The sequence below is a fragment of the Citrobacter sp. Cb004 genome, assembly GCF_030337065.1.
Taxonomy (GTDB): domain Bacteria; phylum Pseudomonadota; class Gammaproteobacteria; order Enterobacterales; family Enterobacteriaceae; genus Citrobacter; species Citrobacter braakii.
Map to the genome: position 1 here is coordinate 345,040 of NZ_JAOWCH010000046.1, position 57,671 is coordinate 402,710.

Below are 57,671 nucleotides of genomic sequence, written 5' to 3' on the forward strand. Positions count from 1 at the left end.
GTGGTAGCGATAAGACACGTTGTGATGCCCTTCTTGATCTTTTTCGACCAATTTTTAACGATCATGAGCATATGACATCCGATCTAGAGTTTCATTTCGGTAGAAAAGTTTGGTTTAACAACACAGGTCGCTTTTTTGACTCTCCTGAAGATACGGAGCATTCAAACCTGTTCAGACTCGCAGAATCCTATGAATTTCCAAATGATGTTATAGAATCCTTGCTTGGATTCATGTATTTGCAGCTAATCCTCGAATTCTTATCCGGTCGCTCAAATCCTGAACACATAGCACCAGTAGTAAATAGAATGAGTGCAAACAGAAAAGATATTAGAAAAGTCTTTGATACCAATGGGAATAGAGATTTTTGGGGCAACAGTAATTTTGTAGTCATCAACCTGAATATGGTCAATCTGACCATGAAAAAAACACTTCCATTATTACTCGCTAAATGGGCCTATGCTGATAAAAAAGCAGGTGACCCCTACTCAACTCTCAGTCTCATCATTGATGAAGCACATAACATCCTGTCTAATACATCTTTTCGTGAAACCGAGAGCTGGAAAGATTATCGACTTGAAACTTTTGAAGAAATCATCAAGGAAGGGAGAAAATTCGGTGTATTTGTAACCCTATCGAGTCAAAGACCGAATGATATTTCCTCCACTATTATTTCTCAGGCGCATAATTATTTCATCCATAGGTTGATAAACCAGAATGATTTATACGCTATTGAGAAGTCAGTTTCTTATATTGACCGTCTCACCGAGGAATCAATTCCCACCCTTTCTACTGGCACCTGCATATTCAGCGGTGTGGTATGTCCAATGCCGCTGAAACTTCGCATCAATGAATTGGAGATACATCATAGCCCCCACAGCAGTACCATTACTTTTGAAGAAATTTCACTACTATGATCATGATTCAATATCAGAACAGTGCAAGATTAGAGATCTGCGTCTCTACTAGGGATAGCCCTATGATGTGCTCATTAATATTTTATTTGAATAAGATGAATAGCAACGACTATTAGGAAAAATAATGATTCTAACTGACAACGAAACAAAAATCGATCTGCTAAACAATGAGGCCATTGCCTCCACCATTATTGGATTGCTTCGAGAGCAGCTCAATCACCCAGTAACAATTGGTGTTCATGGTGATTGGGGTGCAGGTAAGTCGAGCGTACTCGAAATGATTGAGTCGGGCTTCTCCGACAAAGATGATGTTTTATGCTTAAAGTTCAATGGTTGGCGTTTCCAAGGATTTGAAGATGCAAAGATAGCCTTAATTGAAGGCATCGTCTCAGGTCTGGTAGAGAAACGTCCTGCATTGAAAAAAGTTGAAGGAGCTATTAAAGACGTATTCCGTAGTATCGACTGGCTAAAGGTTGCCAAGCGAGCCGGCGGTCTGGCATTAACCGCATTTACCGGTGTTCCGACACCTGAGCAAATTGGCTCCATCATCAACTCCCTGCAAGGTTTGGCTGAAGATCCCGTCAAACTTATGACGAAAGAAAATATCTCTAATACTATCAATGAAATAAAGGCGGTGACGAAAGAGGGAGAAACAAAAAATGTACCGATGGAAGTGGAAACATTTCGCAAAGCATTTGATCAACTACTGAAAGATGCTGGTATCAAGCAACTTGTGGTATTGGTTGATGATCTTGATCGTTGTCTACCTGATACGGCCATTGAAACTCTTGAAGCGATTCGTCTATTTGTATTTACCTCGCGGACAGCATTTGTTGTTGCTGCTGACGAGGCTATGATTGAGTACTCAGTGCGTAAGCACTTCCCTGACCTGCCTGACAGCACTGGGCCACGAGACTATGCCCGTAATTATCTTGAAAAACTCATTCAGGTCCCGTTCCGGATCCCTGCTTTAGGCGAAACAGAGACGAGAATTTATGTCACATTACTTCTTGCTGGTGCTGAAATAGGTGAGAATGACCCAGACTATGAAAAGTTAATCATCGTTGCGCGGGAAAAGTTGAAACGCCCGTGGACAAGTGGTGGATTGGACGCTGCCACGGTAAAAATAACTCTCGGCTCGCAAGCCGATAAAGCAAATAATGCACTAATTCTGAGTGATCAGATCGGACCAATTTTGGCTAGCGGAACAAAAGGTAATCCTCGCCAAATCAAGCGTTTTCTTAATACCCTCTTGCTACGTGACCGCACCGCAACAGCGCGAGGTTTTGGCGATGATATCAAACTGCCAGTACTAGCAAAACTCATGCTTGCTGAGCGATTTATTCCAAGATTGTTCGAACAGATCGCGTTTGTTGCGGCGATACATTCAGATGGACACTGCAAAGATCTTGAAGCATTAGAGACGTTTCTTACGATTTCCAATAAAAACGATGATAAACCAAAAGAAAAAAAAGCCGCAGAAGTATTATTGCCACCTGATAGTACGGTTTTGACTGAATGGAAATCTTCAGAAACGATAAGTGACTGGGCTCGGCTCCCACCGAAGTTATCAGGTCTCGACTTACGTCCCTACTTGTTTGTAACAAAAGATAAAAAAGATTATTTTGGTCCGGTATCAGTTTTGGGCCACTTAGCCGAGGTGGTCGAGAAATTGTTCGGCGGCAAAATGGCGGTTCAAAGTTACGAATCAGAGTTGAAGCAACTTGTGCAACCTGAAGCCGAAAAGGTCTTCGAGGCAGTTCGTAGCAAAATAATGAGCACAGCTACTTTTGATATCAAACCGGCAGGAATTGATGGTTTGAGCGTTCTTGTAAAGGCACAACCAAAATTACAGAGCCAGCTAATGGATTTTCTGGAGGCATTGCCAAATGATAAGTGTGGTCCTTGGGCTGTAAGTGGTTGGCAGAGTGCTATAAAGGATACCGAATGTTTAGCGCGTTTGACTGTACTATTGGGGAATTGGAGCAAACTAACTACTAATACCAGCCTCAAAGTCGCAGCCGAAGCAGCGCTTAAAAATCACAAAGGAATACATTAATGGGAACATCAACAGCTTATGGAGGGCCTGGCGGCGGGACTCCACTTATTCCATCATGGTTGGATAACGCCCCCCCGGCATCCCCGCAAGGCAATGGCCCAGGACAAGACGACCAGCAGCCAATAGATCGTCCTGAACCCCTGACTCCACCAAATCGCCCACCAATACCAGGTACAGCTGATCCGCAACGTTTCTCAAACGCGCGCAATAACTTCACACGATTTGCAGGGTCTGGTGGTTCAGATCGAGCAAGCCTCGGGCGGGCCATATCGAAGTATGTTTCAACGTCATCAGGTGGTGCTAGGCAGGCAGCACAACGTATGGGAGCTTCCAGAGGGGCGGGGGCACGGCTCCTCGGTTTCCTAGCGGAGGTACAAACAAGGGGTGTCAACGAAGCGCTACGCTCACTGAATTTAGAATCGCTAGCAGGCCGTCCAATCACTGAAATTTTCATTGGGCTAGCTGATTTCATCTGCCCAGGAGCAGGTACTGTTGATGAGGGCATTGCCCGTGAAGCATACATCGAGACTATCGTAGAACTTGCTAACGAAGGTCTCACTGATTTGAATACATTTACACCAGATCAAATGCAAACCGTTTTCGAACTATATGCTACTCACGCGATCGAAGCACGCATTTGTAATGACATTGGAACCAAAGCGGTGACGATGCCAATAAATGCGCATACAGCACATCTTGTTGAGCAGCAGGTGCGAGATTTCATCCGGGGTGGAGTAAGCGATGCACTCGCACGCGCTCAAATTGGGACAAATCATCTTACTCCAGAGCAAATTCAAGGATTCGTGGATACGATCTATGAGTCTGCGTTTAGAATTTTACAGGCTCTTGGCGATGCAGAGGCTAATAAACAATGATGCGACAACTCCTAGTTGGTCATTTCGGTTATGACGATTCATTTGACCCTGTAGCAGGCTTAGATGAACAGATAACTTCCCTACAGCTCGTCGCCAGCAAACAAACGTTGGATTATGGAATTGGTCATGCACTGTCCAGCCTTAACAATATCGGCATATTCCCAACAGAAATGGGCATTGACCTGTTGGTTTTAGCAGCCCATGTCCATGCTGCTGACACACGAATCTCGCGTGTTGAGCAATCGCAGGATTCGTGGACACGCGAGATAAGATTGATAGTACCTGTGAGTAATCCCTCTCGTTGGTATTCAGCAGCGCCAACCCTCAAAAATTCTCTTGATTTTTTAACCGGCGATCGCTGGACGGTCGATTTTAGGCCACGCCCCGAGCGATTTAATACTGTCGTCAAAGAAGCACCACCAACCCTGATTGCTCACCCATTTGATTCAGTCAGTTTATTCTCAGGTGGACTTGATAGTTTAATTGGAGCTATCGACTCGTTAGAGAGTGGAACTACACCGCTTCTGGTTAGTCATTTCGGAGAGGGGGCAACAAGTGATGCACAAACTAAGCTGTTTGCCGGTTTAAAAAAACATTACGTCAAATCATCTTTAGGGAGATTGCGAGTTGGTATGTCCTTTGAGGAAGGACTTGTGGAAGGCGTAAGTTCAGAGAATAGTACTCGAGGCAGATCTTTCTTGTTTTTTGCTCTCGGTGTTTTCGCAGGAACCGGACTAGGAAACCATTTCGTTTTGCGCGTCCCTGAAAATGGATTGATTGCTCTAAATGTACCGTTGGATCCACTACGATTGGGATCAAACAGTACTCGCACGACGCACCCATATTATATGGCGAGATGGAATGAACTACTTTCCATACTTGGCATCAATGGCGAAATTCAAAATCCGTATTGGAACAAAACTAAAGGGGAGATGGCTTCGTCTTGCCAAAATCCTTCTCTTTTAAAAAGCCTGATATCAGATTCACTATCGTGCTCATCACCGGCCAAGGCCCGTTGGTTGGGGCATGGCATTGAACAGTGTGGCTATTGTTTGCCATGCCTGATCCGCCGAGCAGCATTAATGGCAGCATGGGGACCTGATAGTGATCCAACGGTGTATACAGTGGCAGATCTTCATGCTCACCCCTTGGACACGCGCCAAGCAACTGGAGTACAGGTCAGATCATTTCAATATGCAATTGCTCGTCTGAAAGATAATCCGCAACTAGCAAGTATCTTGATTCACAAGCCTGGCTCGCTTGCGGATGAAGCAATGCATTTAGACCAGCTAGCTGGTGTATATCAGCGCGGACTTGCTGAAGTTGCGCGACTTATCGACGGTGTTTCGACAAGACCAGCTTGAAAAGGATATTTACATGAATGCAACTAAAGGGCTTGTCGATTTTCACTGTCACCTTGATCTCTACCCTGATCATTATTCAGCAGTCAGAGATGCAGAGAAAGCTGGAATATTTACATTGGCAGTTACGACAACACCGCGCGCATGGCCTCGCAATCACGAGATTGCAAAGCGTACGAAGTATGTCCGAGCAGCATTAGGGTTACATCCCCAATTGGTAGCCAACCATGAAAATGAACTAGAACTATGGGATCATTACCTATCGGAGACACGCTATGTTGGTGAAGTTGGACTGGATGCTGGTCCTCGCTTTTTCAAGTCACTCGATGCGCAAAAGCGAGTATTTCAACATATATTGCAACGTTGCGCTCAGGCTGGCGATAAGATCATTACAGTCCATAGCGTCAGAGCGGTCAAAATTGTACTAGACTTCATTGAAGCATATTTACCCTTAGGGCGTGGGAAAATTGTTCTCCACTGGTTCACTGGAACAAAGAACGAGGCGAAGCGAGCATTAGAGTTAGGATGCTATTTTTCTATTAATATGGAAATGATTAGCAATGCCAGACATATTCCTATGATACAGTCTATTCCAATTGAGCGAGTGCTAACAGAAACCGATGGTCCATTCACACGTATTGATAATAGGCCTTCACAACCAGCTGATATAGAAAATACTGTAGAAGAACTAGCCCATTTATATGGGCTATCCACGAGTGATATGGTCTACGTCATTCGGAATAATTTGCGGACCCTAATCAGTTATTGAAGGCAACCTTACTATGATTAAATGAAAAAGAGATTGGTGTTCATCTTGGTGGTCTTGACAGAGAAGTGACTCAAGTTTCGCTTATATATTAGCTTGTAACTGAATAAGGCAATCCCAATTACAGAGCCAAATTTGAACAGCCTGATTACTAGCAGGCTTTTTGCTTTTGTGCACCAATGGAAAAGAGTTCAGTCTCGGAACTGGGGGGCCTGTTAACGATTGTTGCAACCAGCTCTTCAGACGGAGATAAGACACACTATGTTACTTAAAAAAATAGATATCAGCAAATTAAGTCATATAAATAGATAGATGAAGGTTATTGAGAGATAATCATCAATTTAGAATTCGGATTGCTTTCTTATAATGATGGTACAGCAAGATCAACACTGTGTAGCTCATGCAACTCCACTATGGTGCCGCTATAGTTGTTTCTGCGTGCCATCCAGCTTGCGATGAATAAGCGAAACCAACGTAAGGATGTCCAGCGCATCCAGTTCAGACATGGGCCAATTCTTCTTAGGCGCATGGGCTAGTGGATTGCGCACAGCACCGAATAGACCAATCAGTAGATTCGCAAAACCTTTCTGTTCGCTCTTTTCTGAGTCGGTGGTGAGCGATCCCAAAGTCAGAACAGGTTGTTGTCCGGTAAATGCCTTGTTCACCAAGTCAGCACCATCACCGCTCAACCCGGACAACTGACGAATACGTTCCGCAACCCCCTTCGTCGCCTCGAAGACGGCATGAAAATAGTTTTCGTCCAGAAGTTCGGCACGGCAATAGTTCAAAACTTCCGCATGCACAGCACGGCTTTCGAGTGCAGCCTTAAGTCGCCCGGCGCGGGCTCGAGCAGAATCCAGAGTCGTTACTTTAGCAGCGCTCGCGACCTTACCATCCTCACGGATATAAAAACCGGAAAAAGCCAGGACAACATTGAGTTCATCACGTCGCCAGGCAAACACCGATGGATCACGGGCGTAATTAACCGGGTTCATCGCACGGTTAATGAACATAATAAGATGGTTGCCGACCTGATACTGGTTCTGCGCACCTGCGAGCGCATTAAACAGACGTTTCCACTTTGTCATTCCTGGCGATGTGTCCGCAACTTTAATTTCTTGTAGCAGTCGCTCGATCTGCGACCCACTCAAGCCACGTTCGGTATCAGCAAGGACGCGACAGGCGGCCTCAAGGTGCTGAGAGTTGAATGATGGAATACGTATCATGAATTATCTTTCTATCACCTCTCAGACCCACTCGAGCGCCGTGATGATCGATTGCCCTTCGGTGCCGACCTCCACAAACAGAGCGTGCTCGTAACCAAGCTGCTGCTTATAACCTCGAAGTTTTAGTAGATCGATCTCTCTATCGACGCGACTCGTTGATTTTTTGAACTCCAAGACCAAATGATTCTGTCGTGTACCTCGGCGATGCACGATCACATCTGGAAATACTGTCTTTGCCTCAACGTCTTCGCTGTCTGGATAAAGTTCCAAATGTCTGAGCCGTTTAGGTTCAATGCTGTCCCGGTTGTATTCGCAATCTACAGTCCAACCGGGGAAACATTGCTGGAGGTACATCGCAAAGCGAAAGGTAATCGACCGTTCGTTAGCATCGATACCGAGAAGATCATGATCAATGAATAGTAGCTCGGACAATGCATGTGACACAGCTTCGCCTGGTGCATATTGGTTGAGGTAGTGAATTTGTTCCGGGGTCAGTGCCATCATCACATTCGCATACTTAAGAAATTATATTGGGCTTTCAAGAAGAATGAGTACGCTGTAGGTTCCATTTTTCATTGCCTAACTAAGGCTCACACTGAAGGAAGTATACACTGATTGAAACGTCGTGAGGATTCTCTGTCTCGCGTCGTCTAGCTCGTCAGCCACGCGTTGCGTGAGCGTAAACGTGGGGCAATCGGGCTGACCACATCCACAAGGTCTGATTTCCCCTTCCTTAAGCCGAGTTACGAAGATGCGCCGCAGTTGGTCGACCTGACGAACCACTTTTCCCATCACTGTCTGGATGCGTTGATTTTTGAGATGGTGGATCGAAGGAATGCGCCTGATCTCGACGCCCTCACGCGTTCTCCACAAACCTGTATTTAGTGCGCCAATGGTATCTTCGATTGCCTTCTGAAAAGCAGGGAGAGAACTTTCTTGTTGAAACGGTGTGCGAAATGCTGGCCGGTCAAATACGGAAGCCATCAGTTGCAGAACATCGGCGTCGGAAAGGTCGGGAAAATCATCCGTGAATTTTTGAATATCAGCTTCAACATCAGGAAACTCGACGCCCTGGACAAAACGGTGCAGCAGATATTCAGCACGAAGACGCAAGTTTTCTTCGAACTCTACGCCCGACCATATCGTTACATGCCTGACGCCTAGGGAAGCTGCTGCTTGCTCGATGCGCGTTCTGCCAGCATCCGAGACCGCACCACGAGAGACGAACTTAAAGACGTCTGGGACACTGCCAGTTGCTTTAATCGACTTACTCATGTCGCTCTTGGCTTTTGCCAGTGTCAACGTGTCTCGGTTCGCGCATTGGATGATGGTCTTACGTGCTGGCTGGTCATCAAATGGTTCAATACCCGAGATATCTCGCCCTTGATCACCTCCTGATTGACCGTGCCAAATCAGATCATGCCAACCCGCGCGCAGGTGGTATGCAAAAACAAGGCGCTCGAACTGGATACCACTGTAGTCCTCAAAATGAACCGGAGAAACCGTTATCGTCGCCATACTCGCTCCTTTTCTGCTGCTATTAGTCTTCGGTAAACCTTACTACGTCCCTGTGAATTTCCGCCGTTACCCAATGAAAAGCACCAAATATTGGTGGCAAACCTTGCTTCACCAAATGCCCACGGAGTTTGAAATGCAGAATAACTTATTAGTAAACTGGACGCGACAGCAGCACTGTAGCTCGCGCACAAAACAAATCTCCGGATCGAGTGTCCTTAACGACCTGTCTCAATTAATCAAAAACGGAGTTCTGCTATTTCTTAACACAATCCGTCGCCAAGAGCTGAGGCAGATTGAGATTGGCCTTGTAGCCAAAACGACTATCTACGAGATGGGTGCGGGATCTGGCCGAGATGGAAGAATGACTCAAAGTGCTCAAGTAAGCCCCTCGTGTTAACATCTGAAAGCCAGAAGTCCGTCTACAAATATGTAGATGATGCTACCCACTGATTGACTGTGTTTACCAAACAAATTTAGGGAAGAGACAAAGTCTATTAATTAATTTGACTGCTCCGCGTTGAGTGACACATTACGCCGTTAGCAACGCCTACTGCGGGCACAAAGCGGCCAGTCCTGTTGGCTGTCAGATCCGCTATGAGCAAAAAGTGGAAGCTCATAATTGTTCTCACCTCCGATGGTGCAATACGTAACTTACAGCGCGATAATCTGCAACGAGCCGATCGCTTGGTTCTGCCCTTGGATTAATTCCTAATGATTGATATTCACTTTGAATTTTGAAGACATTATACCGCTTGTAATTTCATAGCATAGTTGATGACAAATGATATTCCTGGTGGTTTAATTAAGTGATTGCCAACAGTTTAAAAGAGGAATTATGGGCACGGAAATTTCACTTAAGGTTTCAGGTGCAACGCTAGATTGGAGTAAAAATAGCTTAGGTGTTGATCATGGTGCATTGTTCCAGTCAACCGACCACATAATGATACCTCAGCACGAACGCTATGATCTGGAAGAAACCGATGAAATTGATGAAGAAAGACGCCTTCAGTGGACCGTACTCAGGAAGCCTCTTGCAGCAGTAGCTGAACGGGTTGAGTTACTTGGTTTTTCTCTTACTGCTATTCGTGCGGAATATGAAAATCTTGTAAAGCATGAGGTTTATCAAAGAAACGAAATGATTGAAGCCTATCCCGATAATTGGGAACCTTTAGAAAATCTTTTTAGTTTTGATGAGTTTCTGGGCTTACTTAAGAGCTATGATCTGGGGGAGTTAAACGATAAAGATATCGACTTTGATAATTCAAAAAAAACAGAGAATGATAATTTCATTTTGAAGTTATTCCCTAACGACATTTTAAAAAGAATTCCTCTCTATGATCCTTATAACAACTTTTACTGGTCAGAAAAAACAGCGTTTTTCAGTGTCATAAACATACTTCATCCATACTCTATGATCAAACTTTTAAGTGAAAACAAACATAATCTTAGTGAGTATGTCGAGTGGGACTATGGGGAAATAGTCGCTAACGGATGGGTTCACATTAACCAAATAAAAACTGAAATTAACCGTGAAAATTCTTTTCTCATAGCAACTGAAGGTTCCTCGGACTCACATATATTACAAAAGGCATTTAAGCTAATTAAGCCTAGCGTTTGTGAATTTTTTCGTTTCATCGATGTAACATCTGGCCATCCATTCCCCGGCACTGGGGGATTATCAAAGTTTGCTGAGGGATTAGTAAAAATTGATGTACAGAACCAAATCATTTTTGTACTCGACAATGATAGTGAAGGGGTTGAAGCTTTCAAGAAAATCATAAAGATGAAGCTTCCTCATAATATGAGTTGCATATGTCTTCCGGATCTTAAGGAGTTTGAAAGTTTCCCTACTTGTGGCCCAGACGGCCTAACCTTATCCAATATTAATGGAACTGCTGCCGCTATAGAGTGTTACTTGGATTTAACATATAGTGAATATGACTCATACATTGTTAGATGGACTAACTATAAAAAAGAGACCGGGATGTATCAAGGCGCACTTGAGTTTAAAGAGTATTACGCAAAAAGATATCTTGATACATCAGAAGTTAAGCTTATCGAAAGTAAATATGACACCTCCAAACTTGAGGCTTTGCTTAATGCGATCATTGATGCTTGTTCCAAATTATCTGGAGCAATACGTATTGAAAAAATAAAGAGTCACTATCCAAATATATGGACTGAAGAAAAAGTTTAACTCCATTGAATTATTTTTAACAACCTGAAAATAATATTGTGTATCACGTCATTCAAATATTACAATACGGCATATTGGGTGTCCGTTTCTGGCACAGAACAGACAGCCCTTATAGATGTGACAATAGTAGCGATCACCAAATGCACGAGACCGCTCTAATCAGTTTTGATTGGTGGTCATTCTGGTGGTCTTGACAGGAAGAGTTTTCAGGTTTAGCTTATTTATTAGCCAGCTACTGGCAAAGGCGATCCCAGTCAGAGGAGCCATATTTAAGAAGCCTGCTTAGGAAACTAAGCAGGCTTTTTGCTTTTCTGTTTTTCATTCGTCTTATTTTTCATGTAGCCCTCTGGTGAGGGAGATAATCGTTTTCTCTTCCCGTCTGTCGCGGTAATCTCATAACGGTCGTTAATATATCGACTGCAATGTGTGTAGCCCAATTCAAATACTAATAACTAAAAGACAGTACAGACAGGATAACTATGGATTCCACTCTCACCTCCGCGGGTCCCCAAGAGGACGTCTCTTCGCTTCATCGTGCCCGACGCGCTGCGCTTGGTAGCTTCGCTGGCGCCGTGGTCGACTGGTATGATTTTCTGCTTTATGGCATCACCGCCGCACTGGTCTTTAATCGCGAGTTCTTCCCGCAGGTTAGCCCGGCAATGGGAACACTTGCCGCATTTGCCACCTTTGGCGTCGGATTTTTGTTCCGTCCGTTAGGCGGGGTTATCTTCGGCCACTTTGGCGATCGCCTTGGCCGTAAACGCATGCTGATGCTCACCGTCTGGATGATGGGGATTGCCACAGCGCTGATAGGGATTATTCCTTCTTTTGACACTATTGGCTGGTGGGCCCCTGTGCTGCTGGTGACGCTGCGCGCCATTCAGGGATTCGCCGTTGGTGGTGAATGGGGCGGCGCGGCGTTGCTCTCGGTCGAAAGCGCGCCGAAAAATAAAAAAGCCTTCTACAGCAGTGGCGTTCAGGTCGGTTACGGCGTCGGACTGCTGCTTTCTACCGGTCTGGTCTCACTGATTAGCTCGCAAACTACCGATGAGCAGTTCCTGAGCTGGGGCTGGCGTATTCCGTTCCTGTTCAGCATCGTACTGGTTTTGGGCGCGTTGTGGATGCGTAACAGAATGGATGAATCAGCCGAATTCGAACAGCAGCAACAGGCAGCGCAACCAGAGAAAAAGCGGTTACCGGTGGTCGAGGCGTTAATCCGCCATCCGGGCGCATTCTTAAAAATTATCGGCTTGCGCTTATGTGAACTGCTGACGATGTATATCGTCACCGCGTTTGCCCTTAATTACTCTACGCAGAACCTGGGCTTACCCCGCGAGCTGTTTCTGAATATCGGTTTGTTAGTGGGGGGACTGAGCTGTCTGACCATCCCCTGCTTTGCCTGGCTTGCCGACCGCTTTGGTCGACGGCGCGTGTACATTACCGGTGCACTGGTCGGTACGCTGAGCGCCTTCCCGTTCTTTATGGCGCTGGAAGCACAGTCTATTTTCTGGATCGTGTTCTTCGCGATTATGTTGGCCAATATTGCGCACGATATGGTGGTCTGCGTACAGCAGCCTATGTTTACCGGTTTGTTTGGCGCAAGTTATCGCTACAGCGGCGCAGGCGTTGGCTATCAGGTGGCAAGTGTGGTTGGCGGCGGTTTTACCCCCTTCATTGCTGCGGCACTGGTGACATTCTCTGGAGGAGACTGGCACAGCGTGGCCATTTATCTGATGGCCGGGTGTCTTATTTCCGCCGCCACTGCATTGCTGATGCGGGATAAGCAGCACAGTTAAGCCCTGATGCGAAGGTCAATCGGCCTTCGCACAATCTTCCTCAACGTCTGACTTTTGTTTCATATTCCTGTGACATACTATCGGGAGAGCAGTACATCTGTGGAACAAGGAGACAGACATGAACAATAAGGGCTCCAGCCTGACCCCAACTCAGGCACTGGATAAACTGGACGCGCTGTACGAGCAGTCGGTTAAAGCACTGCGTAGCGCCATTGGTAAGTACATTGAAACAGGGACGCTCCCTGACATAATCGCCCGCCATAATGGTCTTTTTGTTTACCCATCGCTTTGTGTCACCTGGGATGGCAGCGCCACCAATCCTCCGAAAACCCGCGCTTATGGCCGTTTTACCCATGCGGGCAGCTATACCACTACGATCACCCGTCCGTCGCTTTTTCGTCCCTATCTTGAAGAACAACTCACGCTGCTGTATCAGGATTATGATGCGCATATCTCCGTCGAACCGTCGCAGCATGAAATCCCTTATCCCTATGTGATCGACGGTTCTGAACTGACGCTCGACCGCTCAATGAGCGCCGGATTAACGCGCCATTTCCCCACTACCGAGTTGTCACAAATCGGCGACGAAACAGCCGACGGTACCTATCATCCGGCGGAATTCTCCCCGCTGTCGCACTTCGACGCCCGACGAGTAGATTTTTCGCTCGCACGACTGCGTCACTACACGGGAACGCCGGTTGAACATTTCCAGCCATTTGTGCTGTTCACCAACTACACCCGCTATGTCGATGAGTTCGTGCGCTGGGGTTGCAGCCAGATCCTCGATCCGAACAGCCCCTATATCGCGCTGTCATGCGCGGGCGGGATCTGGATCACCGCTGAAACGGAAGCTCCGGAAGAGGCCATCTCCGATCTCGCCTGGAAGAAACATCAGATGCCCGCCTGGCATTTAATCACCGCCGACGGTCAGGGGATCACGCTGGTCAATATCGGCGTTGGCCCGTCTAACGCCAAAACCATTTGCGATCATCTGGCCGTCCTGCGCCCTGACGTCTGGCTGATGATTGGACACTGTGGCGGCCTGCGCGAAAGTCAGGCGATTGGCGACTATGTTCTGGCCCACGCTTATCTGCGTGACGACCATGTGCTGGATGCCGTGCTACCACCGGATATTCCGATTCCGAGCATTGCGGAAGTACAACGCGCACTGTATGACGCCACCAAAGAAGTCAGCGGCATGCCCGGCGAGGAGGTGAAACAGCGCCTGCGTACCGGTACCGTCGTCACCACCGACGATCGCAACTGGGAGTTACGCTATTCCGCTTCTGCGCTACGTTTTAACCTCAGTCGCGCGGTGGCCATTGATATGGAAAGCGCCACCATCGCCGCCCAGGGCTACCGCTTCCGCGTCCCTTACGGCACACTGCTGTGCGTTTCCGATAAACCGCTGCACGGCGAGATCAAACTGCCTGGTCAGGCCAACCGTTTTTATGAAGGTGCCATTTCCGAGCACCTGCAAATAGGTATCCGGGCAATCGATCGTCTGCGTGCTGAAGGCGATCGACTGCACTCCCGTAAATTACGTACGTTCAACGAACCGCCGTTCCGTTAAGGCCTGAAGGTAACTATGCACAACTCAACTCCTCTTTCCGCTCTGCGCAACCTGCTGTTAGCGCAAGGTCTGGATGGCATGATTGTTCCGCGCGCCGACGCTCACCAAAGCGAAGATTGTACACCGCATGACAATAAGCTGGCCTGGCTGACCGGTTTTAGCGGCTCCGCTGGTCTCGCGTTGGTCCTGCGCGACCGCGCATTAATGTTTGTCGATGGACGCTATCAGGTCCAGGTGCGCAATGAAGTCTCGTTGGATGATTTTGAAATTCACCATTTACATGACGAACCGCTGGCCGACTATTTGCAGTCTCACGTTGCTGCGGGCGCGCGTATCGGTTTTGAACCGTTGCTGATGGTCAACAGCCAGTTTGAAGCACTGTCGGCGACCCATTGCGAGCTGGTGTCTCTTGAGCAAGATCCTTTCGACCAGGTATGGCTTGACCGCCCGGCTGCACCCTGCGGCATCATTCGTGAAATGCCCATTGAAATCAGCGGGGAAAGCAGCACACAAAAACGAACCCGCGTCGTGGATCTGCTCACGCAACAACAGGCCGACGTTCTGGCGATCACGCTGCCGGATAACATTGCCTGGCTGCTGAATGTGCGCGGTTCCGATCTGCCAATGGTGCCAGTGCCGTTTTCGTTCGCCCTGCTCCATCGCAGCGGCGAGCTGGAATGGTTTGTGGATAGCAACAAAACCCAGCAGCTCCCTGCTGCACTGCTGAATACGCTCACGCAGGCCCCACAAGAGAGTTTTCTTGCCCGCTGCCAGCAGTTAGCCAAAGGGAAACGCTTTTTGGTCGATAAAGACTACGCCCCGGTCGCGCTGCGTTTTGCCATTGTAGAACACGGTGGCGAAGTCTTATGGGCACCCGATCCCATCACCTTGATGAAAGCGCACAAGAATGACGTTGAACTGGCGGGCTATCGGGAATGCCATGAACAAGATGGCGCGGCCTGGGTTAACTTTCTGGCATGGCTTACGCATGAAGTTCCCTTGCGCGAAGCGGCAGGCAATCCGGTCACTGAGCTGGAAGCGCAGGCCAGGCAACTGGAATTTCGCCAGCAGCAGCCGGGATTTATCGAGCAAAGCTTCAACACGATTTCGGCCTCAGCCAGCAATGCCGCAATGTGCCATTACCATTCCAGCGAAAAAACCAATACGCCCATTACCTCTCAGGCCATGTATCTGAATGATTCCGGCGGCCAGTACCATAATGGTACGACGGATACAACGCGCACCCTCGCGTTTGGTCCACAGGATCCGCAGCGTCGTCTGCATTACACCGCTGTGTTGAAAGGCTTTTTGTCGCTTATCTCGCTGCAATTTCCCAGCGGCACTCAGGGTCATCAACTGGATGCCTTTAGCCGTCGGGCGCTGTGGGATCTGGGTCTGGATTTTGATCACGGTACGGGACACGGCGTAGGCCATCAGCTCCTGATCCATGAGCAACCCCATCGCATTGCCAAAAAAGTAAACCCCTGGCCTCTGGTTGCGGGCAATATCATTACCATCGAGCCGGGTTATTATCTGGTCGGAGAATATGGGATCCGTATTGAGAATCAGGTGGAGATTATCAACAGTCGTCCTGGCTTCTGTCGCTTCTCAACGCTGACGCTGGTGCCGATTGATTTAAGTCTGGTTGAACTGCATCTGCTAAGTGAGGCAGAAAAACAGTGGATTGATGATTACCACCAGCAGGTCAGAGAGACGTTATCCCCACGCGTGAACGCAGAGGCTCGTCCGTGGTTGTTTGCCGCCACTGCGCCGATTCGCGTTCAGGCCAATTAATGCATTAAAAAAGGCAGCCCGCAGGCTGCCTTAATTCTCCCCAACCTTTTACTGCTTAGCTGTGACGGATGTACTCATCCATTTCAGTTTTCAGGTTATCGGACTTAGTACCGAAGATAGCCTGAACACCGGAACCCGCCACTACAACGCCCGCTGCACCCAGTTTCTTCAGGCCAGCCTGATCCACTTTGGCAACGTCAGCGACGCTGACACGCAGACGAGTGATGCACGCATCAAGGTTAGTGATGTTTTCTTTACCGCCGAATGCCGCAACCAGGGCCGGAGCCATTTCGCCGGACGCACCCGCTTTGGTGTCTTCGGTAGCATCTTCACGACCCGGAGTTTTCAGGTCCAGCGCTTTGATCAGCACACGGAAGATGGTGTAGTAAACAATCGCATAACCGATACCGACAATCGGGAACAGCCACAGTTTGCTGCTGTTACCGGACAGAACGATAAAGTCGATCAGACCGTGGGAGAACGACGTACCGTCACGCATACCCAGCAGGATACAGATCGGGAATGCCAGACCAGCCAGAATTGCGTGGATGATGTACAGGATCGGTGCCACGAACATGAACGAGAACTCGATCGGTTCGGTAATACCGGTCAGGAACGAGGTCAGCGCCGCGGAGATCATGATACCGCCCACTTTCGCGCGGTTTTCTGGTTTAGCAGAGTGCCAGATAGCGATAGCGGCAGCCGGCAGACCGTACATTTTGAACAGGAAGCCACCAGACAGTTTGCCCGCAGTCGGGTCACCCGCCATATAGCGAGGGATATCGCCGTGGAATACCTGGCCCGCAGCATTGGTGTATTCACCGATCTGCATCTGGAATGGAACGTTCCAGATATGGTGCAGACCAAACGGCACCAGGCAGCGTTCAATGAAGCCATAGATACCGAACGCTACGACCGGGTTCTGGTATGCAGCCCACTGGGAAAACGTCTGAATAGCAGTCCCGATCGGCGGCCAAATGAAGGACAGAACCACACCGGTGAAGATAGCGGCCAGACCAGAAATGATAGGAACGAAGCGCTTACCCGCAAAGAAGCCAAGATACTCAGGCAATTTGATACGGTAGAAACGGTTGAACATATACGCTGCAATCGCACCGGAGATAATCCCCCCGAGAACACCCGTATCAGCAAGGTGTTTAGCTGCGATCTCTTCAGCAGGTAAATGCAGAACCAGCGGCGCAACAACAGCCATGGTCTTAACCATAATGCCGTAGGCAACAACGGATGCCAGTGCAGATACGCCGTCGTTATTGGTGAAGCCTAACGCGACACCGATGGCAAAAATCAGCGGCATGTTTGCAAAAACAGAACCGCCTGCTTCTGCCATTACGTGCGATACAACGGCTGGCAGCCAGCTGAAGTTAGCGGAACCGACACCCAGCAGGATACCTGCAATCGGGAGTACGGATACCGGCAGCATCAGCGATTTACCGACCTTTTGCAGGTTAGCAAATGCATTCTTAAACATAATTGAGAGTGCTCCTGAGTATTTGTGCTTTTCTACGTTCTCACGCATTAGCGAGGGGGGAGAACCTCGCCGTGTACAGGGCATCTAAGTACCCTTTATTTATTACACAGAGTAAAATAATTCAGTTTGTTTTTGTTTGACGGCTATCACAATTCAGTCGTGGATGGCCGTAAAATCCGCACATTCCGATAAAATGCGTTTCTGAATGTGTCAAACCGGTTATTCACCGCCCATTTTGAGGCGGTGAACTTTACTCGCTTTGCTTATTAATTACGAGCTTTAAAAAAAGTCAGTTAACGAACGGATTGCAGGCGAGAAGCGTCGATGTGAAACAGGCGGGCAAAGTTATCAGTGGTTGCCTGCGCCAGTTCTTCAACGGCAACACCTTTCACTACGGCCATATACTCCGCAACGTCACGGGTCATGGCAGGCTGGTTCTCTTTTCCACGATGCGGTACAGGCGCAAGGTAGGGAGAATCCGTCTCAACCAGCAACCTATCCAGAGGAACATAGCGGGCGGCATCACGGAGCTGATCTGCGTTACGGAACGTGACGATGCCGGAAAACGAGATATAAAATCCGAGGTCCAGCAATTTGCCCGCCGTTTCTCTGTCTTCTGTAAAACAGTGTAGTACGCCACCACAATCCGTCACTTTTTCTTCGCGCAGAATAGACAGCGTATCGGCTCGCGCATCGCGGGTATGTACGATAACTGGCTTTTGTAACTCACGGCCAATCTGAATATGATGGATAAAAGATTCCTGCTGGCGCACCTTTGTTTCCGGCGTATAGAAATAGTCCAGCCCGGTTTCCCCCATCGCCACAACGCCCTCTTCGGCGGCAAAACGGCGCAGGTCTTCAACATCATAGGCTTCATCCTGATTTAACGGATGCACGCCGCAGGAGAACACCACATTGTCACGTTCACCGACCAGTTCGCGCATACTGCGGTATCCTGGCAGAGTGGTCGCGACGGCAAGAAAGAATTTCACATCGCGTGCGGACGCTTTCGCCAGCACGTCATCCACGTCCTTATGCAGAGATTGATAATCCAGGCCATCAAGATGGCAGTGTGAGTCGACTAAAAACATAATGTCTCTCTCAAAGATGGGGAACAGGCAATACGGTGCCTGGTTGCAGGTAATGCTCAATACGCAGGATAAGATCGGTTAACACCAGTTCACGGTTTACGCCTGTTACGTTCAGCAACTGCTGACGGCAATGACAAACGTCACCGAGTATCGCCTGTATCCGGGCGACGGATAACCGTTCTGCGATAGAAGATATCAGGTCCAGCGCATCAGGATTGGTTAAATGGGAAATCCCATACGGACGCTTCAAGGCATCCGTCAACAACGTTGCCAGCCAGTGTAAACGGGCGGCAGCCTGATCGTGGTTTAACGCCGCGAGCAGGATATACCAGTCACCTGCGTTTAATGTGTTTGCCAGTGCCGCACAAAAATCTGTGCGATGCGCCCAGCTTTCAGCCTGTAACAACGAGAGTGCCGCACCTGGCGAACCCGCGCTCAGGCGTAATGCGCTCAACAGCGCTTCTGGAGATGCGGTCACTTCGCGGGCGAGCCAGGAGATAGCGTACGACTCAGCCGGCGGCGCAAGATGGTGTAACCGGCAGCGGCTGCGCAATGTCGCCAGCAATCGCGCAGGCTCTGTGCTGGCGAGGAAAAACCAGGTTTGTGCCGGCGGTTCTTCCAGCGTTTTTAGCAGGGCATTGGCAGCGGCATCAGTTAACTGGGCGGCAACAGGGATCCACACCACTTTCGCACCGCCAAGGCGTGAATGCTCGTACAGTTTTTCACTCACTTCACGTACCGCATCAACTCCCAGCGTGCTTTTACCTTTTTCCGGCAGCAGCGAATAGTAGTCAGGATGCGTCCCCGCCTGCATCAGCTGACAGCCCCGGCAGTGTCCGCAGCTTTTATGCCCTTCCGGCTTCTGGCACATTAAATAGCGACTGAGCGCGTAAATCAGCGCGTCGTCACCCATTCCGGGTAATGCCTGAATCAGTAACGCATGGTGACCACGACCCGCCTGGTAGCTGGCTACCAGTTTTTCAAAATCTGGTCGTAACCATGGGTACCATTTCATGCGCCCTGCTCCTGCACCCACTGGGTGATGGTATTGCGGATATCAGCCATCACAGCTTCCAGCGGCTGCGTAGCGTCGATGGTACGAATGCTGGCATCTTTGGCAGCCAGTTCAAGATAGCGCGCGCGGGTGCGATTAAAGAAATCGAAAGATTCCTGCTCAATACGATCCAGCTCGCCGCGCGCACGGGCACGCTTCAATCCGACCTCTGGAGTCACGTCCAGATAGAGCGTCAGGTCCGGGCGAAAATCACCTAGCACCGCATCGCGCAAGGTTGCCAGCATGTTTTGATCGATGCCGCGTCCGCCCCCCTGATACGCCTGGGTCGACAAATCGTGACGGTCGCCAATTACCCATGCGCCTTTTGCCAGCGCAGGTTTAATAACGGTTTCGACCAGCTGTACGCGCGCGGCGTAAAACATCAGAACTTCAGCTTTGTCAGTGATGACCTCGTCACCCACCGACTTAATGTCCAGCACCAGACTTCTTAGTTTCTCAGCGAGCTGCGTTCCCCCCGGTTCGCGGGTAAAAACCATGTCACGAATACCGAGTTGCTCAAGTGTCTCTACCACCACGTTACGCGCGGTGGTTTTTCCGGCGCCTTCCAGGCCCTCGATGACGATATAGTTACTGCCCATTTTTTTCCTTAAGCACTTTCAGGTAATCCTGCACGGACCGGTTGTGGCTGGCAAGATTGGTGTTAAACGTGTGACCGCCTTTACCGTCAGCCACGAAATAGAGGTACGGCGTTTTTGCCGGATGCGCCGCGGCCTGCAATGAGGCCTCTCCCGGCATGGCAATCGGGCCAGGCGGCAACCCCGTAATGGTATAGGTGTTATAGGCGGTCGGGGTATCTAAATCCACACGCGACAACTTGCCATTATACCGTGACCCCATCCCGTAAATCACCGTCGGATCGGTCTGTAAACGCATGCCAATCCGTAAGCGGTTAATAAAGACGGAAGCCACCTGGTCACGCTCGCTGGCAACAGCAGTCTCTTTTTCGATAATAGAGGCCATGGTTACCAGCTGATTTTTGTCCTGATAAGGCAGGCCTTCAGCGCGCCCTTCCCAGACGGAGTCTACCGCTTTAACCATTTTCTGATGCGCGCGTTTTAGCAACGCCACGTCGGTTGTATTGGCGGTATACATCCAGGTATCTGGCCAGAACCAGCCTTCTACCCATTGCGGGTTCTCCAGCTTCAGCGCCTGAGCAACGGTCTCGTAATTATCATCGCTCAGCGTATGTTTGATGTACGGGGCGTCGCGCAGCTGCTTGAGGTAGTCGCTCAGACGCATCCCTTCAACCAGACGTAACGGGAACTGCGCCTCTTTACCGCTTTCCAGCAGTTGCAACATGTCCCGCACCGTCATGTCGGGCGTAAAACGGTAGGTTCCGGCTTTAAAATGCGACAGTTCGGGTTCCACACGCAGCAGCCACTGGAACACACGCGGACGATTGATAACGTTGTCCGCATACAACTGTTCACCGAGAGCCAGACGGCCCGTACCCGCTTTCAGCGTAAAAATCGTCTCTTCTTTAATCAATAATTTACTGTCCGCCAGATGGCGAACTTTCCACATTCCCACTCCTGCAGCTATGCCCAGCACAACCAGCAATAACAGGACAACAAGTAACAGTTTTTTCATGACTAATTCGGGTGCTCACAAAGTGGGGCTAAAAAATCGAACAACATACGTGCAGACAGCAGCGTGTCGCCACAGGTGCGTACGGGAATAACAGGCATTAACGCATTACAGACGACGATTTCATCGGCCTGCATAACCTCTTCCAACCCGGCATACACTTCGACAATGCTGAACGACGATTGTGCCAGCATCCGGATACAGAATTGTCGCATAATGCCGTTCACTCCGGCCTGATCCAGCCGGGGAGTGTAAACCACATCCCCCTTACGCCAGAACAAATTAGCCGCACAGCATTCCGTAACCCATCCCTCACTGTCAAGAACCAGTGCTTCATCAGCTGCCGTCTGCTCAAGATGAGAGCGAATCAACACCTGTTCCAGTCTATTCAGGTGCTTAAGTCCGGCAAGCAACGGATTACGCCCCAGACGCACTGGACTTAACGCCAGCGTTATCCCCTCATGCCGCCAACGATCGTAATGATCGGGCCGGGCTGAAACAGAGAGAATACGTGTGGCACTGCGACAGTTTGCGCCGCTGTAACCACGGCCACCGCTACCACGGCTGATAATCACTTTTAACACGCCACGCGCATGCCCTTGCGCCAGCATTTTCATTTCACTTTGCAGCTCTGACCAATCTTCGAAAGAGATCAGCAATTTTTGGCAGGCGTCTTGTAAACGCGCAAGATGCGCTGCAAAGAGGCAAATTTCGCCGTCAATAATACGCGCAGTGGTAAAACAGCCATCACCGAATTGGGTCGCTCGATCGCTTGCGGCCAGCATATTCTGCTCGCAGCCATTAATTAAGAACATGGTGGCTCCTTATTTCTGGTCCGCTAGTTTGGCAGGATGAACAACACAGGACAAGGGTGGAAAACCGAATAAAAAAAGGCCCGACAAGCGGACCTTTTTAAATTGCTATCGATGCTAACGCACCACCTGGCAGACTTAAATCTTTTTAAAGATCAAAGAGCCGTTGGTACCACCAAAGCCGAAGGAGTTACACAGTGCGTACTCCAGACCACTAACCTGACGCGCTTCGTGAGGTACGAAGTCCAGGTCACAACCTTCATCCGGGTTATCCAGGTTGATGGTTGGCGGAATAGCCTGATCGCGCAGCGCCAGGATAGAGAAAATAGACTCTACCGCGCCCGCCGCACCCAACAGGTGTCCGGTCATGGATTTAGTGGAGCTTACCATCACACGGCTTGCCGCATCGCCAAAGACAGATTTCACTGCCTGGGTTTCGGCTTTATCGCCAGCAGGAGTAGACGTGCCATGCGCGTTGACATAGCCGATCTGACCCGCTTCGATAGCCGCATCGCGTAGTGCGTTGACCATTGCCAGCGCAGCGCCCGCACCGTTTTCAGGTGGTGACGTCATGTGGTAAGCATCGCTGCTCATGCCAAAACCAACGACTTCAGCATAGATTTTTGCACCGCGCGCTTTCGCATGCTCGTACTCTTCCAGTACCACCATGCCTGCGCCGTCGCCCAGCACAAAGCCATCACGTTCTTTATCCCACGGACGGCTTGCCGCTTGCGGGTTATCATTACGTGTAGACAGCGCACGTGCCGCGCCAAAACCACCCACGCCCAGCGGGGTACTGGCTTTTTCTGCACCACCCGCAACCATCGCGTCTGCATCGCCGTATGCAATGATACGTGCTGCATGACCAATGTTATGCACACCTGAGGTACAGGCGGTCGCAATGGAGATGCTTGGCCCTTGCAGGCCGTACATGATGGTCAGGTGACCTGCCACCATGTTAACAATCGTTGACGGAACGAAGAACGGGCTGATCTTACGTGGACCGCCATTCACCAAAGAGGTGTGGTTTTCTTCGATCAATCCGAGACCGCCAATACCAGAGCCGATAGCGGCGCCAATACGGTGAGCGTTCTCTTCCGTAATTTCGAGACCAGAATCCTGCATGGCCTGAACGCCAGCGACAATTCCATATTGAATGAAAGCATCCATCTTGCGCTGTTCTTTGCGCGAGATAATGTCTTCACAGTTAAAATCCTTTACTAAGCCAGCAAATTTCGTTGCATAGGCGCTAGTATCGAAATGGTCGATCAGGCTGATGCCACTCTGACCGGCAAGGAGAGCTTTCCAGGTAGACTCTACGGTATTGCCGACAGGAGACAACATGCCCAGTCCGGTCACAACTACACGACGCTTAGACACGGTTGTCCTCCAGGGAGGGAAAATAATTCAAGTGGGATAAAAAGATAAAACTCAGGCGGTCGAATGACCGCCTGGAGATGTTCACTTACGCCTGGTGGCCGTTGATGTAATCAATGGCAGCCTGAACGGTAGTGATTTTCTCAGCTTCTTCGTCCGGAATCTCAGTATCAAACTCTTCTTCCAGAGCCATTACCAGCTCAACGGTGTCAAGAGAATCTGCGCCCAGGTCTTCAACGAAGGAAGCATTGTTGGTTACTTCTTCCTGCTTAACGCCCAGCTGTTCGCCGATAATTTTCTTAACGCGTTCTTCGATAGTGCTCATACTCTTAAATTTCCTATCAAAACTCGCTTTCGCGATGGTTTTCGTAGTGTATAAAATGTTGAAAAATTTGCAACTAAATCCCGGCAGGTCTTACCACGATTTTACGTTATTTTGAGGGCATTCACCCTAATAACGCAAATTTTTTTATCTCGTGGTTAAACCATGTACATCCCGCCGTTGACGTGCAAAGTCTCACCTGTGATGTAACTTGCTTCGTCAGAAGCTAAAAATGCAACCGCACTGGCGATTTCCTGAGCGCCGCCAAGGCGACCCGCAGGAACCTGCGCCAGAATACCCGCACGCTGATCATCAGACAGCGCACGCGTCATGTCCGTTTCAATAAAGCCCGGAGCAACAACGTTTACAGTAATGCCACGAGACGCAACTTCGCGCGCCAGTGATTTACTGAAGCCGATCAGACCCGCTTTCGCCGCAGCGTAGTTTGCCTGACCCGCATTTCCCATGGTACCAACCACAGAACCGATAGTGATAATACGCCCATGACGCTTTTTCATCATAGCTCGCATTACCGCTTTTGACAGACGGAAAACAGATGACAGGTTGGTTTCGATGATATCGTTCCACTCGTCATCTTTCATGCGCATTAACAGGTTATCACGAGTAATCCCGGCATTATTGACCAGGATATCGACTTCACCAAATTCTGCGCGAATATTTCCCAGAACAGATTCGATAGATGCTGGATCGGTCACATTCAACATCAGACCTTTACCATTTGCACCTAAGTAATCGCTAATGGCCTGCGCACCGCTTTCGCTGGTTGCAGTACCGATAACTTTCGCGCCACGGGCAACGAGTGTTTCAGCAATTGCGCGGCCAATGCCACGGCTTGCACCGGTAACCAGCGCGACTTTTCCTTCAAAACTCATGGTCTTCCTCTTTTATTGCTCTAGCGCCGCAGAAAATGCCGCCGGCTCATTCAGTGCCGAAGCAGTCAGGGTGTCAACAATACGTTTCGTCAAACCGGTCAGAACTTTGCCCGGACCAACTTCATACAGGTGCTCTACGCCCTGGGACGCCATAAATTCAACGGTTTTAGTCCATTGAACCGGGCTGTACAGTTGGCGAACCAGCGCATCGCGAATAGCGTCTGCGTCTGTTTCGCACTTCACGTCGACGTTGTTCACAACCGGAACAGTCGGCGCGTTAAAAGTGATTTTTTGCAGTTCAACGGCCAGTTTCTCAGCAGCAGGCTTCATCAGCGCGCAGTGAGAAGGAACGCTGACCGGCAGTGGCAGAGCACGCTTAGCGCCAGCCGCTTTACAGGCTGCGCCAGCACGTTCTACGGCTTCTTTGTGCCCGGCAATAACCACCTGACCTGGTGAGTTAAAGTTTACCGGTGAAACCACCTGGCCTTCGGCAGACTCTTCACACGCTTTAGCAATAGCAGCGTCGTCCAGACCGATAATAGCAGACATGCCGCCAGTGCCTTCCGGTACCGCTTCCTGCATGAATTTGCCACGCAGTTCAACCAGACGAACGGCATCGGCAAAACCGATAACACCCGCACATACCAGCGCAGAGTATTCGCCCAGGCTGTGACCTGCCATCAGCGCAGGTGTTTTACCACCCTGCTGCTGCCATACGCGATAAAGCGCAACAGAGGCAGTCAACAGTGCTGGCTGCGTCTGCCAGGTTTTATTCAGCTCTTCGGCCGGCCCCTGCTGAGTCAACGTCCACAGATCATAGCCCAGCGCAGCTGATGCTTCAGCAAAAGTTTCTTCAACAATTGGGTAGTTTGCTGCCATTTCAGACAACATCCCAACGGTCTGGGAACCCTGCCCCGGGAACACAAATGCAAATTGCGTCATGTTTAAATCCTTATACTAGAAACGAATCAGCGCAGAGCCCCAGGTGAATCCACCCCCAAAGGCTTCAAGCAATATCAACTGCCCAGCTTTAATACGCCCGTCGCGGACGGCTTCGTCCAGCGCGCACGGTACGGAGGCCGCGGAGGTATTGCCATGTCTGTCGAGCGTCACGACAACATTATCCATCGACATACCCAGCTTTTTCGCGGTTGCGCTAATAATGCGGAGGTTTGCCTGATGCGGCACCAGCCAGTCCAGTGCAGAACGATCGAGATTATTTGCTTCCAGCGTTTCATCAACGATGTGTGCAAGCTCGGTCACCGCGACTTTAAATACTTCGTTACCCGCCATCGTCAGGTGGATCGGGTTTTCCGGGTTCACGCGATCGGCATTAGGCAGCGTCAACAGTTCGCCATAGCGACCATCAGCGTGCAGATGCGTAGAGAGAATGCCGGGCTCTTCTGATGCGCTCAGTACAACCGCACCTGCGCCATCACCGAAAATAATGATCGTCCCGCGATCGGTTGGATCACAGGTACGAGCGAGGACATCTGAGCCAACCACCAGAGCATGCTTCACTGCGCCAGACTTAACGTACTGGTCGGCAACGCTCAGGGCGTAGGTGAAACCGGCACAAGCGGCTGCAACGTCAAACGCCGGACAGCCTTTGATCCCCAGCATACTTTGGATCTGGCATGCCGCACTTGGAAATGCGTGTGTGGATGATGTGGTGGCAACCACAATCAGAGCAATTTGTTCTTTGTCGATGCCCGCCATTTCAATTGCACGGTTTGCGGCGGCAAAGCCCATCGTCGCAACTGTTTCATTTGGCGCTGCAATATGGCGTTCACGGATACCTGTGCGAGTGACGATCCACTCATCAGATGTCTCAACCATTTTTTCCAAATCGGCGTTAGTACGCACTTGTTCAGGCAGATAGCTGCCAGTACCAATAATCTTCGTATACATGTACGCTCAGTCACTTTTTGGTTATATACCGCCACGAGCAAATCGCTGATACGTTGGCAGCATTCACAAACGCACCGTTATCTGTGTGCTCGCGAGTTTGCGTTTTCGCCACCGTCCAGCAGTTCGAATCCAGCTGGGTATACAGATTCCAGGCGAGCGGCAATTCGCTGAGGAACTTGTCGCTGCACCGCCTGCACTGCCTGTTCAATCGCGACTTCAAATGCTCGCTGATTGGCCGCACCATGACTCTTAATCACCGTGCCGCGCAATCCTAACAGACAGGCGCCATTATACTGGTCGGGGTTGAGGTGACTAAATCGCCTTGTCAGGCTTTTTTGTAACCAACGTTTTAATAACAGCAGCCACCACGACCGTTTTTTGCCCTCACCCTGAGACTTCAGCAGTGAAAGGAACATTCTGACAACACCTTCCATCGTCTTTAATGTGACATTACCTGTAAAGCCGTCACAGACCAACACATCAGTTTTGCCAGTCAGTAACTCATTGGCTTCAAGATAGCCGATATAATTGATAGAAGGGATTGTTTTTAGCACTGCAGAAGCATCCCGAATACTGTCGAGACCCTTGGTTTCTTCTTCACCGATATTGAGCAACGCAACACGGGGATTGGCAATTCCAACCACCTCTTCTGCCAGCACGGAACCCATGACGGCAAATTGCACCAACATCGTGCTATCACAATCCACGTTGGCGCCCAAATCCAGCACCACCGTTTTGCCCTTTTGCTGATGGGGTAAAACCGTCACCAGCGCAGGACGCTCAATCCCCTCAAGGGGTTTGAGCAATAACTTCGCAAGACCCATTAGCGCACCTGTATTACCGGCGCTCACACAGGCTTCCGCTCGTCCTTCTTTCACGAGCTCCAGGGCAACACGCATTGAGCTTCCACGACTGGCGCGAATAGCTTGCGAGGGCCGGGCATCACTGGCAATAACTGACTGAGCAGGGATAATCTGCAGACGTGAACGTTGTTCGAAGTCAGCTTTGGCAAGTAATGGCGTGATTGTATCGGGATCCCCGACTAAAAGAAGTGTGAGTTGCGAATTAGAATTCAGTGCCTGCAATGCTGCAGGCACTGTCACGGTAGGGCCAAAATCACCCCCCATGACATCTAACGCCAGGGTTAGACGTGTCAAGGTATCGTCGCTGCCCGGTTAGGTGTTTCCCCAGTTACCCGGGGAAAGCCTCACTAAGCTTCATCACGCGTGTACTCTTTGTCTTTCTCACCGTAGCGGGAAAGCCATTGAGTCATGCGTGATTACTTAGCGATTACCTTACGGCCACGGTAAAAACCGTCGGCAGTGATGTGGTGACGCAGGTGTTGTTCACCAGAAGTTTTGTCTACAGACAGGCTGGTGACTGCGGTCAGAGCGTCATGAGAACGACGCATGCCACGTTTGGAACGGGTTGGTTTATTCTGTTGTACGGCCATGGACCTTACTCCTCAATTACTTACGCTTTAAGCTGGCTAATACGGCAAATGGGTTTGGTTTTTGCGCTTCATCAGGCAATTCGCCAAAGACCATGTCCGCCTCGGACACTTCACAGTGTTCAGAATCATGCACCGGAACTACCGGCAAGGAGAGGATAATCTCATCTTCAACCATTGCAAGCAGATCGATTTCACCGAATTCGTTAACCTCAATCGGCTCATACGCTTCCGGGAGTGCTTCAGCCTGCTCGTCAGAACGGACAGGACTAAAACAATATGTTGTGTGAACATGAAGTGGGAACGGTTTCCCGCAACGCTGACATTCGAGCGTAACCGACACCTTTGCATCACCGGTTATAACGGCAAGGCGCTGGTTATCGATAGCGAACGACATGGAGCATTCCACATCACTGTCCACACTGACTACAGAATCGGCGACACGCTCAACCAGATCAGAAGTATAGATACCTTCATAATCGAGGCGTTTCTGAGCCGTACGAACCGGATCAAGAGTCAGGGGTAATTTTACCTTTTGCATAGGGCGCGCATATTAACTTTGTAACGTCATATAGTCAAAGAAAAAGGCAGCCTGTGGTTGCCTTTTGCCAATAATTCGCACACATTGCGGGTCATCGACTTAAAATCGCTCAACACAAGCCATTACAGCCAGCTTGTAGGACGAAGTCCATAGTTTAAAATGGCTCTCATCAATACGCTATATGCGAGGGAAAAAATATGCCTCAACTTATTCTTGCTTCTACCTCTCCCTGGCGTCGCGCTTTACTAGAAAAACTGGCAATCCCGTTCGAATGCGCAGCACCAGAGGTTGATGAAACGCCGTTACCAGGCGAAGCCCCCCGGCACTTAGTCTTGCGACTGGCGCAGAAAAAAGCGCAATCTCTCGCCCACCGTTATCCATCGCACCTTATTATTGGTTCCGATCAAATTTGTGTTCTCGATGGTGAAATAACCGGCAAACCGTTAACAGAAGAAAATGCACGCCAGCAGTTACTCAAAGCCCGTGGCAATATTGTGACGTTTTATACCGGACTGGCGCTGTATAATTCTGCGACCGGACATTTACAAACTGAAGTTGAACCGTTCGACGTGCATTTTCGTCACTTAAGCGAAACGGAAATTGAAGATTACGTGCGCAAAGAGCGCCCGCTGCATTGTGCCGGTAGTTTTAAAAGCGAAGGATTGGGCATTGCACTTTTTGAGCGTCTGGAAGGCCGCGACCCAAATACCTTAATCGGTTTGCCGCTGATCGCACTGTGTCAAATGCTGCGACGAGAAGATATGAACCCGTTAAAAGCCTGACGGGTTGACGGCTGTACAGGCCAATCCTGTAGGCCTGATAGGCGCAGCGCCATCAGGCCTACAGGTAATGCGCGATAATATCAATGCGCATCAGCCTTTACTGCGTAACACCTCTAGGCAGCGCTTCAACTGCTTATCCATTGGCGCTTCAATACGCATTACTTCACCCGTCCCAGGATGAGTAAATTTCAACGCAGCGGCGTGCAAAAAGAGCCTGCTCAGCCCGGTATCCGCCAGTTGCTTATCGAACTCACGATCGCCATAGCGGTCGTCAAAGGCAATCGGATGTCCGGCATATTGTGTATGCACGCGAATCTGGTGCGTTCGTCCAGTCACGGGACTGCAGCGCACAAGCGTAGCGAACGCGTAACGCTCTTCCACTTTAAAGCGTGTTTCCGATGGTTTGCCTTCCTGATTCACCCGCACGATACGCTCGCCGCTTTGCAGAATGTTCTTTAACAGCGGGGCCTGCACGGTTTTGACATGGGACTGCCACTGGCCGCGTACCAACGCGAGGTAGTCTTTCTGCATGCCTTTTTCACGCAGTTGTTCATGCAACGAACGCAAGGCAGATCGTTTTTTGGCCACCAGCAGCACGCCGGAGGTATCCCGGTCAAGGCGATGCACCAGCTCAAGGAAACGCGCTTCCGGGCGCAGCGCACGTAAGCCTTCAATGACGCCAAAGCTTAAGCCGCTTCCACCATGCACGGCCGTACCTGAAGGCTTGTTAAGCACCAGAATGTGGTCATCTTCATATAAAATGACATCGGTCAGCGCCGCGACCTTCTGCAAATTCGGTGAAATGGCCTCTTCTTCACGTTCAGCGACACGTACAGGTGGAATACGCACAATGTCCCCGTCTTCGAGTTTGTACTCGGGTTTAATGCGTTTTTTGTTCACCCGCACTTCGCCTTTACGCAAAATGCGATAAATCATACTTTTCGGCACGCCCTTGAGCTGGGTGCGCAAAAAGTTGTCGATGCGTTGCCCTGCTTCGTCGGCAGTAATGGCAACTGTTTTTACGGCTGGAGTCTCTGTTTTCATGGGGGCCGATTTTAAATAGCCATCAAGATTCGCGCCACACATTTTTCTATGCTTATATTAACTGCTATACCTTATTACTTAAGTTTGACATAGCCGATTTGGTGGTTATTAAAGCAATCACTACGCGGAAGTGAAAAAACTGTGAGTAACCGGGTGATAAATGGCAAAAGTCATCTTGCTATAACAAGGTTAGCAGTGGAATAATGAGGTTGTTTCCGTGTTGAATCTTGTTAAAACAAGAACTTTTCCGGAATGACCCAATTTTGCCCGACCGATCATCAACGCAGCAATGGCGTAAGACGTATTGATCTTTCAGGCAGTTAGCGGGCTGCGGGTTGCAGTCCTTACCGGTAAGTGCTCTATAGATTTCGCGTTGTAGGAAGGCGGCAAGTCTGGGAACCCCAGGTGCTTACTCCTGTAAGTGGTTGGGGTAAGAAGATGAAGCCAACGCACCCACAGCGTGAAAGACGATAAGCACAATGGAAGCTTCTCTGGAGAGTAACACCCAGACTGTTCCCCTGATAATTGCGCTGTGTTTCCGTATGAAATACAGGCAACCGACACTCTGCGCCTCTTTGAGCTGACGATAACCGTGAGGTTGGCGACGCGAATAGACACGAGGCCATCGGTTCACACCCGGAAAGGCATTACTCTGCCCGCAGCTTAGTCGTCAATGTAAGAATAATGAGTAAGTTACGATGAAAAGAATGTTAATTAACGCGACTCAGCAGGAAGAGTTGCGTGTCGCCCTTGTAGATGGGCAGCGTCTGTACGATCTGGATATCGAAAGTCCTGGACACGAACAGAAAAAAGCCAACATCTATAAAGGCAAAATTACCCGTATTGAACCGAGTCTGGAAGCTGCTTTTGTTGATTACGGCGCTGAACGTCACGGTTTCCTCCCGTTAAAAGAAATTGCCCGCGAATACTTCCCCGCTAGCTACAACTCCCATGGTCGTCCCAACATTAAAGACGTGTTGCGCGAAGGTCAGGAAGTCATTGTTCAGATCGATAAAGAAGAACGCGGCAATAAAGGCGCTGCGCTGACCACCTTTATCAGCCTGGCAGGTAGTTATCTGGTTCTGATGCCGAACAACCCGCGCGCGGGCGGCATCTCCCGTCGCATTGAAGGCGACGACCGTACCGAATTAAAAGAAGCGCTGGCAAGCCTGGAACTGCCTGACGGCATGGGGCTTATCGTGCGTACCGCAGGTGTCGGCAAATCTGCCGAAGCGCTGCAGTGGGACCTGAGTTTCCGCCTGAAGCACTGGGAAGCGATTCAAAAAGCCGCTGACAGCCGCCCTGCTCCGTTCCTGATCCATCAGGAAAGCAACGTTATCGTTCGCGCATTCCGTGACTATTTACGTCAGGACATCGGCGAAATCCTCATCGACAACCCGAAAGTTATGGAGATGGCGCGTCAGCACATCGCCGCGCTGGGTCGTCCGGATTTCAGCAGCAAAATCAAACTGTACACCGGTGAAATCCCGCTGTTCAGCCACTATCAAATCGAATCTCAGATTGAGTCCGCGTTCCAGCGCGAAGTGCGTCTGCCGTCCGGCGGCTCAATCGTTATCGACAGCACAGAAGCGCTGACCGCTATCGATATCAACTCCGCACGCGCGACCCGCGGCGGCGACATCGAAGAAACTGCGTTCAACACCAACCTTGAAGCAGCCGATGAAATTGCTCGTCAGCTGCGTCTGCGCGACCTCGGCGGCCTGATTGTAATCGACTTCATTGATATGACGCCGGTTCGTCACCAGCGTGCGGTTGAAAACCGTCTGCGTGAAGCCGTGCGTCAGGACAGAGCGCGTATTCAAATCAGCCATATTTCTCGCTTCGGCCTGCTGGAGATGTCCCGCCAGCGTCTGAGCCCGTCGCTGGGTGAATCCAGCCATCACGTATGCCCACGCTGCTCCGGCACGGGTACCGTACGTGATAACGAATCACTGTCGCTGTCTATTCTGCGTCTGATCGAAGAAGAAGCGCTGAAAGAAAATACGCAGGAAGTTCACGCTATTGTTCCTGTGCCGATCGCATCCTACCTGCTCAACGAAAAACGTACCGCGGTAAATGCCATCGAGACGCGTCAGAATGGCGTGCGCTGTGTGATTGTGCCAAACGATCAGATGGAAACCCCGCATTACTCCGTGCTGCGCGTACGCAAAGGGGAAGAAACACCAACCCTGAGCTACCTGCTGCCGAAACTGCATGAAGAAGCGATGGCATTGCCGACGGAAGAAGAGTTCGTCGAGCGTAAACAGCCAGAGCAGCCGGCATTAGCCACCTTTGCAATGCCAGAGGTGCCGCCAGCCCCTGCTTTGCAGGAACCTACTGCGAAGGCCGCCGCGCCTAAAGCCGCAGCAGCGACCGCGGCCGTCGCCGCGCAGCCAGGTTTGATTAGCCGTTTCTTCGGCGCACTGAAGTCCATCTTCAGCGGTAGCGAAGAAGTGAAACCGGTTGAACAACCTGCGCCGAAAGCTGAAGAGAAAACCGACCGCCAGCAGGATCGTCGTAAACCGCGTCAGAACAATCGTCGCGACCGTAACGATCGTCGTGATAATCGCGACAACCGTGGCGAGCGTGATAACCGTAACGAGCGTTCAGAAAGCGGCGAAAACCGTGAAGATAACCGCCGTAACCGCCGTCAGTCGCAGCAGCAAAATGCGGAAGCGCGCGATAACCGCCAGCAGTCTACTGAGGTCGCCGACAAAGCGAAATCCGGTGATGACCAGCAGGCTCCGCGTCGCGAGCGCAACCGCCGTCGCAACGATGATAAGCGTCAGGCGCAGCAGGAAGTTAAAGAGCTGAACCTGGCAGAACAACCTGCGCAGGATACCGAGCAGGAAGAGCGCGTTCGTCAGCCTCAGACTCGCCGTAAACAGCGTCAGCTGACTCAGAAAGTTCGTTACACAGACAGCCCGGCTGTTGAAGCCGAAGTCGCGACTGCCGAGGTGGTCACTGAAACGGCAGTCGCTCAGCCAACTGAACAGCCCGTACCGGCACAGCGTACTGAACTGGCGAAAGTTGATCTGCCTGCCGTCGTTGTGACTGAGCAGGAAGACAACAGCGAAGCGCGTGACTCTAATGGTATGCCGCGTCGTTCCCGTCGCTCACCTCGCCATCTGCGCGTCAGTGGACAACGCCGTCGTCGCTATCGTGATGAGCGTTACCCGGTTCAGTCGCCGATGCCGTTAACGGTTGCCTGCGCATCTCCAGAATTAGCGTCCGGTAAAGTCTGGATCCGCTACCCTGTTGCTCGTCCTCAGGATCAGCAGGTTGCAGAGCAGCGCGAGCAGAAAACGGTTCAGGGGCAAACAGCACCTGTCGCCGTAGAGCCTCAGGTTGCTGCAGTTGCCGTTGAGCATATTGTGAACGCCCCTGCGTCGGTTGAAACCGTACAGCCAGAGGTGGTCATTGCTGAACCTCAGGCTATCGTCGTTGAAACCACGCATCCGGAAGTCATCGCTACTCCGGTCGAGGAACAACCGCAAATTATCGCTGAATCTGACGCGCCTGTTGCTGAGGATACCGCGGCGAAAGCCGAACCTGTCGCTGAAATCGTGGCTGCGCCGGTTGTCGAAGAATCTGCGGAGGTTGTTATTTCTCAGCCTGAAGTGGCTGAAGAGATTGCCGAGGTTGTGGAAACAGCGCCAGTGGTTGAAGAAGTTGCCGCGCCGCAAGAGGTTGTTGCCGCACCGGTCGTCGAAGACGCAGTCGTTAAGGCTGAAGTTGTCGCAACCCACGTTGACGCAGAACATCTTCACAGCCACGCGGCCGCCCCGATGACCCGTGCTCCGGCACCAGAGTATGTGCCTGAAGCGCCGCGTCATAGCGACTGGCAACGCCCGGAATTCACCTTTGAAGGTAAAGGTGCCGCAGGTGGACACAGCGCCACGCACCAGGCGACTGCGCCAGCAACGCGCCCGCAGCCCGTTGAGTAAGTCATAATCAACATCAAAGCCGACCTTCGGGTCGGCTTTTTTTTATCTCTGCTCTACACACTGACAAACTGAGAAGGCGTGGTTACGCTGGCAATCTTTAGCGGTGCGATTGCGCGGGTAATAAGATTAACGGGTAATCTGTCGCTGAGAAAATAACAGTGGCCTAAAAAAATGCCCGCTCCGGGGTGTTAAAGGAGCGGGCAGACAAACATATCCAGTTTCATGATATGTTCAAAAGTGTGTTACCGGTTCAGCTGAAATAGCGACATTCCCTGCATATCGGTAAACGTTTTGTACGATGCCTGCAGTGCGGCCTGCTGCATCACGTAGGACGAAATTGCTGCGTTCCAGTCAACATCCACCAGATTGCTCATCTGCTGAGTCTGGCCCAATGCGCGATCGGCGCCCAGTGAATCCAGTGAACTTAACTCGCTGAGCTGAGTCCCTAATTCTGCACGAACAGAAAGCACGTTATTCAATGAATTTTTCAGGCCACGACTGGTTTTATCAATGGCTGCAGAGGCGGTAGCTTTTGCCGCGTCATTGCCCTCAATCGGGGTTTTGAGCGCATCAATAGCGGTATCCAGCATTTTGAACAGGTTCTTTTCCTGAGTACCGCCGCCTGGTTCCGGTACGGCATTACTGGTCAGATTAACAAATACTTTATCGCCAGTATGACCAATCACCATGGTACGGGAGGCATCGACCTGCTGGGTCACATTTGTTGTACCGCCACTGTAAGCGCCATCTGCCTGAGCAAACGGTGCAGATTCTGTTTTATATCCGCCAAAAATATAGCGTCCATTACCGTCGGTGCTGTTCGCCAGGTTCATCAGTTGATCGCGGATCCCCTGCAGGTCGGTGGCCAGCGATGCACGGTCGTCATCGCTTAACGTGCCGTTGGCGGCATAGACAATTTTTTCCTGCGCGGTCTGAATTGCCGTCGTTACCTGACTCAGTACGTTCTCTTCCAGCGACACTTTTTGCGTCGCAAATGAACGCGCCAGCGTATATTGGCTGTTCTGCGCCTGAGCTTGAGAAAGCACCACGGCCTGCGAGGCGGCGATCGGATCGTCAGATGGGTTGATCACACGTTTGCCCGTTGACATCTGCTCGCCGAACTTCATCCATTCAGCCTGAGAGTTAGTGATGCCACGCATATTCTGCTGGTACATCATCTGGGTGCTGATACGCATTGTGTCCCTCTCCCTTAGCGAATATTAATCAGTGCATCAAACAGCGCATTTGCGGTTTGCAGCACTTGCGCGTTAGCCAGGTAATACTGTTGATAGCGTTGTAAGTTACCGTATTCTTCGTCGAGGTTGACGCCGGAAATAGACTGCTGCTGCTTATAAAGCTGCGTTACCACGTTGTTTTGGGTAATGGCGCTGGTTTTCAGCGTCGCGGTTTTGTTCCCGACATCGCTTACCAGCGTGGCATATGCATCGTTGAAGGTCTTATTACCCACGGTAGCTTTGGTCTGCAGATCCAGCAGTTTCTGACCGTTACGGTTATCGCTTTTTCCCTTATCAATATCCGGGTCCGGATCATTTTTTGAGACCTGGGCCATGGCGATTTTCGACTCATCGGTCACCATGACTTTCATATCAACAACGGCGTTACTGACAGGTTTCACTGTAAAGCTGTCATTTGCTTTTGCGCCAGCATTAACGGTGATTTCCATCCCGTCAAAGGACATCTTCCCACCGGTAACGGTAGCTTTGAAGCTGGTATTATCCGCCAGGCGAGTAACCTGCCAGTCCGTCCCGTCATAAACGATTTTATAATCGGTCGCCTGTACAGCAGAGCTGTCGGTAATCTTCGCGCTTAACGATCCTGTTCCTGTATTTTTAGCGTTGTTGAATACTGCCGGGCTACCGATAGCAAAGAAATCCTTACCCTGATCGCCGTTCGCGTCAAAACCCTCTTTATGCTGGGTGTTAAACGCATCGGCGAACGCCAACGCCAGTTGGCCCAGCGTGTTACGCGTCTGGTCAAGCTCTTGAGAACGGAAGGTCAACAGCCCGCCCAATGAACCGGTATTCAACAGTTTTTCGGGAATTTCAACCTCGCCGGCAACCCCGTCGACGTAGGCCACTGTGGTTCGATTGGGATCGTCACTGGAGGGCACAGCCGCCAGCTGGCGTGCATTGCTGCCCTGCACCAGTGAATAGCCGTTCGCCATGGTTATGTTGTAAGTCCCACCGTCCTGAACGCTGACTTCTACACCGACAATCTGGTTCAGTTCACTGACCAGTTGGTCGCGCTGGTCGAGTAAATCGTTAGGCGATGCGCCCGCGCCGACGCCGGTCAGACGGGAAATCTGATCGTTGAGGCTGGCAATCTGTTTTGAATAGTTGTTGATCTGGTCAACGCTGGCCTTGATCGCAGTATTAACCTGCTTGTCTTGATCGCGCAGATACTGGTCGGTTGTTCTGAACTGGTTGACTAAACCATCAGCTTTACCGATCAGCGCCTGGCGCGCCGCCGGGTCTTCCGCGTTACTGACAAGCGTTTGCAGGCTGGTAAAAAAGTCCTGCATTGAGGTCGAAATGGAACTGGTTTTGCTGGAGAGCAGATTGTCGATTTTCGACATTTGTTCATAGCGCGTTGTCAGGCCGCTGCTTTGGTTCTGCGCGGCACGTAACTGATTCGTGATAAAGGAGTCATACTCGCGCTGTACGCCAGAAACATAGACGCCATTGCCAACCCAGCCCCCCGCACCCAGCGTGCTGTTCGCTTGCGCCATAATTGTCGTTTGACGGGTGTATCCGGCAACGTTATAGCTGGAGATGTTATTACTGGCAGAATTCAACGCGGCCTGCGCTGCGGCGAGTCCACTCATCGCGTTATTAATCAAGCTGGACATGGAGGTTCCTTGTAATCCTTCAATACTCGTTATTATCGGCAGCAGGTTGGTAGACTTGAGCTATTTAAAAGAGATTATCGATATTCGTACTGTAGGTTTTGCTCACTTTTTCGCTCATCGATTTCAACTGCTGGATCATGCTGGTTAATTTACGCGCATAGTTAGGGTCAGTCGCGTAACCGGCATTCTGCAAAGCCTGTGCCCCCTGCTCGGCGGTAGCAGCGGCGGTTACCGCCGCATAGCGCGGGTTACGCGATATCAGACCGACATAATCCGACAGTGCCTCAAGGTAAGAGCTATAGACGCGGAATCGGGCTTTCACCTTTTTCGCCTCGCCGTTTTCATATTCGGTGGTGGTGATTTCGGTGGTTGGGCCTTTCCAGCTTCCCGAAGCCTTCACGCCAAAAATGTTAAAGCTCGGTTCACCGTTCTCACGGCGGATTTGTCGCTGCCCCCATCCGGACTCCAGCGCCGCCTGCGCCAGAATCAGATGATGCGGAACCCCGCTTTGCTGACTTGCCAGCTTAGCCGGCAGCGATAGCTGGGCGAGGAAGTCTTTGCTGTCACCTGACAGCGGCTCATCATTGCTTTCCGTCGCGCGGGGAATGGCTTTACGGACCAGTTGCGTCAGCGCCTGGTTTTGATAGCTGGTCACCGTTTCCAGAGAGAACTTCATTGGCACCTGCGGCGCATCGTCTGCGGGTTGCGCCTGCCCTTCAGTCATCTGCTTAACCATCATTTCAGCCAGTCCCAGACCTTTACCTGCGGTCATCTGCTGCGCAATTTGTTGGTCATACATGCTGGTATACAAACGTGTTGAATCACTGCTAAAAACGCCATCTTTCGGCAGCGCTTCACGCATGCTTTTCAGCATCATTTGTACGAACATCCCTTCAACCTGACGGGCAACCGGGCGGATATTCGCCGCCGGGTCCTGACCCGCTTTCGCTTTCAGTTCGTTCAGTGATTGCGCATCCCAGGCGGCACTGGTCAGCAGTTTGCTGTCACCAATCATTAGATGATTTCCAATTTGGCGCGTAAGCATCCCGCGCTCTGCATCGATTGCAGAATGGACATCAGATCCATCGGCGTTGCCCCTAGGGCATTAAGCGCACGCACAACATTGTTCAGGTTGGCGCTGGAACGCACGCTTTGCAGCGAACCGCCGCTCTGGCGCAGGTCGATCTGGGTTTGAGGCGTCACCACGGTCTGTCCACCGCCAAACGGTGTATCCGGCTGGCTGACGTTCGCCTGGCGGTTTACCGTTATCGACAAGTTGCCTTGCGCGACGGCACAGCTATCCAGCGTGACTTCACGGTTCATGACAACGGATCCGGTGCGCGAGTTGATAATCACTTTCGCATCCTGCGGCGTGACGTTCACCTCCATATTCTGGATGTCAGCCAGGAAACGCACTTGCGAACTGTTGCCGCTTGGCACGCGTACCTGAATCGTCCGGGCGTCCAGCGCAGTGGCGCTACCAAAGCCGCGCGAACGGTTAATGGTGTCGGTTATCTGCTGCGCCATAGTGAAATCTTCATTATTGAGCTGCAGATTAATGGTGTTACCGCCACCGAACTGGCTGGGTAATTCACGTTCGATGGTCGCGCCGTTGGTAATACGTCCGCCATTGAGCTGGTTTACCTGCACGCTGCTGCCACCCGCAGCCGCGCCTGCACCGCCTACCAGAATATTCCCCTGCGCCAGCGCATATACCTGGCTATCGACCCCTTTCAGCGGGGTCATCAGCAGCGTACCGCCGCGCAGGCTTTTGGCGTTCCCCATGGAAGAGACCACCACGTCAATGGTTTGCCCCTGACGACCAAAGGCCGGGAATTGCGCGGTCACCATCACCGCCGCCACGTTTTTCAGTTGCATATTGGTGCCGGTTGGCACGGTAATTCCCAACTGCGAAAGCATGTTGTTGAGCGTTTGCGTAGTAAACGGCGTCTGGGTGGTCTGGTCACCCGTGCCATCCAAACCGACCACCAGCCCATAACCGATCAACGAGTTTTCCCGCACGCCCTGAACGCTGGTCAGGTCACGAATACGGTCGGCATGCGCAAAGGTGGTTATCAGCACCAGTACCATTCCAACTAAAGATTTAAACACTGGCTACCTCGCTTACATCGGCGACAAGTTAAGGAAGAAACGCTGCAACCAGCCCATATTCTGCGCTTCATTGATGTAGCCGTTGCCGACATACTCAATACGTGCGTCCGCAACCTGAGTTGACGGTACGGAGTTGCTGCCACTGATGGTGCGCGGGTTAACGACCCCGGAGAAGCGAATGAATTCAGTGCCCTGATTAATGGCGATCTGTTTTTCACCCACAACATGTAAGTTGCCATTCACCAGTACCTGATCGACCGTTACGGTCAGGGTACCGCTGAAGGTATTGCTGGCGTTCGCGCCGCCTTTACCGTTAAAGGTGTTACCGCCTGAAGCTTCTACGTCAGCACGCTCGTTGCCAAACAGTCCTTGCAAATAACGCGGTACGGTATCAAAGCCAAAGTTGGTTTTGCCGTCGCGGCTGGCATTAGCCGAAGAACTTTTGCTCGCGCTGACGTTTTCCTGCAATACGATGGTCAACGTATCGCCAATATTGCGCGGACGGCGGTCTTCGAATAGCGGCTGATAACCGTAGTTAATCGGTTGGGCCGACTGGAAGATTGATCCATTCGCCACCGGCGTCGGGCCAGGAACAGGCTGGGCAGACGTTGCGCCCTGCACGAGGGGCGTGGCCGGGATCCAGGCGCATCCTGTCAGTGAAACCACCAACAGAGCTAAAATTGGGTATGGGTGAAGCGCGTATTTTCGCATTGCGGTCATCTTCAAAATCAGTGTGCCGGTGAGGCTTTCACCCCACCGGGCCACACTTTAGAGTTGCGTCAGTTTTTGCAGCATCTGGTCGGTGGTCGATACCGCTTTACTGTTGATTTCGTAAGCGCGCTGAACCTGGATCATGTTTACCAGCTCTTCCGCCACGTTGACGTTAGAGGTTTCAACATAACCCTGGTACAGCAGACCCGCGCCGTTCAGCCCCGGAGTGCTCTCATTCGGCGCACCGGATGACTGCGTTTCGGTGTACAGATTCTCACCAATACTTTCCAGACCGGTATCGTTCATAAAAGTAGTCAGGTTAAGCTGCCCTACCTGAACCGGTGCTGCCTGGCCCTGCTGGGTTACGCTGACGATACCGTCGCGTCCAATGGTGATACTGAGCGAGTTAGCCGGGATGGTGATAGCCGGCTGAACCTGAAAACCACCCGCAGTCACCAGTTGACCGTTCTGATCCACCTGGAAAGAACCGTCACGGGTGTAGGCGGATGTGCCATCAGGCAGCATGACCTGGAAAAATCCCTGCCCTTTAATCGCCACATCTTTACTGTTGTTGGTCTGCGACAGGTTCCCCTGGCTGTGTAAACGCTCGGTCGCGACCGGGCGCACACCGGTACCAATCTGCAAACCAGACGGCAGTGTGGTTTGTTCAGAAGACTGTGCGCCAGGCTGGCGAATCGTCTGGTACAACAGATCTTCAAACACGGCACGTTGACGCTTAAATCCGTTGGTGCTGACGTTTGCCAGGTTGTTGGCAATCACATCCATGTTGGTTTGCTGTGCATCCAGGCCGGTTTTGGCGATCCATAATGAACTGATCATAAAATGTCCTGTATTAACTCATCGACAGCAGTTGGTTGGCGCGACCCGCGTTATCATCCACGCTACTGATAATCTTCATTTGCATTTCGAAACGACGGGCGTTGGCGATCATGTCACTCATCGCGGCTACCGGCTTAACGTTACTGCCTTCCAGCACACCCGACATAACGCGAATGCTGGGGTCGGCCTGTAACGTAGCGCCACGGGTAGCCTGCGCGGCCTGGGTCAGACGGAACATACCGTCATCGCCACGTTGCACTTCACTCCCCGTGGCCTTCACCAGTTTCAGTCGCCCAACTGGCGCAACGGTGTTAGCCGGATCGCCAGGGTTGAGCGCCGAGATCGTGCCGTCTGCCGCAATAGTGACTTCAGAACCTTCCGGTACGGCTATTGGTCCGGCTTCGCCAATCACCGGGTGTCCCTGAATGGTCAGCTCCCCCGTAGGGCTTACCTGAATGGCGCCATTTCGGGTATATCCTTCGCTACCGTCCGCGGTCTGCACGGCCAACCAGCCATCCTGTTGCAGCGCCACGTCCAGCGGACGTGAGGTATAGTCCATCTGACCCGGTGTCATATCGGCCCCCGGCGTGGAGGCCACCACCAGCGTACGCGTCGGTAAAGACAATCCTTCAACGGGAACCGCGCGCAGCGCATTGAGTTGCGCACGAAAACCCGGCGTTGAGGCGTTTGCCAGGTTGCTGGCCGTCACCGCTTGTTGATTCAGCGTCTGACTGGCCGCGCCCATGGCGGTATAAATTGCGTGATCCATTAAGCCATCCCGTCAGGCGCTTAGCGCAGGTTGACCAGCGTGTTGAGGATCTGGTCCTGGGTTTTGATGGTCTGCGCGTTCGACTGATAGTTACGCTGGGCGACAATCATATTCACCAGTTCTTTACTCAAATCCACGTTTGATGCTTCCAGCGCGCCGTTGGTCAGCTTGCCGAAGTTACCCTCGCCTGCGGTACCCAGCAGCGCCACGCCGGAAGACTGCGTGGCTGCCCAGACGTTGTCACCCTGAGAAGCCAGACCTTCGTTGTTGGCAAAGTTTGCCAGCACGATCTGCCCCAGAACCTGTTGCTGTTCGTTGGAGTAGTTACCGACCACAGTACCGTCATTGTTAATCTGGTAGCTCACCAGGTCGCCCGGCTTGTAGCCATTCTGATTCGTGGCAACGATGTTGTTGGCGCCAGTGTTCTGCTGCATGGAGTTCAGGAAGCTCAGAGAGAAATTTGCCGCATCAGCACCGTTAATCTGCCCGGTTGTGATGTTGATTTCCTTTGGCCAGACGGTAGGAGGCGTCGGTACCGCCTCGGCGGCTGTGGCGCTAATCCCTAAGAACACACCATTTTCATTAAAGCGCATAAACCCTGCTGATTTTGCAGCGTCTCCGGTTGAAGCATCCTGTGTATGAACTTCCCAGGTGTTGCTCTGCGCATTTTTGACATAAAAAATATTCATGTCATGGGCGTTACCCTGGCTATCGAAAACGGTAACGGTGCCTTTTTTGTTGTAAGAATCCGCATCGCTGGGATTAAACGGGGTCTTCGTTGGCACCTTGTCAGTGGAGTTCAGGTTGATCTGCATTGACGCAGTCGTGGTGGTTTTAGCCGCCATCAGCGTATTCGGTATAGTGATCGGCGCCGGGTTAGCACCTTGCTGTATCGTTGGCGGTGTACCGGTAGCCGGATAGCCCGTCAGTTGTAGCCCCTGCATGTTGACGATATTGCGGTTTTCATCGAGCTTGAACTGACCGTTACGGCTGTAGAAAACGGAACCGTTGCTGTCTACCATGCGGAAAAAACCGTTCTGGCTGATAGCGACATCCAGCCCGCGACCGGTGTTGGTCGTGGTACCGTCGGTAAAGTCCTGGGTAATGCCCGCAACTTTAACGCCCAGACCCACTTTAGAACCGGCGAACATATCGGCAAAAGAGGCCGTACCGGATTTAAAACCGTAGGTGGCGGAGTTGGCGATGTTGTTACCAATGACATCGAGGTTGGTCGCTGCAGCGTTCAGACCGCTGACCGCTTGTGAAAAGGCCATGACTTACTCCTGATAAGTGTGAAGGCTTAAATGATCTGCCGTACTTCGTCGAGGGTGGTGGTTCCATAGGTGCCCAGATCCAGCGTATTACCGCCGTTACTGCGAATAACGCCCTGCACCAGCGCAAACTGAAGCGGCTGAGCCACCAGTTGTGTTCCGCCATTACTGGCAGCAATTGACACGTTGTAAGAACCGCTTGGCGCATCCGTGCCATCGGTCATGGTGCCGTCCCAGGTAAAGGTATGAACGCCCGCTTTCAACCCACCAATATCAATGGTGCGTACCACCTTGCCGTCTTTATCGGTAATGGTTGCGGTAACCTTATCTGCCGGTTGCTGCAGTTCAACGCCAAACGGCGTGGTGGTGGTTTTTGCGCCCTCTTCCGTACCTTTACCGGTCAGGATGGTGGTACCTGGGATCATGACACCGTGGCCAATCAGCGTACTGGCCTGCAGCGACTGACTGTTGTCGATCTGCCCGGAGATCGATCCCAGCGTGGTGTTCAGTTTCTCAATTCCGCTCACGGTACTGATTTGCGCCAACTGGGTGGTCAGTTCGTTGTTTTGCAGCGGGTTGGTTGGATCCTGGTTTTTCAGCTGTGCAACCAGCAGCGTAAGGAAGCTGCTTTGCAGGTCCGCGGCGTTGCTGCCCGTCAGTGAACTCTTCCCCGTTGCGTCATTCACACCCGTCGTGCTCGGGTCATTCATTTTTACAGCAATAGACATGTGCGCCTCCTTTTACTGGCCTAGCGTCAGCGTTTTGAGCATCAAGCTTTTCACCGTATTGAGCACTTCGACGTTTGCCTGGTAGCCACGCGAGGCTGACATGGTGTTGACCATTTCGCCGACGACGTCCACATTCGGCATTTTTACGTAACCGTTCGCATCGGCCAGCGGATTACCGGGTTCATAAACCAGCTTATCCGGCGCCTGGCTTTCAATGACGTCAGCGACTTTTACGCCACCGGTTGCCGCACCTGGCGCGGCATCTACCTGAAAAACAACCTGCTTCGCGCGATACGGCTGACCGTCAGGTCCGGTGACGCTATCCGCATTCGCCATGTTGCTGGCCGCCACGTTCAGGCGCTTAGACTGAGCCGTCAGCGCAGAGCCTGCGATATCAAAAATATTTAACAGCGCCACGAATTAGTTCCCTCCTTGCAGCACGTTCATCATGCCTTTGATTTGTCCACCCAACGCGGTCAGCCCCATTTGATACTTGAGGCTGTTGTCTGCAAATTGCGTACGCTCCCGGTCCATATCTACCGTGTTGCCATCGAGAGACGGCTGATCAGGAATGCGGTAGAGCAGTTCCGTAGAAGGAGCGGAAACGGTCTGGGCCGGAATGTGTTGTGCAGAGGTCAGCGTCAACGAGACACCGCCGGTTTCTTCCCGTCCTCGCACCATGACTTTTTTTAATTCACTGGCGAAATCCAGGTCGCGCGCCTGATACCCCGGCGTGTCGGCATTGGCTATGTTGGCCGCTAATACTTCCTGGCGTTGGGCGCGCAAATTCAGCGCTTCCTGTTGAAAACGTAAGGCGGCGTCGAGCTTATCGAGCATATCTCCTCCGCAAATGACAAAATTCAGCCGACAGCTTAAATCCCATTACGCGCGCGTTATCGCCGGAATAAACGCAAAATGCGTCGCTATTTGTTGCGTTGATGACTGCGTCACACAGGTAGAATCCTGTCACTACCTGAAAAAGCGCGAGGTTTTGATGCAAACGTTTAAACGTGGAGTCGTCGTGGCAGCACTGCTGTTCAGTCCTATGACGCTGGCGCAAGACCTGAATTCACAGCTGACGGCATGGTTTTCACAGCGTCTGGCCGGATTTAGCGATGAGGTCGTCGTTACTATCCGAACGTCGCCAAACTTATTGCCGAGCTGCGAACAACCAGCATTAAGCGTGTCCGGGAGTGCAAAATTGTGGGGTAATGTGAACGTGCTGGCGCGCTGCGCCAACGAGAAACGTTATCTGCAGGTGAACGTGCAGGCCACAGGAAACTACGTTGTTGCCGCCGCGCCCGTCGCTCGGGGTAGCGCCCTGACTTCGGCCAGCGTAACGCTAAAACGAGGTCGACTGGACCAACTCCCTCCGCGCGCCGTGCTGGATATGAATCAGGTGCAGGATGCCGTAAGCCTGCGCGATCTGGTGCCTGGTCAGCCGATACAGCTTTCCATGTTGCGCCAGGCATGGCGAATCAAGGCCGGTCAGCGCGTCCTGGTTATCGCCAACGGAGATGGCTTTCGGGTGAATGCCGAAGGTAAAGCGCTGAACAATGCCGCCGTCGCCCAGAATGCCCGAGTACGGATGATTTCAGGCCAGGTGGTGAGCGGTGTCGTCGATTCTGATGGGAATATTCTTATTAACCTATAATAGGTTAAAGATTTTTTAGCGTGTGCCGATAGATAAACAACCAATGATTACAGCGGGCCGCTATAGCGTAACCCCTCGATGAGGATAAACAAAATGAGCATTGATCGTACCTCACCATTGAAGCCAGTAAGTACCGTTCAGCCACGTGAAACCAGCGATGCGCCGGTACAAAAAACGCGGAAGGAAAAAACCACCGCCACCACCAGCACCAGCGTCATGCTGAGCGACGCCCAGGCCAAACTGATGCAGCCCGGCACCAATGACATCAATATGGAACGCGTGGAAGCACTCAAAACCGCAATCCGTAATGGCGAGCTGAAAATGGACACCGGAAAAATTGCCGACTCGCTGATCCGCGAGGCGCAGAGCTACTTACAGAGTAAATAAAGTATGACTCGTTTGTCAGAAATACTTGACCAGATGACGACCGTCCTCAATGACCTGAAAACGGTAATGGATGCTGAACAGCAGCAGCTTTCCGCAGGATATATTAACGGCAGCCAGCTACAGCGTATTACAGAAGAAAAAAGCTCTTTGCTGGCAACCCTTGATTATCTGGAGCAGCAGCGCCGTCTGGAGCATGACGCCACACGCAGCGCCAATGATGAAATTGCCGAGCGTTGGCAGACCATTACCCGGAAAACACAGGACCTACGCGAACTCAACCAGCACAACGGTTGGCTGCTGGAAGGGCAGATCGAGCGCAATCAACAAGCGATTCAAGTGCTGAAACCGCACCAGGAACCGGCGCTGTATGGCGCAAACGGTCAAACCTCTGCTGCGCACCGCGGCGGGAAAAAATTCTCTATCTGATGCTAGCCTGATAACGTTTTGCTTATCAGGCCTACGCGTTTTGTAGGCCGGATACGGCGTCATGCCGCCATCCGGCATTAATCTGTTACGCCGTCCGGCGCACAAACTCTTTCACTTTAAAGCCCAGCACCGCGAGCGCAGCGAAGTAAGCAGCAATACCTGCCACCACAACGGCCATCAGACGCAGCAGACGCCATAACATCGTTCCCTGCGACCAGTCCGGCATGATGTAGAGCATCCCAACCAGCGCCGCCGACATCACCAGCACAGAAATCACCAGTCGCGCCAGGAACCAGGCCCAACCCGGTTGTGGGGTAAAAATTTTCTGTTTACGCAGTTGCCAGTACAGCAGTGAAGCGTTCAGACACGCCGCCAGACCAATCGACAGCGACAGCCCTGCATGTTTCAGCGGCCCAATAAATGCCAGGTTCATTACCTGGGTCATAATCAGCGTGACAATGGCAATCTTGACTGGCGTTTTAATATCCTGGCGCGAATAAAAACCAGGGGCCAACACTTTCACCACGATCAAGCCAATCAAACCTACCGAGTATGCCACCAGCGCGCGCTGCGTCATCGCTGCGTCAAAGGCGGTAAATTTACCGTACTGGAACAGAGAAACCGTCAGCGGTTTGGCCAGAATCCCCAACGCCACGGCGCTCGGTAATGCCAACAGAAAACACAAACGCAGGCCCCAGTCCATCAGACGGCAATACTCATCATGATTACCGCTGGAAAAACTTTTGGACAGCGAGGGCAGCAGGATAGTCCCCAACGCGACGCCAAGTACGCCAGACGGAAACTCCATCAGACGGTCAGCATAATACATCCATGACACTGAGCCAGAGGCCAGAAACGAAGCGAAAATCGTATTGATGATCAGTGAAATCTGGCTGACAGATACCCCAAGGATCGCCGGGCCCATTTGCTTGACGACGCGCATCGCCCCCGCATCACGGAAGTTCACGCGCGGCAGCACCAGCATGCCAATTTTCTTCAGGTGCGGAAGCTGATAAATCAACTGTAGCACGCCGCCAACGGTAACGGCCCACGCCAGCGCCAGCACCGGAGGGTGAAAATAAGGAGCAGCAAACAGCGCGAAACCGATCATGCTGATATTCAGAAAGGTCGGCGCAAACGCCGGAATGGAAAAGCGATTCCAGGTATTCAGGATCGCACCCACCAGCGAAGCCAGCGAGATCAGCAGAATATACGGAAAGGTGATCCGTAGCAGTTGAGTGGTCAGCGCAAATTTGTCCGCGGTGTCGGCAAACCCAGGCGCGGTGACTAAAATCACCCACGGGGCAGCCAGCATCCCGGCGACCGTCACCACGGCCAGCGCCAGAGTCAACAGCCCGGAAACGTAAGAGACAAAGACGCGGGTCGCATCCTCACCCTGCTTACTTTTATATTCGGCAAGAATAGGCACAAACGCCTGCGAAAAAGCGCCCTCAGCAAAGATTCGGCGCAGCAGGTTAGGAAGTTTGAACGCCACAAAAAAGGCATCAGTCGCCATCCCTGCGCCAAAGATTCTGGCGACAATCGCATCACGCGCAAAACCCAGCACACGTGAAAACATCGTCATCGAGCTGACGGCTGCCAGCGACTTTAATAAATTCATCTATGTTGTATTCCAGACTCTGAGGCAAAACCCCGACAAACCTGCCCGTAGGTCGGATAAGGCATGATCGCCGCCATCCGGCACTTTTGCTGTGCCTGATGGCGACGCCGTAGCGTCTTATCAGGCCGACAAACCAGCCTATGGTTGAAAAGAGGTGTTATTTTTGAGTTGGCATATAGTACCTGGATTACAATGAATTACTACCGCCAGATGTTACAGGGGGTTATTCAGCCATTGCCTCCCGCCACAGCTTTTCGACAACGCGCTGGGCCAGGAGCGCCTGCTCACCTGCCGTCTGGGGAACCGTCTGATTTTGCACGCACTCAATGAAATGACGTGCGCATCCGGCAAAACCACGCTGTTCCAGGGTAGTTTGCCAGCCTGCTACCGGCTTGTGCACCACTCCTTGCCCGCGCTCTTCCCGCCATTCCCGCATATCCGTGACGTCAATCAGGCCACCATCCGTCACCGCCTGCACGCTCTCGCGCTGGCTACCGGCGCGGCGATGCATACTGGTCGTTATCTGCATTTGCCCGGCACAAAAATGGTGCTCCGCATAGAGCATCGCGCCGGATTCATTGGTTAACAGCGTACCGTTATTTAACTGCGCTTTCTCTCCCGCCAGCCACAATGCGGTATCGACAACGTGCAGATAGTCGTCCAGTAGAGTGAAGCGCAGATCGTGCGGCCCGACGCTGTCCGTCCGGTGCTTATCCATGCGTACGGACGCCGCATTGCCCAACTGGGATTTGAGATCCTGATACAGCGGCGCAAATCGACGGTTAAACCCCACCATCAGCGTCAGCTTTTTCCTCTCGGCCAGCTCCACCAATTGTTCAGCCTCGCGCAGGTTTTCCGCCAGCGGTTTATCCACGCACACGTGAACCCCGGCATTCAGCAGTTCGCTGACCACCGCATAGTGCGTTGCGGTACTGGAATGGACGAAAACCGCATCGCAGGTTTGCGCCAGATTAACCAGTGAATCAACGTAAGGTATCCGCCAGGTATGACAGATACGCTGCGCTTTTTCCCGCGAAGGTGAAAATGCCCCTTCCAGTGTCCAGTCTGCACTAGCACCCAGCACGGGCAGCCAGGCCTTTTGCGCAATCCCGCCGAGCCCGACAACGCCGATACGTAATTTATTCACATTAGTCTCCCAGGTGCGCCAGCAAGGAATCAAGCCGCTGCTTAAGCTCCGCGACGTCTGTTTCCAGCGCTTCAACGCGCGCCTGTAGATCGCCCGAAGCTGCCGGAAGTTCATCTGCCGTTGTCATCGCTTCATCAACGTCACCGCAAAACAGGTGCATATAACGGCTTTCACGTTTGCCCGGCTCACGCGCCAGGCGAACGACATAAGGACCATCTTCCCGGGTTGCCAGTTTCTCCAGTGTCGACTCTACTTCGGCCATATCGCTGAATTCGTACATCCGGGAGGCGCGGCTACGTAGCTCACCTGGTGTTTGAGCGCCGCGCAGCAACAGCGTGGTAATGAGCGCGACTTCCCCCGCGCTGAGCTTAAGATTGCCAAACTCAGAGTTGCAGAAACGCTGCTCATATTTCGTGACGCGATTACCAAAGCCACTCACCGTACGCAGGAAATGCCGTTTCACCAGGTTATCAAGCTGATCCTGCACGTCAGATTCCGACAGGTTCATCACGGGTTCACGATTCGTTTTTTGATTGCAGGCGGTTACGACTCCGTTAACGGAGAGCGGATACTGTTCAGGCGTAGTCACTTGTTTTTCTAATAAACAGCCAATCACCCGTGCTTCAGTGGCGGTTAATTCGTATTTCATCGTCTTCTCCATTAATCATGGCTGCATCTGAAACTTAGCGGCCGGGGGTCCATTCTGATGTGGTCAACGCCGTCAGCACGTGATCGCGCCACTGCCCGTCAATCAGCAGGTAGTCTTTGGCATACCCTTCTTTTTCAAAACCCAGTCGCGCCAGCAGGTCACCGCTGCGTTTATTATGTGGCATGTAGTTAGCCATAATGCGGTGAATATGCTGCGTGCGCTGCATATAGCGGATGGCCGAGGTTAAGGCTTCATACATCAGCCCCTGCCCCTGCCACTTCTGCGCAATGGAGTAACCGAGATAACAGGCGTGGAAAGATCCCCGCACGACGTTCGAGAAGTTCGCGACGCCAATAATCTCTTTTTCTTCCGGATCGAGCAGCGCAAAGTAATAAGCGGTGCCCTGTTTATGAAACTCAGAGATCATGCTCAGACGCGCCTGCCAGCCTGACGGATAACAGTGACTTTCATCGCGAATAGGCTCCCAGGGTTTTAAGAAATGACGATTTTCTGCGTAATAATCTGCCAGACGCCAGGCATCACGCTCATGCACTAAACGCACGACCAGGCGGTCCGTGGTTAAGCGCACTTTTGGCACGTTACTGCGATAGCCAAACATTCTATACCTACTCCTTCCCGTAACGTCTTCAATACGCTATTCGCATTACTATACCTGCGCAAATACGCCCTGTGAAAAGAGCAAAATGCCATTTTTTGAATTATTCACACATTTTGATGAAAACTCTCTATCAAGACGGACTTTTGATAAAAAAATATTGTCCCGCGAAGGGTGGGAAAAGCGATGACGACACCGCAGAATAGGAGGTGCTTATCTTTTAAACTCTATCCAGAGTGACGAGTTTTTCCCTGGAGGGGAAATGTCGCAAGTCTCGCAGGCAAGGAACCTGGGTAAATACTTCCTTCTTATCGATAACATGCTGGTCGTGCTGGGTTTCTTCGTCGTTTTCCCGCTGATCTCAATTCGTTTCGTCGATCAAATGGGCTGGGCCGCCGTGATGGTCGGTATCGCGCTTGGATTACGTCAATTTATCCAGCAAGGTTTAGGTATCTTCGGCGGTGCTATTGCTGACCGTTTCGGGGCAAAACCGATGATCGTCACCGGCATGCTGATGCGCGCTGCCGGATTCGCCACCATGGGCATTGCCCATGAACCGTGGCTGCTATGGTTTTCCTGCTTTCTTTCCGGGCTGGGCGGCACGTTGTTCGACCCTCCCCGCTCGGCGCTGGTGGTCAAACTGATCCGTCCGGAAAAGCGCGGGCGTTTTTTCTCTATTCTGATGATGCAGGATAGCGCCGGGGCCGTGGTTGGCGCGTTGCTCGGCAGTTGGTTATTGCAATACGATTTCCGTCTGGTGTGTGCCACCGGCGCAATTTTGTTCGTTCTGTGCGCGGCGTTTAACGCCTGGCTACTTCCGGCATGGAAACTGTCAACGGTGAAAATTCCGGTGCGCGAAGGAATGAGCCATGTGATGCATGACAAGCGCTTTGTCACTTATGTGCTGACGCTGGCGGGCTATTACATGCTGGCGGTGCAAGTGATGCTGATGCTGCCAATAATGGTAAACGACATCGCTGGCTCACCGGCCGCTGTGAAATGGATGTATGCCATCGAAGCGTGCCTCTCTTTAACGTTGCTCTACCCGATTGCCCGCTGGAGTGAAAAACGCTTTCGCCTTGAGCATCGCCTGATGGCCGGTCTGCTGGTGATGTCTTTAAGCATGATGCCCATCGGCCTGGTCGGAAATTTGCAGCAGTTGTTCACCCTGATTTGCACGTTCTATATTGGCTCAATCATCGCCGAACCGGCGCGTGAAACCCTGAGCGCCTCGCTGGCGAATGCACGGGCACGGGGAAGCTATATGGGTTTCAGTCGACTGGGACTCGCCATCGGCGGCGCCATTGGTTATATCGGCGGCGGCTGGCTGTTTGACATGGGTAAAGCCCTGGCACAACCGGAGCTGCCCTGGATGATGCTCGGTATTATCGGCTTCATCACTTTCCTGGCGCTGGGCTGGCAATTCAGTCTCAAACGCCCAACGCGTGGTATGCTGGAGCCTGACGCCTGATAGCCAATCTGGCGTACGCGCATTTTTCAGTTTTTTCTGCTGTTACCCGCAGCGCTGGTGCTCGATGATGCTTTGTGTCACGATTACACCACAAGCATCATGTTGAGGAACCCCATGAAAAAGTTTTTTTTTGCTGCTGCACTAATTGTCAGCGGCCTGTTGGTTGGTTGTAATCAACTCACGCAATACACGGTTAGCGAGCAAGAGATTAATCAGGCCCTGGCGAAGAATAATAACTTTTCAAAAGATATCGGTTTGCCTGGCGTCGCTGAAGCACATATCGTACTGAACAATCTCGCCAGCCAGATAGGTCGTGAAGAACCCAATAAAGTGACGCTGACCGGAGACGCCAACCTGGACATGAACTCCCTGTTTGGCAGTCAGAAAGCGACCATGAAGTTGAAGCTAAAAGCCTTACCGGTTTTCAATAAAGAAAAAGGCGCGATTTATCTGCAAGAAATGGAAGTCGTGGACGCTACCGTCACGCCGGAAAAAATGCAGTCAGTACTGCAAACGCTGATGCCTTATTTAAATCAGTCGCTGCGCAACTATTTCAACCAGCAGCCGGCGTACATTCTGCGGGATGACAGCAGCCAGGGGGAAGCGCTGGCGAAAAAACTGGCGAAAGGCATTGAGGTGAAACCGGGAGAAATCATTATCCCGTTCACCGACTAATATGACAGAGGGCGCCGATGCGCCCTTTTTTTTCGTGCAAACGAAAACGTTTCCGCTTATCCTTTGTTTCCGGCAAAAAAGACTATCCTCAGCCGGAGCATATTGATGACTGCACCATCCCAGGTTTTAAAGATCCGCCGCCCAGACGACTGGCATCTTCACTTTCGCGATGGCGACATGTTAAAAACTGTCGTGCCCTATACCAGCGAAGTTTATGGCCGCGCCATTGTCATGCCGAACCTGGCTCCGCCCGTCACCACGGTGGACGCGGCTATCGCTTACCGCCAGCGAATTCTTGACGCGGTACCTGCCGGACACGACTTCACGCCATTAATGACCTGCTACTTAACGGATACGCTGGATCCCAATGAGCTGGAACGTGGATTCAACGAAGGCGTGTTCACCGCCGCAAAACTCTATCCGGCCAATGCCACCACCAACTCGACGCATGGCGTAACCTCTATTGATGCCATCATGCCAGTGCTGGAGCGGATGGAAAAATTGGGTATGCCTCTGCTGGTGCACGGCGAAGTGACGCATGCGGATATCGATATTTTCGATCGCGAGGCGCGCTTTATTGAAACTGTGATGGAACCACTGCGTCAGCGTTTAACTGCGCTGAAAGTGGTGTTCGAACATATCACGACTAAAGATGCTGCCGAATACGTGCGCGACGGCAACGACCTTCTGGCGGCGACCATTACGCCGCAGCACCTGATGTTTAACCGCAACCACATGCTGGTCGGCGGGATTCGCCCTCATCTGTACTGCCTGCCGATCCTCAAACGTAACGTCCATCAACAGGCGCTGCGTGAGCTGGTCGCCAGCGGGTTTAACCGCGCCTTCCTCGGTACCGACTCAGCGCCGCATGCGCGTCATCGTAAAGAGTCAAGCTGTGGCTGTGCGGGCTGCTTTAATGCGCCGACCGCACTGGGCAGTTATGCCACCGTATTTGAAGAGATGAATGCACTGGACCATTTTGAAGCCTTCTGCTCACTCAATGGCCCACAGTTCTACGGTTTGCCGGTGAATGAAACCTTTATTGAGCTGGAACGCGTGGAGCACCAGGTCCCGGAGAGCATTGCGCTGCAAGATGATACGCTGGTGCCTTTCCTGGGTGGCGAAACGGTACACTGGTCCGTGAAAAGCTAAAAAAAGTGTAGCCAACTGGTGAGAATAACTGTATAAATAAACAGTATATTCCACAGGGGGCTACTATGCGTATTGAAGTCACTATTGCCAAAACTTCACCTTTACCTGCTGGTGCAATTGACGCGCTGGCAGGTGAACTCTCCCGCCGTATTCAGCACCATTTTCCGGATAACGAAGGTAACGTTATCGTCCGTTATGCCGGCGCAAACAATCTGTCGGTTATTGGTGCCACCAAAGAGGATAAAGAACGCATCAGCGAGATCCTCCAGGAGACCTGGGAAAGCGCGGATGACTGGTTCATCAATGAATAAATAATGATATGCAGTGATGTTTGTTTGCCGGGTCGCCCCGGCTTTTTTATACACACCATCTTTTAATCAATAGTTCATTCCTTCTGGCAAACTGATATTTTAATAATAAATTCCTGGCTATCTTTTAACCACAACACCAAAATAATTGTGCAACATGCTTAAAAAAAATGAATAACATGTCGGTTTGTTAGTCAGATAACGCTGAAAACGAAAATTTTATGTGCTTACCTCTTTAAATTTTCAATGAATACCCTTATTTATTGATATACTGAAGTTGCTTCAGAAAAAACGCATTGAACCTCGAAAACCGTTGTCTAGTAACACGAATTAGGGGGCATGATGGAAAAGAATAATGAAGTCATTCAGACTCATCCGTTAGTAGGATGGGACATCAGCACTGTTGATAGCTACGATGCGCTGATGCTGCGTTTGCACTACCAGACCCCGAATCGTCCAGACCCGGATGGGACTGAAGTTGGTCAAACGCTCTGGTTAACCACTGATGTTGCCAGGCAATTTATTTCGATATTAGAAGCAGGAATCGCTAAAATTGAATCCGGCGATTACCAGGTAAATGAGTATCAGCGACATTAAATCTGATACATCCAACCATCAAAAGGCACCTTTCCGGTGCCTTTCTTATTTCCAGGTTGAATATTCCGGGTCACTTATTTACCCTGCTACTATCGCGATTGCAGAGAGAAGCGGATGAAATACGACTTAATCATAATTGGCAGCGGTTCCGTGGGTGCCGCAGCCGGATACTATGCCACTCGCGCCGGTCTGAAGGTTCTGATGATCGATGCGCATATGCCACCGCATCAGCAGGGCAGCCACCACGGCGACACTCGATTAATTCGTCATGCCTATGGCGAAGGTGAAAAATATGTTCCGCTGGTGCTACGTGCGCAAACATTATGGGATGAATTATCCACCCAAAATGAAGAGCCGATTTTTGTGCGCTCTGGTGTCATCAACCTTGGTCCGGCAGATTCAACCTTCTTAGCGACCGCGGCGCAAAGCGCAAAACAGTGGCAACTCAATGTTGAACAACTGGATGCAGCAGCCATTATGGCGCGCTGGCCAGAGATTCGCGTACCTGAAAACTATATCGGTCTGTTTGAAGCGGAGTCTGGTTTTTTACGTAGTGAGTTAGCGATTAAAACCTGGATCCGTCTGGCGGAGGAAGCAGGCTGTGCGCAGCTATTTAAATGCCCGGTCAGCGCAATTCGTCATAGTGATGATGGCGTCACGGTAGAAACCGCCGATGGTGACTATCACGCGCAAAAAGCGGTGATCAGCGCCGGAACCTGGGTACAGGCATTAGTCCCTGAACTACCGATACAACCGGTACGCAAAGTGTTCGCCTGGTATCAAGCCGATGGGCGTTACAGCGTTAAGAATAACTTCCCTGCCTTCACCGGGGAGCTACCAAATGGCGATCAATTCTACGGTTTCCCGGCAGAAAACGACGAGCTAAAAATTGGTAAGCACAATGGCGGACAGGTAATTCATTCGGCAGAAGAGCGCAAGCCGTTTGCCGCTGTAGCCAGCGATGGTTCTGAAGCCTTCCCATTCCTGCGTACAATACTGCCAGGCGTGGGTTGCTGTCTGCACGGTGCGTCCTGCACCTATGATAACTCACCAGATGAAGACTTTATTATTGATACTCTACCGGAGCATGACAACACGCTGATCATCACCGGGCTGAGCGGACATGGCTTTAAGTTTGCCTCCGTCCTCGGAGAGATTGCGGCTGACTTCGCCCAGGACAAATCGTCTGACTTTGACCTGACGCCCTTCAGGCTAAGTCGTTTTAAGCGATAATAAATGAATGGCCTCGTTGGTGAGGCCATTTTTAATGACAGGAATAACGTTGATGCGCCGCATCTTTCACTATCTGGTTAATAATATTCGCGAGCATCTTATGCTCTACATTATTTTATGGTCGCTGCTGGCAATTATGGATGTGATATATATTATGTTTTTCTGAACCCGTAACGCTGACACTAATTGACATAAACTGATATTAACTTAATTTTCATTGCAATTAACTGAACAAGAAAAATACCTTAACCCCCCAGAAACCACGCCTTAATGTCATCCATCCCTACTAATTCCTTGATGATTACTTCACAATTCAATCAATTTTATTGAATCAAAAACAAATATCATCATTATTGTTATTTATTAGTTGCATTAATGTCTTTTACGCGCCATTTTCATTCACTTCTGAAATATCTAACGGTGCACTTATGCAATTCAATAATACTCCACAACGCTATGGCGTGGTGTCTGCCGCTTTACACTGGCTGATTGCGATTGCTGTATATGGCATGTTTGCGCTGGGATTGTGGATGGTCACACTCAGCTATTACGACGGCTGGTATCACCAGGCCCCTGAACTGCATAAAAGCATCGGCGTTATGCTCATGATGGGGCTGGTTATCCGCGTCGTCTGGCGGTTGATCTCCCCTCCTCCTCCTGCGCTGGCAAGTTATTCCCGTTTCACCCGCATCGCGGCGGCACTGGGTCACCTCGCGCTATACACATTGCTCTTTTCAATTGTCATCAGCGGGTATTTGATTTCGACCGCTGATGGCAAAGCGATAAGCGTATTTGGTTGGTTCGACATTCCTGCCACCCTTGCCAATGCGGGCGCTCAGGCCGACCTCGCCGGTAGTCTGCACCTGTGGCTTGCGTGGACCGTGGTGGTTTTATCGCTTCTGCACGGACTGATGGCCCTGAAACATCACTTTATCGATAACGACGATACCCTGAATCGCATGTTGGGAAAATCGTCATCTGACTATGGAGCTTAAAATGAAAAAAAACCTGCTGGGACTTACACTCGCCTCTCTGTTATTCACCACCGGGTCAGCCGTGGCGGCAGATTACAAAATTGACAAAGAAGGACAGCATGCCTTTGTTAATTTCCGTATTCAGCACCTGGGTTACAGTTGGCTGTACGGCACATTTAAAGATTTCGACGGGACTTTTACCTTTGATGAGAAAAATCCCGCAGCCGATAAGGTTAACGTCACCATCAACACCAACAGCGTTGACACCAATCACGCCGAACGCGACAAGCACCTGCGCAGCGCAGATTTCCTTAACGTGGCCAAATTCCCGCAGGCGACCTTTAGCTCTACCAGCGTGAAGAAAGAGGGGAACGACCTGGATATCACCGGTAATCTCACCCTGAACGGCGTCACTAAACCGGTTACGCTGGATGCGAAGCTGATCGGTCAGGGCGGCGATCCGTGGGGTGGCACGCGTGCGGGTTTTGAAGCAGAAGGTAAAATTAAGCTGAAGGACTTCAACATCACAACCGATCTCGGCCCGGCGTCTCAGGAAGTCGATCTGATCATCTCAGTGGAAGGCGTCCAACAGAAGTAACGTATGAGTTGCCGGATGGGGCTAAAGCCGCCATCCGGCATGATGACTATTGCGCAGGGTCCGGAATACCCAGTTTGGTATTCAGACGACCGCGTGACTTATTAAATATTTTGTTGCCATTTTCACGTCCTGCTCGAAGACGACGTTGCTCTTCTTCCGGCAACTTACTCTCTTCGCTACACAACTCGCTACAGCAGCCGTTATACTTCTGCGCGCAGGCCGGACACTGGATAAACAACAGATGGCAGCCATCATTTTTGCAATTAGTATGGCTGTCACACGCCGTTCCGCACTGATGGCAATGCGCAATAACATCTTCAGAAATCCTTTCGCCCATACGCTCATCAAAAACGAAGTTTTTACCGACAAAACGTACAGGAAGCCCCTGTTCACGTGCCTTGCGGGCATATTCAATAATACCGCCCTCAATGTGCCAGACTTTGCTAAATCCGTTGTGTTTCAT

At 51.2% G+C, this 57,671-nt stretch carries 58 protein-coding genes (2 of these 58 only partly in view); 23 read left to right on the forward strand and 35 right to left on the reverse strand.

Annotated elements, in window-relative coordinates:
- A protein-coding gene (locus OGV65_RS06840) for an ATP-binding protein (protein WP_003036345.1) crosses the window boundary here: on the forward strand, window positions 1-914 show its 3' portion. It extends 898 nt beyond the left edge of the window; only the last 914 of its 1,812 coding nucleotides appear in the window; the start codon falls outside the window, past its left edge; its stop codon occupies window positions 912-914.
- Window positions 915-1,038: 124 nt separating this feature from the next.
- The gene (gene qatA / locus OGV65_RS06845; protein WP_003036342.1) at window positions 1,039-2,973 is read left to right on the forward strand and encodes a Qat anti-phage system ATPase QatA; all 1,935 of its coding nucleotides are present in this window, start codon (window positions 1,039-1,041) and stop codon (window positions 2,971-2,973) included.
- A 45-nt stretch (window positions 2,974-3,018) separates the two neighbouring features.
- Here qatA and OGV65_RS06850 read toward each other — a convergent pair whose 3' ends face one another.
- A complete protein-coding gene (locus OGV65_RS06850; protein WP_199963256.1) occupies window positions 3,019-3,171 on the reverse strand; it encodes a hypothetical protein in 153 nt (50 codons plus the stop codon).
- A 68-nt stretch (window positions 3,172-3,239) separates the two neighbouring features.
- Between OGV65_RS06850 and qatB the strand changes: the two genes are divergently transcribed.
- From qatB to qatD, 3 genes are read left to right on the forward strand one after another with little or no spacing between them, the layout of a single operon-like run.
- The gene (gene qatB / locus OGV65_RS06855) at window positions 3,240-3,848 is read left to right on the forward strand and encodes a Qat anti-phage system associated protein QatB (protein ID WP_306308187.1); all 609 of its coding nucleotides are present in this window, start codon (window positions 3,240-3,242) and stop codon (window positions 3,846-3,848) included.
- A complete protein-coding gene (gene qatC / locus OGV65_RS06860) occupies window positions 3,845-5,212 on the forward strand; it encodes a Qat anti-phage system QueC-like protein QatC (RefSeq protein WP_003036334.1) in 1,368 nt (455 codons plus the stop codon). The genes qatB and qatC overlap by 4 nt, the downstream gene beginning before the upstream one ends.
- A 13-nt stretch (window positions 5,213-5,225) precedes the next feature.
- Window positions 5,226-5,978, forward strand: coding sequence for a Qat anti-phage system TatD family nuclease QatD (qatD, locus tag OGV65_RS06865; RefSeq protein WP_003036330.1), 753 nt, complete (start codon window positions 5,226-5,228; stop codon window positions 5,976-5,978).
- Window positions 5,979-6,397: 419 nt separating this feature from the next.
- Here the strand turns inward: qatD and OGV65_RS06870 are convergent, their stop codons facing one another.
- The 3 genes from OGV65_RS06870 to OGV65_RS06880 form a co-directional block, all read right to left on the reverse strand.
- Window positions 6,398-7,201 carry a TIGR02391 family protein gene (locus OGV65_RS06870; protein ID WP_003036327.1) on the reverse strand — a complete coding sequence of 268 codons (804 nt, stop codon included), beginning with the start codon at window positions 7,199-7,201 and terminating at the stop codon, window positions 6,398-6,400.
- A 21-nt stretch (window positions 7,202-7,222) separates the two neighbouring features.
- Entirely contained in the window at window positions 7,223-7,702 is a 480-nt protein-coding gene (locus OGV65_RS06875; RefSeq protein WP_031617716.1) for a hypothetical protein, read from the reverse strand.
- A 78-nt stretch (window positions 7,703-7,780) separates the two neighbouring features.
- Window positions 7,781-8,719, reverse strand: a complete 939-nt coding sequence (locus OGV65_RS06880; protein WP_003036321.1) for a hypothetical protein — start codon at window positions 8,717-8,719, stop codon at window positions 7,781-7,783.
- A gap of 835 nt (window positions 8,720-9,554) precedes the next feature.
- On the opposite strand from OGV65_RS06880, the gene OGV65_RS06885 reads away from it, so the two are divergent.
- The 4 genes from OGV65_RS06885 to OGV65_RS06900 all read left to right on the forward strand — a co-directional run bounded on the left by OGV65_RS06885 (window position 9,555) and on the right by OGV65_RS06900 (window position 16,079).
- Entirely contained in the window at window positions 9,555-10,916 is a 1,362-nt protein-coding gene (locus tag OGV65_RS06885; protein WP_003036316.1) for a HEPN/Toprim-associated domain-containing protein, read from the forward strand.
- Between the two features lie 479 nt (window positions 10,917-11,395).
- Entirely contained in the window at window positions 11,396-12,712 is a 1,317-nt protein-coding gene (gene shiA, locus OGV65_RS06890; protein WP_016156198.1) for a shikimate transporter, read from the forward strand.
- A 118-nt stretch (window positions 12,713-12,830) separates the two neighbouring features.
- Window positions 12,831-14,285 (forward strand): AMP nucleosidase, encoded by a 1,455-nt coding sequence (locus OGV65_RS06895; protein WP_016152657.1) that lies wholly within the window; start codon window positions 12,831-12,833, stop codon window positions 14,283-14,285.
- Window positions 14,286-14,300: 15 nt separating this feature from the next.
- The gene (locus OGV65_RS06900; protein ID WP_286454769.1) at window positions 14,301-16,079 is read left to right on the forward strand and encodes an aminopeptidase P family protein; all 1,779 of its coding nucleotides are present in this window, start codon (window positions 14,301-14,303) and stop codon (window positions 16,077-16,079) included.
- A gap of 55 nt (window positions 16,080-16,134) precedes the next feature.
- Here OGV65_RS06900 and ptsG read toward each other — a convergent pair whose 3' ends face one another.
- From ptsG to yceD, 14 genes are all read right to left on the reverse strand, one after another.
- On the reverse strand, window positions 16,135-17,568 hold the full coding sequence (gene ptsG, locus OGV65_RS06905; protein WP_016152655.1) for a PTS glucose transporter subunit IIBC: 1,434 nt from the start codon (window positions 17,566-17,568) through the stop codon (window positions 16,135-16,137).
- Between the two features lie 293 nt (window positions 17,569-17,861).
- The gene (locus OGV65_RS06910) at window positions 17,862-18,659 is read right to left on the reverse strand and encodes a metal-dependent hydrolase (protein ID WP_286454770.1); all 798 of its coding nucleotides are present in this window, start codon (window positions 18,657-18,659) and stop codon (window positions 17,862-17,864) included.
- Window positions 18,660-18,669: 10 nt separating this feature from the next.
- Window positions 18,670-19,674, reverse strand: coding sequence for a DNA polymerase III subunit delta' (holB, locus tag OGV65_RS06915; protein ID WP_286454771.1), 1,005 nt, complete (start codon window positions 19,672-19,674; stop codon window positions 18,670-18,672).
- On the reverse strand, window positions 19,671-20,312 hold the full coding sequence (gene tmk, locus OGV65_RS06920) for a dTMP kinase (RefSeq protein ID WP_016156195.1): 642 nt from the start codon (window positions 20,310-20,312) through the stop codon (window positions 19,671-19,673). Before tmk ends, holB begins: the two co-directional genes overlap by 4 nt.
- Window positions 20,302-21,324 carry a cell division protein YceG gene (gene yceG, locus OGV65_RS06925; RefSeq protein WP_019076480.1) on the reverse strand — a complete coding sequence of 341 codons (1,023 nt, stop codon included), beginning with the start codon at window positions 21,322-21,324 and terminating at the stop codon, window positions 20,302-20,304. The genes tmk and yceG overlap by 11 nt, the downstream gene beginning before the upstream one ends.
- A gap of 2 nt (window positions 21,325-21,326) precedes the next feature.
- A complete protein-coding gene (pabC, locus tag OGV65_RS06930) occupies window positions 21,327-22,136 on the reverse strand; it encodes an aminodeoxychorismate lyase (protein ID WP_286454772.1) in 810 nt (269 codons plus the stop codon).
- A 135-nt stretch (window positions 22,137-22,271) separates the two neighbouring features.
- Window positions 22,272-23,513, reverse strand: coding sequence for a beta-ketoacyl-ACP synthase II (gene fabF, locus OGV65_RS06935; protein ID WP_003036260.1), 1,242 nt, complete (start codon window positions 23,511-23,513; stop codon window positions 22,272-22,274).
- Window positions 23,514-23,598: 85 nt separating this feature from the next.
- The gene (gene acpP, locus OGV65_RS06940) at window positions 23,599-23,835 is read right to left on the reverse strand and encodes an acyl carrier protein (RefSeq protein ID WP_000103754.1); all 237 of its coding nucleotides are present in this window, start codon (window positions 23,833-23,835) and stop codon (window positions 23,599-23,601) included.
- A 155-nt stretch (window positions 23,836-23,990) separates the two neighbouring features.
- Window positions 23,991-24,725, reverse strand: a complete 735-nt coding sequence (gene fabG, locus OGV65_RS06945; RefSeq protein WP_016152641.1) for a 3-oxoacyl-ACP reductase FabG — start codon at window positions 24,723-24,725, stop codon at window positions 23,991-23,993.
- A 12-nt stretch (window positions 24,726-24,737) separates the two neighbouring features.
- Window positions 24,738-25,667: an ACP S-malonyltransferase gene (gene fabD, locus OGV65_RS06950; protein WP_286454773.1), complete on the reverse strand. Its 930-nt coding sequence runs from the start codon at window positions 25,665-25,667 to the stop codon at window positions 24,738-24,740.
- 15 nt (window positions 25,668-25,682) lie between these two features.
- Window positions 25,683-26,636, reverse strand: a complete 954-nt coding sequence (gene fabH, locus OGV65_RS06955) for a beta-ketoacyl-ACP synthase III (RefSeq protein ID WP_286454776.1) — start codon at window positions 26,634-26,636, stop codon at window positions 25,683-25,685.
- A gap of 77 nt (window positions 26,637-26,713) precedes the next feature.
- A complete protein-coding gene (plsX, locus tag OGV65_RS06960; RefSeq protein WP_071601761.1) occupies window positions 26,714-27,793 on the reverse strand; it encodes a phosphate acyltransferase PlsX in 1,080 nt (359 codons plus the stop codon).
- A 122-nt stretch (window positions 27,794-27,915) separates the two neighbouring features.
- Entirely contained in the window at window positions 27,916-28,089 is a 174-nt protein-coding gene (rpmF, locus tag OGV65_RS06965) for a 50S ribosomal protein L32 (RefSeq protein WP_003036242.1), read from the reverse strand.
- A gap of 16 nt (window positions 28,090-28,105) precedes the next feature.
- The gene (yceD, locus tag OGV65_RS06970; RefSeq protein WP_003036239.1) at window positions 28,106-28,627 is read right to left on the reverse strand and encodes a 23S rRNA accumulation protein YceD; all 522 of its coding nucleotides are present in this window, start codon (window positions 28,625-28,627) and stop codon (window positions 28,106-28,108) included.
- A gap of 197 nt (window positions 28,628-28,824) precedes the next feature.
- Between yceD and OGV65_RS06975 the strand changes: the two genes are divergently transcribed.
- The gene (locus OGV65_RS06975) at window positions 28,825-29,409 is read left to right on the forward strand and encodes a Maf family protein (RefSeq protein ID WP_016152637.1); all 585 of its coding nucleotides are present in this window, start codon (window positions 28,825-28,827) and stop codon (window positions 29,407-29,409) included.
- A 90-nt stretch (window positions 29,410-29,499) separates the two neighbouring features.
- On the opposite strand, the gene rluC is transcribed toward OGV65_RS06975, so the two are convergent.
- Window positions 29,500-30,453: a 23S rRNA pseudouridine(955/2504/2580) synthase RluC gene (gene rluC, locus OGV65_RS06980; RefSeq protein ID WP_049259723.1), complete on the reverse strand. Its 954-nt coding sequence runs from the start codon at window positions 30,451-30,453 to the stop codon at window positions 29,500-29,502.
- A 698-nt stretch (window positions 30,454-31,151) separates the two neighbouring features.
- Between rluC and rne the strand changes: the two genes are divergently transcribed.
- A complete protein-coding gene (gene rne, locus OGV65_RS06985) occupies window positions 31,152-34,400 on the forward strand; it encodes a ribonuclease E (protein WP_286454778.1) in 3,249 nt (1,082 codons plus the stop codon).
- Between the two features lie 242 nt (window positions 34,401-34,642).
- On the opposite strand, the gene flgL is transcribed toward rne, so the two are convergent.
- From flgL to flgB, 11 genes are all read right to left on the reverse strand, one after another.
- Window positions 34,643-35,596: a flagellar hook-associated protein FlgL gene (gene flgL, locus OGV65_RS06990; RefSeq protein WP_016152634.1), complete on the reverse strand. Its 954-nt coding sequence runs from the start codon at window positions 35,594-35,596 to the stop codon at window positions 34,643-34,645.
- A gap of 14 nt (window positions 35,597-35,610) precedes the next feature.
- On the reverse strand, window positions 35,611-37,269 hold the full coding sequence (gene flgK / locus OGV65_RS06995) for a flagellar hook-associated protein FlgK (protein WP_046274758.1): 1,659 nt from the start codon (window positions 37,267-37,269) through the stop codon (window positions 35,611-35,613).
- Between the two features lie 64 nt (window positions 37,270-37,333).
- Complete coding sequence (flgJ, locus tag OGV65_RS07000; RefSeq protein ID WP_016152632.1) at window positions 37,334-38,284, reverse strand: flagellar assembly peptidoglycan hydrolase FlgJ; 951 nt, start codon at window positions 38,282-38,284, stop codon at window positions 37,334-37,336.
- Window positions 38,284-39,360 carry a flagellar basal body P-ring protein FlgI gene (locus OGV65_RS07005; protein ID WP_019076467.1) on the reverse strand — a complete coding sequence of 359 codons (1,077 nt, stop codon included), beginning with the start codon at window positions 39,358-39,360 and terminating at the stop codon, window positions 38,284-38,286. The genes flgJ and OGV65_RS07005 overlap by 1 nt, the downstream gene beginning before the upstream one ends.
- A gap of 33 nt (window positions 39,361-39,393) precedes the next feature.
- Window positions 39,394-40,092, reverse strand: a complete 699-nt coding sequence (gene flgH / locus OGV65_RS07010; protein ID WP_016152630.1) for a flagellar basal body L-ring protein FlgH — start codon at window positions 40,090-40,092, stop codon at window positions 39,394-39,396.
- 57 nt (window positions 40,093-40,149) lie between these two features.
- Window positions 40,150-40,932 carry a flagellar basal-body rod protein FlgG gene (gene flgG / locus OGV65_RS07015; protein ID WP_003036202.1) on the reverse strand — a complete coding sequence of 261 codons (783 nt, stop codon included), beginning with the start codon at window positions 40,930-40,932 and terminating at the stop codon, window positions 40,150-40,152.
- A 13-nt stretch (window positions 40,933-40,945) separates the two neighbouring features.
- Window positions 40,946-41,701, reverse strand: coding sequence for a flagellar basal body rod protein FlgF (locus tag OGV65_RS07020; protein WP_016156188.1), 756 nt, complete (start codon window positions 41,699-41,701; stop codon window positions 40,946-40,948).
- Between the two features lie 20 nt (window positions 41,702-41,721).
- Window positions 41,722-42,975: a flagellar hook protein FlgE gene (flgE, locus tag OGV65_RS07025; protein WP_049269901.1), complete on the reverse strand. Its 1,254-nt coding sequence runs from the start codon at window positions 42,973-42,975 to the stop codon at window positions 41,722-41,724.
- Window positions 42,976-43,001: 26 nt separating this feature from the next.
- Window positions 43,002-43,700 carry a flagellar hook assembly protein FlgD gene (flgD, locus tag OGV65_RS07030; protein ID WP_016152627.1) on the reverse strand — a complete coding sequence of 233 codons (699 nt, stop codon included), beginning with the start codon at window positions 43,698-43,700 and terminating at the stop codon, window positions 43,002-43,004.
- 12 nt (window positions 43,701-43,712) lie between these two features.
- On the reverse strand, window positions 43,713-44,117 hold the full coding sequence (flgC, locus tag OGV65_RS07035; protein WP_286454779.1) for a flagellar basal body rod protein FlgC: 405 nt from the start codon (window positions 44,115-44,117) through the stop codon (window positions 43,713-43,715).
- Window positions 44,118-44,120: 3 nt separating this feature from the next.
- The gene (flgB, locus tag OGV65_RS07040) at window positions 44,121-44,537 is read right to left on the reverse strand and encodes a flagellar basal body rod protein FlgB (RefSeq protein WP_016152626.1); all 417 of its coding nucleotides are present in this window, start codon (window positions 44,535-44,537) and stop codon (window positions 44,121-44,123) included.
- Window positions 44,538-44,694: 157 nt separating this feature from the next.
- On the opposite strand from flgB, the gene flgA reads away from it, so the two are divergent.
- From flgA to flgN, 3 genes are all read left to right on the forward strand, one after another.
- Window positions 44,695-45,354, forward strand: a complete 660-nt coding sequence (flgA, locus tag OGV65_RS07045) for a flagellar basal body P-ring formation chaperone FlgA (RefSeq protein WP_016156187.1) — start codon at window positions 44,695-44,697, stop codon at window positions 45,352-45,354.
- Window positions 45,355-45,447: 93 nt separating this feature from the next.
- The gene (gene flgM / locus OGV65_RS07050; RefSeq protein WP_016152624.1) at window positions 45,448-45,741 is read left to right on the forward strand and encodes a flagellar biosynthesis anti-sigma factor FlgM; all 294 of its coding nucleotides are present in this window, start codon (window positions 45,448-45,450) and stop codon (window positions 45,739-45,741) included.
- Between the two features lie 3 nt (window positions 45,742-45,744).
- Entirely contained in the window at window positions 45,745-46,167 is a 423-nt protein-coding gene (flgN, locus tag OGV65_RS07055; protein ID WP_016152623.1) for a flagella biosynthesis chaperone FlgN, read from the forward strand.
- 85 nt (window positions 46,168-46,252) lie between these two features.
- Here the strand turns inward: flgN and murJ are convergent, their stop codons facing one another.
- The 4 genes from murJ to rimJ all read right to left on the reverse strand — a co-directional run bounded on the left by murJ (window position 46,253) and on the right by rimJ (window position 50,203).
- Window positions 46,253-47,788, reverse strand: a complete 1,536-nt coding sequence (gene murJ, locus OGV65_RS07060) for a murein biosynthesis integral membrane protein MurJ (protein ID WP_016152622.1) — start codon at window positions 47,786-47,788, stop codon at window positions 46,253-46,255.
- Window positions 47,789-48,011: 223 nt separating this feature from the next.
- Window positions 48,012-48,935 (reverse strand): Gfo/Idh/MocA family protein, encoded by a 924-nt coding sequence (locus OGV65_RS07065; protein ID WP_200107625.1) that lies wholly within the window; start codon window positions 48,933-48,935, stop codon window positions 48,012-48,014.
- 1 nt (window position 48,936) lies between these two features.
- A complete protein-coding gene (locus tag OGV65_RS07070) occupies window positions 48,937-49,584 on the reverse strand; it encodes a YceH family protein (protein ID WP_047501063.1) in 648 nt (215 codons plus the stop codon).
- A gap of 34 nt (window positions 49,585-49,618) precedes the next feature.
- Window positions 49,619-50,203 (reverse strand): ribosomal protein S5-alanine N-acetyltransferase, encoded by a 585-nt coding sequence (rimJ, locus tag OGV65_RS07075; RefSeq protein WP_006685101.1) that lies wholly within the window; start codon window positions 50,201-50,203, stop codon window positions 49,619-49,621.
- A gap of 259 nt (window positions 50,204-50,462) precedes the next feature.
- On the opposite strand from rimJ, the gene mdtH reads away from it, so the two are divergent.
- The 9 genes from mdtH to OGV65_RS07120 all read left to right on the forward strand — a co-directional run bounded on the left by mdtH (window position 50,463) and on the right by OGV65_RS07120 (window position 57,208).
- Window positions 50,463-51,671 carry a multidrug efflux MFS transporter MdtH gene (gene mdtH / locus OGV65_RS07080; protein WP_016156184.1) on the forward strand — a complete coding sequence of 403 codons (1,209 nt, stop codon included), beginning with the start codon at window positions 50,463-50,465 and terminating at the stop codon, window positions 51,669-51,671.
- A 114-nt stretch (window positions 51,672-51,785) separates the two neighbouring features.
- On the forward strand, window positions 51,786-52,346 hold the full coding sequence (locus OGV65_RS07085; protein ID WP_016152618.1) for a lipoprotein: 561 nt from the start codon (window positions 51,786-51,788) through the stop codon (window positions 52,344-52,346).
- A 105-nt stretch (window positions 52,347-52,451) separates the two neighbouring features.
- Window positions 52,452-53,498, forward strand: a complete 1,047-nt coding sequence (pyrC, locus tag OGV65_RS07090; RefSeq protein ID WP_049259720.1) for a dihydroorotase — start codon at window positions 52,452-52,454, stop codon at window positions 53,496-53,498.
- Window positions 53,499-53,563: 65 nt separating this feature from the next.
- Window positions 53,564-53,809, forward strand: coding sequence for a DNA damage-inducible protein I (gene dinI, locus OGV65_RS07095; RefSeq protein WP_141875060.1), 246 nt, complete (start codon window positions 53,564-53,566; stop codon window positions 53,807-53,809).
- Window positions 53,810-54,148: 339 nt separating this feature from the next.
- Window positions 54,149-54,403 (forward strand): biofilm formation regulator BssS, encoded by a 255-nt coding sequence (gene bssS / locus OGV65_RS07100; RefSeq protein WP_003036154.1) that lies wholly within the window; start codon window positions 54,149-54,151, stop codon window positions 54,401-54,403.
- 114 nt (window positions 54,404-54,517) lie between these two features.
- Complete coding sequence (gene solA / locus OGV65_RS07105) at window positions 54,518-55,636, forward strand: N-methyl-L-tryptophan oxidase (RefSeq protein ID WP_047501073.1); 1,119 nt, start codon at window positions 54,518-54,520, stop codon at window positions 55,634-55,636.
- Window positions 55,637-55,688: 52 nt separating this feature from the next.
- Entirely contained in the window at window positions 55,689-55,802 is a 114-nt protein-coding gene (locus OGV65_RS07110; RefSeq protein ID WP_003036148.1) for a YceO family protein, read from the forward strand.
- A gap of 262 nt (window positions 55,803-56,064) precedes the next feature.
- Window positions 56,065-56,631, forward strand: coding sequence for a cytochrome b (locus OGV65_RS07115; RefSeq protein WP_049282343.1), 567 nt, complete (start codon window positions 56,065-56,067; stop codon window positions 56,629-56,631).
- 1 nt (window position 56,632) lies between these two features.
- Window positions 56,633-57,208 carry a YceI family protein gene (locus OGV65_RS07120; protein ID WP_016152614.1) on the forward strand — a complete coding sequence of 192 codons (576 nt, stop codon included), beginning with the start codon at window positions 56,633-56,635 and terminating at the stop codon, window positions 57,206-57,208.
- Between the two features lie 46 nt (window positions 57,209-57,254).
- Here OGV65_RS07120 and trhO read toward each other — a convergent pair whose 3' ends face one another.
- Window positions 57,255-57,671 carry the 3' portion of an oxygen-dependent tRNA uridine(34) hydroxylase TrhO gene (gene trhO / locus OGV65_RS07125; protein ID WP_286454780.1) on the reverse strand. The gene runs 636 nt beyond the window's last position, so only the last 417 of its 1,053 coding nucleotides appear in the window; its start codon lies off the right edge, out of view — the gene reads right to left on this strand; its stop codon occupies window positions 57,255-57,257.

Bases quoted from the DNA above. Each gene is read 5' to 3' on its own strand.
- flgE (WP_049269901.1), bottom strand. From the start codon at position 42,975: ATGGCCTTTTCACAAGCGGTCAGCGGTCTGAACGCTGCAGCGACCAAC.
- flgL (WP_016152634.1), bottom strand. From the start codon at position 35,596: ATGCGTATCAGCACCCAGATGATGTACCAGCAGAATATGCGTGGCATC.
- qatA (WP_003036342.1), top strand. From the start codon at position 1,039: ATGATTCTAACTGACAACGAAACAAAAATCGATCTGCTAAACAATGAG.
- qatC (WP_003036334.1), top strand. From the start codon at position 3,845: ATGATGCGACAACTCCTAGTTGGTCATTTCGGTTATGACGATTCATTT.
- yceG (WP_019076480.1), bottom strand. From the start codon at position 21,324: ATGAAAAAACTGTTACTTGTTGTCCTGTTATTGCTGGTTGTGCTGGGC.
- dinI (WP_141875060.1), top strand. From the start codon at position 53,564: ATGCGTATTGAAGTCACTATTGCCAAAACTTCACCTTTACCTGCTGGT.
- OGV65_RS07115 (WP_049282343.1), top strand. From the start codon at position 56,065: ATGCAATTCAATAATACTCCACAACGCTATGGCGTGGTGTCTGCCGCT.
- flgB (WP_016152626.1), bottom strand. From the start codon at position 44,537: ATGCTCGATAAGCTCGACGCCGCCTTACGTTTTCAACAGGAAGCGCTG.
- flgK (WP_046274758.1), bottom strand. From the start codon at position 37,269: ATGTCCAGCTTGATTAATAACGCGATGAGTGGACTCGCCGCAGCGCAG.
- bssS (WP_003036154.1), top strand. From the start codon at position 54,149: ATGGAAAAGAATAATGAAGTCATTCAGACTCATCCGTTAGTAGGATGG.
- mdtH (WP_016156184.1), top strand. From the start codon at position 50,463: ATGTCGCAAGTCTCGCAGGCAAGGAACCTGGGTAAATACTTCCTTCTT.
- OGV65_RS06875 (WP_031617716.1), bottom strand. From the start codon at position 7,702: ATGGCACTGACCCCGGAACAAATTCACTACCTCAACCAATATGCACCA.
- fabG (WP_016152641.1), bottom strand. From the start codon at position 24,725: ATGAGTTTTGAAGGAAAAGTCGCGCTGGTTACCGGTGCAAGCCGTGGC.
- flgG (WP_003036202.1), bottom strand. From the start codon at position 40,932: ATGATCAGTTCATTATGGATCGCCAAAACCGGCCTGGATGCACAGCAA.
- rne (WP_286454778.1), top strand. From the start codon at position 31,152: ATGAAAAGAATGTTAATTAACGCGACTCAGCAGGAAGAGTTGCGTGTC.
- rimJ (WP_006685101.1), bottom strand. From the start codon at position 50,203: ATGTTTGGCTATCGCAGTAACGTGCCAAAAGTGCGCTTAACCACGGAC.
- yceD (WP_003036239.1), bottom strand. From the start codon at position 28,627: ATGCAAAAGGTAAAATTACCCCTGACTCTTGATCCGGTTCGTACGGCT.
- OGV65_RS06885 (WP_003036316.1), top strand. From the start codon at position 9,555: ATGGGCACGGAAATTTCACTTAAGGTTTCAGGTGCAACGCTAGATTGG.
- OGV65_RS07005 (WP_019076467.1), bottom strand. From the start codon at position 39,360: ATGGTACTGGTGCTGATAACCACCTTTGCGCATGCCGACCGTATTCGT.
- fabD (WP_286454773.1), bottom strand. From the start codon at position 25,667: ATGACGCAATTTGCATTTGTGTTCCCGGGGCAGGGTTCCCAGACCGTT.
- OGV65_RS06880 (WP_003036321.1), bottom strand. From the start codon at position 8,719: ATGGCGACGATAACGGTTTCTCCGGTTCATTTTGAGGACTACAGTGGT.
- flgD (WP_016152627.1), bottom strand. From the start codon at position 43,700: ATGTCTATTGCTGTAAAAATGAATGACCCGAGCACGACGGGTGTGAAT.
- OGV65_RS07085 (WP_016152618.1), top strand. From the start codon at position 51,786: ATGAAAAAGTTTTTTTTTGCTGCTGCACTAATTGTCAGCGGCCTGTTG.
- tmk (WP_016156195.1), bottom strand. From the start codon at position 20,312: ATGGGCAGTAACTATATCGTCATCGAGGGCCTGGAAGGCGCCGGAAAA.
- fabH (WP_286454776.1), bottom strand. From the start codon at position 26,636: ATGTATACGAAGATTATTGGTACTGGCAGCTATCTGCCTGAACAAGTG.
- solA (WP_047501073.1), top strand. From the start codon at position 54,518: ATGAAATACGACTTAATCATAATTGGCAGCGGTTCCGTGGGTGCCGCA.
- murJ (WP_016152622.1), bottom strand. From the start codon at position 47,788: ATGAATTTATTAAAGTCGCTGGCAGCCGTCAGCTCGATGACGATGTTT.
- rluC (WP_049259723.1), bottom strand. From the start codon at position 30,453: ATGAAAACAGAGACTCCAGCCGTAAAAACAGTTGCCATTACTGCCGAC.
- flgJ (WP_016152632.1), bottom strand. From the start codon at position 38,284: ATGATTGGTGACAGCAAACTGCTGACCAGTGCCGCCTGGGATGCGCAA.
- shiA (WP_016156198.1), top strand. From the start codon at position 11,396: ATGGATTCCACTCTCACCTCCGCGGGTCCCCAAGAGGACGTCTCTTCG.
- holB (WP_286454771.1), bottom strand. From the start codon at position 19,674: ATGAAATGGTACCCATGGTTACGACCAGATTTTGAAAAACTGGTAGCC.
- OGV65_RS07070 (WP_047501063.1), bottom strand. From the start codon at position 49,584: ATGAAATACGAATTAACCGCCACTGAAGCACGGGTGATTGGCTGTTTA.
- OGV65_RS06910 (WP_286454770.1), bottom strand. From the start codon at position 18,659: ATGTTTTTAGTCGACTCACACTGCCATCTTGATGGCCTGGATTATCAA.
- OGV65_RS06975 (WP_016152637.1), top strand. From the start codon at position 28,825: ATGCCTCAACTTATTCTTGCTTCTACCTCTCCCTGGCGTCGCGCTTTA.
- OGV65_RS06870 (WP_003036327.1), bottom strand. From the start codon at position 7,201: ATGATACGTATTCCATCATTCAACTCTCAGCACCTTGAGGCCGCCTGT.
- qatD (WP_003036330.1), top strand. From the start codon at position 5,226: ATGAATGCAACTAAAGGGCTTGTCGATTTTCACTGTCACCTTGATCTC.
- OGV65_RS07120 (WP_016152614.1), top strand. From the start codon at position 56,633: ATGAAAAAAAACCTGCTGGGACTTACACTCGCCTCTCTGTTATTCACC.
- flgH (WP_016152630.1), bottom strand. From the start codon at position 40,092: ATGCGAAAATACGCGCTTCACCCATACCCAATTTTAGCTCTGTTGGTG.
- OGV65_RS07020 (WP_016156188.1), bottom strand. From the start codon at position 41,701: ATGGATCACGCAATTTATACCGCCATGGGCGCGGCCAGTCAGACGCTG.
- flgA (WP_016156187.1), top strand. From the start codon at position 44,695: ATGCAAACGTTTAAACGTGGAGTCGTCGTGGCAGCACTGCTGTTCAGT.
- OGV65_RS06900 (WP_286454769.1), top strand. From the start codon at position 14,301: ATGCACAACTCAACTCCTCTTTCCGCTCTGCGCAACCTGCTGTTAGCG.
- pabC (WP_286454772.1), bottom strand. From the start codon at position 22,136: ATGTTCTTAATTAATGGCTGCGAGCAGAATATGCTGGCCGCAAGCGAT.
- OGV65_RS06895 (WP_016152657.1), top strand. From the start codon at position 12,831: ATGAACAATAAGGGCTCCAGCCTGACCCCAACTCAGGCACTGGATAAA.
- ptsG (WP_016152655.1), bottom strand. From the start codon at position 17,568: ATGTTTAAGAATGCATTTGCTAACCTGCAAAAGGTCGGTAAATCGCTG.
- acpP (WP_000103754.1), bottom strand. From the start codon at position 23,835: ATGAGCACTATCGAAGAACGCGTTAAGAAAATTATCGGCGAACAGCTG.
- flgN (WP_016152623.1), top strand. From the start codon at position 45,745: ATGACTCGTTTGTCAGAAATACTTGACCAGATGACGACCGTCCTCAAT.
- flgM (WP_016152624.1), top strand. From the start codon at position 45,448: ATGAGCATTGATCGTACCTCACCATTGAAGCCAGTAAGTACCGTTCAG.
- pyrC (WP_049259720.1), top strand. From the start codon at position 52,452: ATGACTGCACCATCCCAGGTTTTAAAGATCCGCCGCCCAGACGACTGG.
- OGV65_RS07110 (WP_003036148.1), top strand. From the start codon at position 55,689: ATGCGCCGCATCTTTCACTATCTGGTTAATAATATTCGCGAGCATCTT.
- rpmF (WP_003036242.1), bottom strand. From the start codon at position 28,089: ATGGCCGTACAACAGAATAAACCAACCCGTTCCAAACGTGGCATGCGT.